The sequence below is a fragment of the Jeotgalibacillus campisalis genome, assembly GCF_000829515.1.
GTDB classification, from domain to species: domain Bacteria; phylum Bacillota; class Bacilli; order Bacillales; family Jeotgalibacillaceae; genus Jeotgalibacillus; species Jeotgalibacillus campisalis.
This window is the reverse complement of the sequence record NZ_JXRR01000015.1, coordinates 57,672-115,342: the sequence shown is the minus strand read 5'-3', so window position 1 is coordinate 115,342 and position 57,671 is coordinate 57,672. Positions and strand designations below refer to the sequence as shown.

Annotated in this window: 46 protein-coding genes; 16 read left to right on the top strand and 30 right to left on the bottom strand. The window is 43.7% G+C overall.

From position 1 onward, the window contains the following. The first annotated feature begins 258 nt into the window (after positions 1-258). Positions 259-585, top strand: a complete 327-nt coding sequence (locus KR50_RS11470; protein WP_041058543.1) for a hypothetical protein — start codon at positions 259-261, stop codon at positions 583-585. 364 nt (positions 586-949) lie between these two features. On the opposite strand, the gene KR50_RS11465 is transcribed toward KR50_RS11470, so the two are convergent. The 3 genes from KR50_RS11465 to KR50_RS11455 form a co-directional block, all read right to left on the bottom strand. Continuing rightward, positions 950-1,693 (bottom strand): STAS domain-containing protein, encoded by a 744-nt coding sequence (locus KR50_RS11465; protein ID WP_041058540.1) that lies wholly within the window; start codon positions 1,691-1,693, stop codon positions 950-952. Then, positions 1,686-2,360 (bottom strand): cobalamin B12-binding domain-containing protein, encoded by a 675-nt coding sequence (locus KR50_RS11460; RefSeq protein WP_052477029.1) that lies wholly within the window; start codon positions 2,358-2,360, stop codon positions 1,686-1,688. Before KR50_RS11460 ends, KR50_RS11465 begins: the two co-directional genes overlap by 8 nt. A 379-nt stretch (positions 2,361-2,739) precedes the next feature. Beyond that, positions 2,740-3,858, bottom strand: coding sequence for a DEAD/DEAH box helicase (locus tag KR50_RS11455; RefSeq protein WP_041058538.1), 1,119 nt, complete (start codon positions 3,856-3,858; stop codon positions 2,740-2,742). 213 nt (positions 3,859-4,071) lie between these two features. On the opposite strand from KR50_RS11455, the gene KR50_RS11450 reads away from it, so the two are divergent. Beyond that, complete coding sequence (locus KR50_RS11450; protein WP_041058536.1) at positions 4,072-5,022, top strand: cation diffusion facilitator family transporter; 951 nt, start codon at positions 4,072-4,074, stop codon at positions 5,020-5,022. A 150-nt stretch (positions 5,023-5,172) separates the two neighbouring features. Here KR50_RS11450 and KR50_RS11445 read toward each other — a convergent pair whose 3' ends face one another. The 3 genes from KR50_RS11445 to KR50_RS11435 all read right to left on the bottom strand — a co-directional run bounded on the left by KR50_RS11445 (position 5,173) and on the right by KR50_RS11435 (position 9,696). Then, positions 5,173-7,017: an ABC transporter ATP-binding protein gene (locus KR50_RS11445; protein ID WP_041058533.1), complete on the bottom strand. Its 1,845-nt coding sequence runs from the start codon at positions 7,015-7,017 to the stop codon at positions 5,173-5,175. Continuing rightward, a complete protein-coding gene (locus tag KR50_RS11440) occupies positions 6,998-8,737 on the bottom strand; it encodes an ABC transporter ATP-binding protein (RefSeq protein WP_041058530.1) in 1,740 nt (579 codons plus the stop codon). The genes KR50_RS11445 and KR50_RS11440 overlap by 20 nt, the downstream gene beginning before the upstream one ends. 434 nt (positions 8,738-9,171) lie before the next feature. Continuing rightward, positions 9,172-9,696, bottom strand: a complete 525-nt coding sequence (locus KR50_RS11435; protein WP_041058527.1) for a type 1 glutamine amidotransferase domain-containing protein — start codon at positions 9,694-9,696, stop codon at positions 9,172-9,174. A gap of 154 nt (positions 9,697-9,850) precedes the next feature. Between KR50_RS11435 and KR50_RS11430 the strand changes: the two genes are divergently transcribed. Then, positions 9,851-10,144: a DUF6509 family protein gene (locus KR50_RS11430; RefSeq protein WP_041058524.1), complete on the top strand. Its 294-nt coding sequence runs from the start codon at positions 9,851-9,853 to the stop codon at positions 10,142-10,144. A 26-nt stretch (positions 10,145-10,170) separates the two neighbouring features. Here the strand turns inward: KR50_RS11430 and KR50_RS11425 are convergent, their stop codons facing one another. From KR50_RS11425 to KR50_RS11415, 3 genes are all read right to left on the bottom strand, one after another. Continuing rightward, positions 10,171-10,905, bottom strand: coding sequence for a YqcI/YcgG family protein (locus KR50_RS11425; RefSeq protein ID WP_041058522.1), 735 nt, complete (start codon positions 10,903-10,905; stop codon positions 10,171-10,173). A 284-nt stretch (positions 10,906-11,189) separates the two neighbouring features. Continuing rightward, the gene (locus KR50_RS11420) at positions 11,190-12,458 is read right to left on the bottom strand and encodes a YjzC family protein (RefSeq protein WP_052477027.1); all 1,269 of its coding nucleotides are present in this window, start codon (positions 12,456-12,458) and stop codon (positions 11,190-11,192) included. Between the two features lie 73 nt (positions 12,459-12,531). Further along, the gene (locus KR50_RS11415) at positions 12,532-12,792 is read right to left on the bottom strand and encodes a hypothetical protein (protein ID WP_041058519.1); all 261 of its coding nucleotides are present in this window, start codon (positions 12,790-12,792) and stop codon (positions 12,532-12,534) included. Positions 12,793-12,941: 149 nt separating this feature from the next. Here KR50_RS11415 and KR50_RS11410 point away from each other — a divergent pair, with 149 nt between their 5' ends. From KR50_RS11410 to KR50_RS11385, 6 genes are all read left to right on the top strand, one after another. Then, on the top strand, positions 12,942-13,121 hold the full coding sequence (locus tag KR50_RS11410; protein WP_041058517.1) for a YfhD family protein: 180 nt from the start codon (positions 12,942-12,944) through the stop codon (positions 13,119-13,121). Positions 13,122-13,309: 188 nt separating this feature from the next. Beyond that, positions 13,310-14,317, top strand: coding sequence for an NADP-dependent oxidoreductase (locus KR50_RS11405; RefSeq protein ID WP_041058514.1), 1,008 nt, complete (start codon positions 13,310-13,312; stop codon positions 14,315-14,317). A gap of 186 nt (positions 14,318-14,503) precedes the next feature. Beyond that, positions 14,504-14,989: a hypothetical protein gene (locus KR50_RS11400; protein WP_041058510.1), complete on the top strand. Its 486-nt coding sequence runs from the start codon at positions 14,504-14,506 to the stop codon at positions 14,987-14,989. Between the two features lie 45 nt (positions 14,990-15,034). Further along, positions 15,035-15,478, top strand: coding sequence for a hypothetical protein (locus KR50_RS11395; RefSeq protein WP_041058507.1), 444 nt, complete (start codon positions 15,035-15,037; stop codon positions 15,476-15,478). Positions 15,479-15,513: 35 nt separating this feature from the next. Then, on the top strand, positions 15,514-16,548 hold the full coding sequence (locus KR50_RS11390; RefSeq protein WP_041058499.1) for a glycosyltransferase: 1,035 nt from the start codon (positions 15,514-15,516) through the stop codon (positions 16,546-16,548). A gap of 41 nt (positions 16,549-16,589) precedes the next feature. Continuing rightward, a complete protein-coding gene (locus KR50_RS11385) occupies positions 16,590-16,922 on the top strand; it encodes a hypothetical protein (protein WP_041058496.1) in 333 nt (110 codons plus the stop codon). 428 nt (positions 16,923-17,350) lie between these two features. Here KR50_RS11385 and KR50_RS11380 read toward each other — a convergent pair whose 3' ends face one another. Then, complete coding sequence (locus KR50_RS11380; protein ID WP_052477066.1) at positions 17,351-18,934, bottom strand: catalase; 1,584 nt, start codon at positions 18,932-18,934, stop codon at positions 17,351-17,353. Between the two features lie 198 nt (positions 18,935-19,132). Continuing rightward, positions 19,133-19,645 (bottom strand): YhcN/YlaJ family sporulation lipoprotein, encoded by a 513-nt coding sequence (locus KR50_RS11375; protein ID WP_041058492.1) that lies wholly within the window; start codon positions 19,643-19,645, stop codon positions 19,133-19,135. Positions 19,646-19,852: 207 nt separating this feature from the next. Here KR50_RS11375 and KR50_RS11370 point away from each other — a divergent pair, with 207 nt between their 5' ends. From KR50_RS11370 to KR50_RS11360, 3 genes are read left to right on the top strand one after another with little or no spacing between them, the layout of a single operon-like run. Continuing rightward, positions 19,853-21,187 (top strand): sigma 54-interacting transcriptional regulator, encoded by a 1,335-nt coding sequence (locus tag KR50_RS11370; RefSeq protein WP_041058491.1) that lies wholly within the window; start codon positions 19,853-19,855, stop codon positions 21,185-21,187. Continuing rightward, on the top strand, positions 21,184-22,500 hold the full coding sequence (locus KR50_RS11365; RefSeq protein ID WP_041058489.1) for an aspartate aminotransferase family protein: 1,317 nt from the start codon (positions 21,184-21,186) through the stop codon (positions 22,498-22,500). The genes KR50_RS11370 and KR50_RS11365 overlap by 4 nt, the downstream gene beginning before the upstream one ends. 11 nt (positions 22,501-22,511) lie before the next feature. Further along, positions 22,512-23,876: a YjiH family protein gene (locus KR50_RS11360; protein ID WP_041058487.1), complete on the top strand. Its 1,365-nt coding sequence runs from the start codon at positions 22,512-22,514 to the stop codon at positions 23,874-23,876. A gap of 76 nt (positions 23,877-23,952) precedes the next feature. On the opposite strand, the gene KR50_RS11355 is transcribed toward KR50_RS11360, so the two are convergent. The 3 genes from KR50_RS11355 to xth form a co-directional block, all read right to left on the bottom strand. Beyond that, entirely contained in the window at positions 23,953-24,450 is a 498-nt protein-coding gene (locus KR50_RS11355) for a DoxX family protein (protein ID WP_041058485.1), read from the bottom strand. A 211-nt stretch (positions 24,451-24,661) separates the two neighbouring features. Next, positions 24,662-25,507, bottom strand: a complete 846-nt coding sequence (locus tag KR50_RS11350) for an NAD(P)H-hydrate dehydratase (protein WP_041058483.1) — start codon at positions 25,505-25,507, stop codon at positions 24,662-24,664. 79 nt (positions 25,508-25,586) lie between these two features. After that, positions 25,587-26,342, bottom strand: coding sequence for an exodeoxyribonuclease III (gene xth / locus KR50_RS11345; protein WP_041058482.1), 756 nt, complete (start codon positions 26,340-26,342; stop codon positions 25,587-25,589). Between the two features lie 220 nt (positions 26,343-26,562). Here xth and mgrA point away from each other — a divergent pair, with 220 nt between their 5' ends. Beyond that, the gene (gene mgrA, locus KR50_RS11340; protein WP_041058480.1) at positions 26,563-27,555 is read left to right on the top strand and encodes an L-glyceraldehyde 3-phosphate reductase; all 993 of its coding nucleotides are present in this window, start codon (positions 26,563-26,565) and stop codon (positions 27,553-27,555) included. Between the two features lie 53 nt (positions 27,556-27,608). Here the strand turns inward: mgrA and KR50_RS11335 are convergent, their stop codons facing one another. The 9 genes from KR50_RS11335 to KR50_RS11295 form a co-directional block, all read right to left on the bottom strand. Beyond that, entirely contained in the window at positions 27,609-28,715 is a 1,107-nt protein-coding gene (locus KR50_RS11335) for a glycosyltransferase (protein ID WP_041058478.1), read from the bottom strand. A 219-nt stretch (positions 28,716-28,934) separates the two neighbouring features. Further along, entirely contained in the window at positions 28,935-30,131 is a 1,197-nt protein-coding gene (locus tag KR50_RS11330) for a hypothetical protein (RefSeq protein WP_041058477.1), read from the bottom strand. Positions 30,132-30,194: 63 nt separating this feature from the next. Beyond that, positions 30,195-36,830: an NTTRR-F1 domain gene (locus KR50_RS11325; protein WP_232304276.1), complete on the bottom strand. Its 6,636-nt coding sequence runs from the start codon at positions 36,828-36,830 to the stop codon at positions 30,195-30,197. Between the two features lie 169 nt (positions 36,831-36,999). Continuing rightward, on the bottom strand, positions 37,000-39,729 hold the full coding sequence (locus KR50_RS11320; protein ID WP_052477025.1) for an NTTRR-F1 domain: 2,730 nt from the start codon (positions 39,727-39,729) through the stop codon (positions 37,000-37,002). A 202-nt stretch (positions 39,730-39,931) separates the two neighbouring features. After that, on the bottom strand, positions 39,932-41,284 hold the full coding sequence (locus tag KR50_RS17980) for a collagen-like protein (RefSeq protein WP_198134247.1): 1,353 nt from the start codon (positions 41,282-41,284) through the stop codon (positions 39,932-39,934). 289 nt (positions 41,285-41,573) lie between these two features. Beyond that, positions 41,574-43,892 carry a collagen-like domain-containing protein gene (locus KR50_RS11310; protein ID WP_198134246.1) on the bottom strand — a complete coding sequence of 773 codons (2,319 nt, stop codon included), beginning with the start codon at positions 43,890-43,892 and terminating at the stop codon, positions 41,574-41,576. A gap of 307 nt (positions 43,893-44,199) precedes the next feature. Continuing rightward, on the bottom strand, positions 44,200-44,898 hold the full coding sequence (locus KR50_RS11305; protein ID WP_041058475.1) for an N-acetyltransferase: 699 nt from the start codon (positions 44,896-44,898) through the stop codon (positions 44,200-44,202). Further along, positions 44,891-45,979 carry a Gfo/Idh/MocA family protein gene (locus KR50_RS11300; protein ID WP_041058473.1) on the bottom strand — a complete coding sequence of 363 codons (1,089 nt, stop codon included), beginning with the start codon at positions 45,977-45,979 and terminating at the stop codon, positions 44,891-44,893. The genes KR50_RS11305 and KR50_RS11300 overlap by 8 nt, the downstream gene beginning before the upstream one ends. After that, a complete protein-coding gene (locus KR50_RS11295; RefSeq protein WP_041058471.1) occupies positions 45,973-47,085 on the bottom strand; it encodes a DegT/DnrJ/EryC1/StrS family aminotransferase in 1,113 nt (370 codons plus the stop codon). Before KR50_RS11295 ends, KR50_RS11300 begins: the two co-directional genes overlap by 7 nt. Before the next feature lie 181 nt (positions 47,086-47,266). Between KR50_RS11295 and KR50_RS11290 the strand changes: the two genes are divergently transcribed. After that, positions 47,267-48,598 carry a nucleotide sugar dehydrogenase gene (locus KR50_RS11290; protein ID WP_052477022.1) on the top strand — a complete coding sequence of 444 codons (1,332 nt, stop codon included), beginning with the start codon at positions 47,267-47,269 and terminating at the stop codon, positions 48,596-48,598. 126 nt (positions 48,599-48,724) lie between these two features. Here the strand turns inward: KR50_RS11290 and KR50_RS18295 are convergent, their stop codons facing one another. The 4 genes from KR50_RS18295 to KR50_RS11275 all read right to left on the bottom strand — a co-directional run bounded on the left by KR50_RS18295 (position 48,725) and on the right by KR50_RS11275 (position 52,599). After that, positions 48,725-48,874: a DUF3934 family protein gene (locus KR50_RS18295; RefSeq protein ID WP_084215573.1), complete on the bottom strand. Its 150-nt coding sequence runs from the start codon at positions 48,872-48,874 to the stop codon at positions 48,725-48,727. A gap of 163 nt (positions 48,875-49,037) precedes the next feature. Continuing rightward, complete coding sequence (locus KR50_RS11285) at positions 49,038-50,057, bottom strand: serine hydrolase domain-containing protein (protein WP_408606154.1); 1,020 nt, start codon at positions 50,055-50,057, stop codon at positions 49,038-49,040. 61 nt (positions 50,058-50,118) lie between these two features. Continuing rightward, the gene (locus KR50_RS11280; RefSeq protein ID WP_052477017.1) at positions 50,119-51,582 is read right to left on the bottom strand and encodes a PAS domain-containing sensor histidine kinase; all 1,464 of its coding nucleotides are present in this window, start codon (positions 51,580-51,582) and stop codon (positions 50,119-50,121) included. Positions 51,583-51,813: 231 nt separating this feature from the next. Next, positions 51,814-52,599 (bottom strand): SDR family oxidoreductase, encoded by a 786-nt coding sequence (locus KR50_RS11275; RefSeq protein WP_041058470.1) that lies wholly within the window; start codon positions 52,597-52,599, stop codon positions 51,814-51,816. A 185-nt stretch (positions 52,600-52,784) separates the two neighbouring features. Here KR50_RS11275 and KR50_RS11270 point away from each other — a divergent pair, with 185 nt between their 5' ends. Together KR50_RS11270 and KR50_RS11265 are read left to right on the top strand one after the other, a co-directional pair. Then, a complete protein-coding gene (locus KR50_RS11270) occupies positions 52,785-53,207 on the top strand; it encodes a hypothetical protein (RefSeq protein WP_041058468.1) in 423 nt (140 codons plus the stop codon). Positions 53,208-53,367: 160 nt separating this feature from the next. Beyond that, complete coding sequence (locus KR50_RS11265) at positions 53,368-54,678, top strand: cytochrome P450 (RefSeq protein WP_041058466.1); 1,311 nt, start codon at positions 53,368-53,370, stop codon at positions 54,676-54,678. Positions 54,679-55,086: 408 nt separating this feature from the next. Here KR50_RS11265 and KR50_RS11260 read toward each other — a convergent pair whose 3' ends face one another. The 3 genes from KR50_RS11260 to KR50_RS11250 form a co-directional block, all read right to left on the bottom strand. Then, complete coding sequence (locus KR50_RS11260) at positions 55,087-55,593, bottom strand: YehS family protein (RefSeq protein WP_041058464.1); 507 nt, start codon at positions 55,591-55,593, stop codon at positions 55,087-55,089. 119 nt (positions 55,594-55,712) lie between these two features. Further along, on the bottom strand, positions 55,713-56,123 hold the full coding sequence (locus KR50_RS11255) for an NUDIX hydrolase (RefSeq protein WP_041058462.1): 411 nt from the start codon (positions 56,121-56,123) through the stop codon (positions 55,713-55,715). A gap of 446 nt (positions 56,124-56,569) precedes the next feature. Then, positions 56,570-57,349 (bottom strand): TMEM164 family acyltransferase, encoded by a 780-nt coding sequence (locus KR50_RS11250; protein WP_041058460.1) that lies wholly within the window; start codon positions 57,347-57,349, stop codon positions 56,570-56,572. Positions 57,350-57,671 lie beyond the last annotated feature (322 nt).

Here is a 57,671-nt window from a genome sequence, read left to right as displayed (position 1 = left end):
GAAATGAAAAAAATCCGAACTAATTATCGATATTCTCTATACAGAATTCGAGTTGGTTCGGATTTTTTATTTAATTCACCAATTAAAAAACACATGGATTTAAGTGGGTAACCTTTTTGGTGTAAAATGAGTTTTTTTAAGCATAGTTTTTTTTGTAAGAGTTGTTACTCCTGTATTTAGATCCATATGTATACCCACATTATTCCGAAACCGGTGCTCGCATAAATGGAATTAGACAAAATGGAGAGAAGGTTAAAAATGAATAAACAGGAGCTATTAGTCACATTAATTCTTGCCAGTAGAGTTGGTTTACTTGGAAATGTCCCTAAGAACTTAAGAGCTATAAGAGCTGATATTGATCTTGAAAAAATGAATGTTGATTGGATCAATTACTACGAAGACCAACCCACTGATGAAGAAATAGAAGCTCTAGATAGTGCAACTGGTCAAGTCATAGCTCATTTTCCAGCGTTCTTTTTAAATCAATCTCATGTTCATTATCCATATCCAAAGGAATTTGATAATAAAATGGACACATGGATTTTTATGAGATGGGAAGATGATTTAAATGATCAGAGAAAATAATTTTGTAATCATTTTATGAAAGCTACCCTCTACTTTAGATTAAGAGGCCCAGCTAAATAAAATGATACAAGGACACCGGAAATCATCTTTGATGAACGGTGCCCTTTTTTCACTTGTGTTTTGGATTAGATAGCGGGTTGTTTTGCGATTATGGCGGCGAACGATTTCATTATCAAAAGTATGAGGTGAGCGGAGCGGAAGGTGGCGACTCCCGCAGGATATGGCAGCTGTTTGAGACACATTTGTCCCAAGCTCAGTTTATTTACTTTAGGATGCTAAAGGGTAAGTGAACTGGTCGCCCTATCAATAAATTTTTCATGACATAACAGCTCTTTACTTAAAAGGTGGGTTTCATCAGGACTTTTTACACCAAGCGTGCGACTGTATGCTTTAATGTGTTAATAAATGTAGCATGATCAAGCATATTTGAGCGATTCAATGCATCCGCATGCTCAGGCTTTACTCCGGTAACATAGGTTTTCACACCCATCAGGGAACAATTGTCTATCAATTGAATGAGCTGCCTGATCCCCTCTTCTTCTACTTTTCCTACTGACTGCAGATCCACGATCAATTCATTTACATAAGATTGAGATAGGTGGGAAAGAATCCGCGTTTTGCTTTGTTCCAGCAAAGTCCCATCCAGGTCGCCAAATACCGGAATCAAAATGATGGAAGGAGAAAGGTGGATGATAGCAGTGGATAACTCCTGAATTCTTTTAAACGAGGTGTTAAGCTCATTATTTTTTAAAAGCAGCTCCATATCGGTATCCAGAAGCCGTCTCTTATGATCATTTATTTTTGTCATCAGGTCGAGCAGTAAAGCATCCTGCTCTATGAAAACAATGGAACAGGTTTCTTCCGTCCATTTAAGGTGAAGCGTAATAAGAGCGGCACGATTGTTTTTTGTAATCATGTTTAATTCAACTTTTTTCTGTGATGAATCAAGCAGGAATTTCTGCGCCTTTTTTTGACTTTCCCCATCAATCCAGTCAAGAACATTTTCTCCTGCTCCAAAAAGAGCGGAAGCTTCCTCAGAAGATTGAAGAATCTTCATCTCCTTATTCATTATGATAGCGGGCAGAGCGAGCGCTTCAATATTACTCACGTTTTTTCTCCGCCTTTCCGTCGTTCATCATCCATTCAGACAAACTTTCAGGGGAGCGGACCATCGTAACCCGGTCATGAATCGAATGTAAAGCCTCCTCAGCCTGAAGAGATAAATACCGCCCGCCAACCAGCAGCTCTGCTTCCTCAAGCGTTTCCATCAAGCTTTGAATATAGTCAGGAACTTTTTCTCCCTGCTCAAGCATGCTGGCTGATACCCCCACGACGTCAGGCAGCCATACACTTGCCATATCCTTTACATATTCTAAAGGCAGATTTGACCCTATCATTCTAACGTCATACCCTTCTTCTTCAAACAGTTGGGCAGTCATTCGAATACCAAGGTCATGCTGCTCATTCTCGACACAGAAAAATAGAGCCTTCCCTTTAACCGGGTCCGCTTTCCTTATTCTTGCGTGGAGTATTTCAAATTTATATCTAGCCAGAATAAAGTCGCAGGTAGTTGTAGCCAGATGCTCATCTGCAACAGATATCTCATTCTCCTGCCACAGTACACCAACCTCCACCATTGAAGGTGTAATAATATAGTTAAAAATAAAATCCGTTGTTTTTCCTTCATCCACGGCCTGCCGAATAATGGACCAGCTTGCCTCCTGATCCCCAGCTAAAAATGTTCTAGTAAGTGATTCAGTATACGTTACAGTCATGCTTTTAACACCCCTTTGGCCGATGTCCCCATGAAATATAATTTGGTACGAGATCCCTGCTGTTCAGCAGTTATTACATTGAAGTCTTTGAAGATTTCCGCTCTTGATCGCCGAAGAGAATGGACCTTAACAATAAAGCTCTCAGAACTTCACTAGCCATGAACTCACTTCAACATTCTGCATCCTTTTTTATGATAAAGAGTATCTCATAAAGGGCGGTTATTTACAGTTACAGTCTTTCCGATAGTATAAATTGTCATCTTTCCTTAAGAAAAAGTCAACTATTCTATATCCAAGGCTGTATAATATAGGCAACAAAAAAGCATGGTGCCAGGCTGGAAACGTAATCCTCACCTGAAGCACCATGCTCGAACGATCTTTAATCTACAAACTGCCAATCTCCACGCTGAATAGATACTTCTTTAAGCTCTACATTCAATTCACGGGCATAGCGTTTCATTTGTTTAACCTCCATTGGTGATACAAATGAAAGAACTGTTCCGCTTGCCCCTGCTCTACCCGTCCTGCCTGAGCGGTGAATATACTGATCAAGATCTTCAGCGGCATCCATGTGAATGACATAGGTTACATCCTGAATATCCAGTCCTCGTGTAGCCACATCGGTTGCAAGCATAAGAGGCAGATCTCCACTCCTAAACTTTCGCATCGAAGCTGCACGCTCTTCCTTCGATAAATCGCTGTGTAAAGGTGCAATTTCCAGGTTTTTATAATTCAGCTTTTCAGTTGCGGTAAGAACATCGCGGACTTCCCGCATAAATGCCAGTGACTTTTCCTTTTTCATCGAATCCATTCTCACAATTCGGCGGATTAAATCGATCTTTTCACGTGATTCACATACCATATACTGATGTGCCACATTCGCTGCTTCTGAAGCATCTCGTTCCACTCGGATAACTTCTGCATTTTTCGTAATCGATTTTCCATGGTCCTCAATTTCTTTTGGAAGTGTAGCAGAAAACATCGCAAGCTGGCGCTGGTCTGCCAGAGTACTTTTGATAATGTCTGAGATCGCCTGGGTATGCTCTGGAAGGAAAAGCTGATCCACTTCATCCAGCACAAGGGTTTTCACTTCATGTGTTTTTATTTTTTTCTGTTTAATAAGTTCCAAAATGCGTCCAGGAGTGCCAATTAAAATATGCGGCTGCTTCTTTAATTTCTCAAGTTGTCTTTTCGGATTGGCTCCTCCAATAATAGAAGCAGCTCTTATACCACTTGGCTTTCCCCAGACCTGCGCTACGTCAAGTATTTGCATGGCCAGTTCTTTTGAAGGCGCCAGGATAATAGTTTGAGGCAGTTTTTTTTCAATGTCCATCTTCTCAATGACAGGAATCAAATAAGCCAACGTCTTTCCAGTTCCAGTCGGTGACTCTACCAATACATCGCTTCCATTCATCATAAGCGGAATAACGCGCTTTTGCACCGGTTTAAAGTCCCCAAATCCAGCTTCCTTCCATCTATCTGTTGTTCTATCTAACATCAAAATCCACTCTCCGATCTATCCTATTCATTTTATTATTATACCACCGTTTAGAGAAATTGGGTAACGACTATAGTACGGTAAAGGATAAAAGGGTCTGACCCTTTTATCCTTTACTGCGTAAGACCAGCTAAATAAATTATTTAAATAGGTAGACTCCTTTCCGCTATTATGGGTATATATATTGAGAAAGATGAAGAAGGAGGACAAAGTATGACAGAGTTTTTTCGATTACTAAAGGGCGGGAATAAGCCATCATTTATGGCTGCTATTGTGAATACGTTTATTGGCTTTTTGAAATTAGGTGCATTTATTTTGACCGGAAATGTGGCCATGTTTGCAGAAATGATGCATTCTTTCGGAGATGCAGCCAATCAGTTTTTTGTTTTTATAGGATCCGCTCTTTCCAAAAAAGCACCGACAGATCGTTTTCCCAGCGGTTTTGGCCGGCTTGTAAATTTAGTTTGTCTCGGTGCGGTTATTATTGTTGGAATTTTATCTTATGAAACGGTGAAGGAAGGAATTCACCATCTTATGCACCCCGGAGAAAGTACAGGAATCTGGATTACCTTGACCGTTCTGGGAATTGCCGTTTTACTAGAAATGTTCGTTCTCTATAAAGCAGCAAAAGAAGTGTTGCATGAGACCGGAAAAGAAGGCAGTGGTTTAGCTGTTATGACACTTGGCTTTGCGAATTTAAAACGGGCAAAACCAGCAACAAAACTTGTCTTCATGGAGGATCTTGTCGCAACAAGCGGAGGTATTATCGCCATTATTGCCGTTCTTATTACGTACTTTACCGGGCTTGCGCAAGCAGAAGGAATAGCCTCCATTGTCATTGGCTTGATGATGTTTTACGTGGTTGGCCGTGTATTTCTTGAGAATGCACGCGGAGCCATTGGAGAAACCGACGAAGAAATGCGTCAGCATATTGCAGCCATTATCCTGTCAGACTCTCACGTAAAAGATATCCAGCGGATTGAGGTAGTAAAAGAGGGAGAGCATCTGCATGTAGAAGCAGAAGTTGAGGTCGATTCTACCCTCACGATCGCCGAAGCAGATGATATTAAAGACCGGCTGGAGCTTTTAATCTATGCTCAAAAAGGAGTCACTGAAGTTACGATTGAATTTGACGAGGACAATTTGAAAGTGGATTGGACTTAAAAAAACAGTAAATCGTTACTCGAAGCATTTTCGTTTGATTTATATCTAAAAAGATCCCGCTTATCAAAATAGGCGGGATCTTTTTCAGATTCAATTTCATAAGAAAACCATCCACTCGCTTGAAAGATTTAATGGATTTCGGTTCTGAATTTACAGGATCATTTTTTCTCTCAGCTGACTGTTGTGCAGATCGGCATAAAAACCTTTTTGACTGATCAGGCTTTCGTGGTCACCTTGTTCAATCAGCTTGCCATTTTGCAGCACCAGTATTTGATCTGCATTTTGGATTGTGTTAAGCCTGTGGGCAATAACAAAGCTGGTTCGTCCTTTCATCAGCCGTTGAAGAGCTTCTTGAATTTTAATTTCTGTAATGGTATCGATGCTGCTTGTTGCTTCATCCAGGACAAGAATTTTCGGATCAGCCAATATAGCTCTTGCAATAGAAAGCAGCTGTTTTTGCCCCTGACTGATCCCCTGCCCGTCAACCTGTATCAATGTATCAAATTTCTTCGGCATTTTACGAATAAATGAAGCCGCATTCGCAAGCTCAGCTGCTTTTTCAACTTCCTGATCTGTAGCGGTTAAGCGGCCGTAACGAATGTTTTCTCTTATGGTCCCTTCGAATAGAAATGAATCCTGGAGAACAAATGCCATGTGACTTCTAAGCGAAGAACGCTGAATCGTCGTAATATCTTTTCCATCCATTGAAATGACACCTTCGTTCACGTCGTAAAAACGGGAAAGTAAATTAATCATCGTGGTCTTGCCCGCTCCTGTTGGTCCTACAAATGCGATCGTTTGACCAGGGGATACGTGAAAAGATATATCCGTAAGTGTATCTTCGTCTTTTTCATAAGCAAAGGAAACATGAGAAAACACGACCTCACCTTTAAGATCATCCAGTTGAATGGCTTCCGTTTCATCTTTGCGTTCTTCCTCTTCAGTCATTATATCAAACACCCGCTCAGCTCCTGCAATAGCGGATAACAGCGTGTTAAATTGGTTCGCAAGATCATTTAACGGACGGGTAAATTGGCGGGAGTACTCAACAAAAATAACGATTACACCAATGGTCACAACCTCGTCCCCATTTAGGACTAAAAGTCCCCCTATCAATGCGATAATGGCAAAGCTTAAATTGTTTAAGAAGTTCATAAGCTTAGGAATAAAGCCTGAAAATGTCTGTGCCCAGAATCCAGCCAGAAGAAGTCCTTCATTTTTTTCTTTAAATTGATGAATGACCTTTTTTTCCTGGGAAAACGTTTTGATAATTCGCTGTCCGGACAACGTCTCTTGAATATATCCATTTAAATCACCTAAGTTTCGCTGCTGCTCCTTAAACAATCTCCCGGTTCTTTTTGTGATCCATTTTAACCCGAAGTACATGGCTGGAATGACCAGCAGGGTTATTAACGTAAGGAGAGGACTTAAATAGAGCATGACCGAGGCCGTCCCAATCAGCGTTAACAAACTTGATACAATTTGAATGACCGAGCTGTTTAATGTAGAACTGACATTCTCCATATCGTTTGTTACCCGGCTCATTAATTCCCCGTGCTGACGCTTATCAAAAAAGGGAATCGGGAGCTTATGCAAATGATTAAACAATCTGGTTCGCATGGTGAATACGGTATTTTGAGCGATCCTGACCATCCACATCGCCTGAAACCAGGAGGATAAAGAGTGCACAATATAAATAATACCCAACACCCATAACAGCTGAACGAGACCGTCCGCATCCTGATTAACGATATAGTCATCTATTCCCATACCGACTAAGAAAGGGCCAAGAAGCGCCATCGCAGAGCTGATTACGACCATTAAAATGACAAGAAAGAGCTTCCCCTTATTCATCGCGAGATAATACCAAATTTTCTTTAAGGTACCCGCCGGATCCTGAGCCTTTTTCTTATCATGTTCACTCCGATTGGATTGATCGATTTCAGCGAATGATCTTTTTTTATATTGAAAAGGCCTAATGACTTCTTTGAGCAAGGGTAAGCGCCTCCTTTCCGATCTGTGATTCTACAATTTTCATATACAGCGGAGATCGTTTGAGAAGCTCTTTATGCGTACCCATAGCCAAAAGTTCTCCTTCATCAAGGAGGAGAATAAGATCTGAGGCCATTGTGGTACTGATTTTTTGCGTAATCATAATCGTGGTGCAGGAGAGGTCATTTAGTGATTCAAGCAGATCTGATTCCGTCTTCATATCGAGTGCGCTTGTGCTGTCGTCCATTAATAAGATTGCTGGTTTTCGCACTAAGGCTCTTGCAATGGACAATCGCTGCTTTTGACCACCTGACAGATTGACCCCTTTTTGGCCGAGCTGTGTATCATACTGCTTAGGCAAGTTTATAATTGTGTCGTGTATTTGAGCTCGTTTGCATGCCTCCTGAATCTCCTCAAAGCTTGCGTCCTGATCTCCCCATGCAATGTTGTCCCTTACTGTGCCGGTGAACAGCATGGCCTCTTGAGGAACGAAACCGATTTGCTGCCGCAGGTTTTCCAGTTTAAAGGAGGTAATGTCTTTCTTGTCGATACGGATTTCTCCACCTGTTAGATCATACAGTCTTGGAATCAGTTGAAAAAGCGTTGATTTTCCTGAGCCTGTAGCCCCTACAATGGAAACCCGTTTTCCTCCTTCTATTGAAAAGGAGAGGCTGCGCAAAACTTCTACAGTTGTTTCAGGATAAACAAACGTAACGTTATCAAATTCAATGCTTCCATTTTGAATGACATGCGTTTCACTTGCTTCTTTATCCATTAAGTCCACTTCCGTTTCAAGTACTTCCCCTATTCGGTTGCTGGAAGCTTTTGCACGTGAAAACACCATAATGATCATCGTTACGATGGATAAAGCGCCTGTCATCCGCGTTGCATAATTGACGACGGCTACCACATCCCCTACACTCGCCCGATTCGTAGTCACTTCAACACTGCCGTACCACAAAATCACTAGAATCCCTGCATTCATGACAAGGAGAATGATGGGCATGGTCACTTCCACCAGCCGGAGTGCCTTGACTGTATTTTCCATCAATACTTCACTTGATTGTTTAAACCGCTTGATTTCATGCTGCGCTCTTAAGAACGCTTTAATCAGACGAATGCCTGCAAGATTCTCCTGCATGACATTATTTACATGATCCACCCGTTCCTGAACAAGTTTAAAAAGTCCGCCCGCTCTACGCATGATAAATAATAAAAACGCGACAAGAACCGGAACAGCTACAACTAAAATCAGCGCGAGCCGCCAATTGACAAAAAGAGCCATAATGACGCTTCCGATTACTAAGAGCGGTGCACGCATCATAATCCGCAGACTCATAAAAACCGTATTTTGCAGCATAGTCACATCATTTGTGAGTCTAGTGATCAGAGATGAAGTAGGGGTTTTGCTAAAGTTGGTAAATGAAAATGACTGAACCTTGTCATATAGCGCTTCCCTTACGTCAAATCCAAAACTTTGGCTAACGTGAGACGAATAAAAGGAATTCGTTACACCTGCTGCAAAGGCTAAAAGTGAACAGCCAATCAGCACGCTTCCCCAAAGAATTACAACCGAAACATCCTGCTCGAGGATTCCGTCATCAATAATCCTGGCAATCAGCAAAGGCTGAATCAGCTCTACTACAAGCTCCATCAGCATAAGGGAGAGCGCAATGATGATCGCGATTCGGTAGGGTGTTAAAAAAGGAAAAATCCGTTTCATTCTGTGTTCCTCCAGTCAAACAATCGCGCCTCATTTAAAAGCAGCCTGTTTTTCTTTGATACTCGAAATAGTCTTTTAAAAACTTTATCACAATTTTCTCAAATTGAGTAGGACAGAGCCGCTGCATATGTCATTCATTTTTCATTCTTATCATTAAAAAAGAGGCTGGGACAAAATATGTCTCAACCTCTTCAAACCGGTTCACTGCGCTTCAGGCGGCCGCTTTCCGCAGGGACGGCGCTTGAGCCTCCTCCAGGCTTTGCCTTGCGGGGTCTCAGCTTGCCGTCACATCCTGCAGGAGTCGCCACCTTCCGCTCCGTTCACCTCATACTTACTATATATAAGACCTCAATTTAAACATCTTTCACAGTTCTGCCCTAGCCTCTTCACAGTGTATATGATTTAAATCCGGCAGATGTGATATGCCGTCATTCTTACTTTTCAGCCAGAACGTCCGCGAAAGCCTTGCCGTATTCCGGCAGATCCGGCGGGCGTCTGCTTGAGATAATATGACCGTCCCGAACAACTGCTTCATCGTGCCAGACTGCTCCTGCATTTACCATGTCATCTTTAATACCTGGTGTACTGGTTACTTGCTTTCCTTGTAAAATTCCAGCAGAAATCAGGACCCAGCCAGCATGGCAAATTTGCCCGATTGGTTTTTGGTGCTTGTCCATATGCCGGACCATTTCCAGCACTTCAGGATATCTTCTCAGTTTATCCGGAGCCCATCCCCCGGGAACTAAAATGGCGTCATAATCGGACGGATCAATTTCCTTAAAGGAATACTCAGATTGAGCCGGTACGCCGTACTTGCCTATATAGTTTTCTTCCTTGTTTTCTCCAACTAAATGTACCGCGGCCCCTTCTTCCCGAAGACGCATAACCGGATACCATAGCTCCAGATCTTCAAAATCCGGGCTGACTAAAGCAATCACTTTTTTTCCTTGCAGTCTCATTTAAAGCACCTCCATATGGTATGTGTATCTTTCCCTTATGCACCATCCATGAAACACAATTGTCCCAAGTCTCCTCCATACTTAACCAAAAGGAATACAATCTCCCTTTTTTTCTGTATAATAAGAAGAGCAGATAAAGAGAAAGGATGATAATATGATTAAAATCACAGAATTTACAGTAGAAAAAATTAATGATCCTTTTGGTATCTTAACAGGAGACCGTTATGAATACATGCTGGAACTGGATGTTCCGGAAGACGATGAATTATACACAGAAACAGGTGTCTCCGTTAAAGTCATTTTCCGTGTAGAAGATGGCAATAGAGGAATTGTAAAATATGATTTAATGGATAAAGCCACCTCTCAGCCGATGGACTTTGAGCTTGAGGACGATGAGTACGCAGCCATTGAATCGTTCTGTTTATCCAATCTGCCTGAAGAAGCATAAGAAAAAACCGCCTAACTGGCGGTTTTTTATTTTAAGTCTTTATGCATAAAGGGGCACTTGCCTTTAATCGGTTCGATGTCGTCACCGATAAAAAACTGCTTCCACTCATTATGTTCCGGATCGCCGTAATGGCTGATGTCCGGATGTTTTGGAAGCTGATCCCACTCTTCCACCCGTTCACGCACTTTTTCACGGGACATAATTCCGCCTTTTTCTGTTCCTTCAAGTCCCTGGAAAATAGCACGGGGCTGGAAACCGAGTACAAGACCGTTTCCAAGGTTCCGGGTTTTGCGCTGCTTATATGCCGGAGCATTTCCAAAGACAAAAATCGGTTCCCCTTTAAAATGAAAATCCCACAAAAAATGGTCGGGATCCTTTGGATGGTCCTCAGGCCATTCAACTTCATCCTGCTCATGAAGATACTGAAGAATATCCCAGAACTGCTGTTTATATTTATCTAGTTCGCCTTCTTCTTCGAAAGGTTCAACAAAAACGAAAAATCCGTGCTTAATTTTCGTCGCTTCATTAAATAATGCCAAAAATTCATCCAGCGCGACCGGCAGATTAGACCAGTCTTCTCTAGATACGTAAGCATAGCGAAGCTCGCCTTTTTTCTGGCCCTTCATGCCAAAGTAGCAAGGAAACGTAGCATCCGTTACGGTATCCTCAAATGTTTTATATTCTTTCACCAGCCATTCAGGCAGATTTTCATGCTGTTCCATTTGTTCTTTTGTCAACAGTTTTGAACTTGTTGCGATCATTGACTCAGCCCCCATTTTTGATAAATACTGTATTACCTCTACCCGCTTCCTTGCGAAGCAAAACAAAAGCAAACAGACATTTACAAGTTTACGGGAGGGAGGAGAAATTATGCCTGCATTTCTTACCTCTTATAACTACTTCTTTTTCCATCCACGCAGGATAAAACATGCATTAATCTCGTTTTCAACTATAGCAAGTTTTAAGAAACCTTTGTGTGGTTAACAAATGTAAAGTTTTGATGACAAAAAACCAGGTCAAGAGAATCTCTTGACCTGGTACTTGTTTACGGCTTGCGTTTTGGCATCCAAACACGATTTTGATTTTTTGTATCTGGAAATTCATCTCCTGCTTTAAGCTTAATTTGGTTCGGATCATTGACAGTACTGCCTGTTTCGCCAATCTCAACATAGTATCCATTGTTTGGCGCTTTTTGGCCTGGCTTAAATTGATGATTTTGCCCCATATTTTTCACTCCTTTGCTTTCTTTAGTATGACCGCCGCGCTTAAATTTATTTAGCAGAAATGCCCCCGTTCGAACAACTGCAAGTGTATTGGCATATTGCCTTGTAATATCATCCTTTTTAGGCAGTGCTGCTTCATTAAAATAGGGTAATGTCTCACTTGAATGGTACCAATCTTCATTCGTATACGCATGTTCACAATTTTCCCAAACCGCTTGAAGCTGCGGACTCCATACACCTCGATTACGCTCTATAGAAAATAGTTCCGGCCAATAGTCTGCTCTGGATCCTGTGTGGGGATGATTTGCGGCAAATAGAAAAATGGTTTTCAATCGATATGGAGAATTATACAGCATGCCATACAATTTTTTTCCTAGTTCAATTCTTTGTTCTAATGGAGCAAAATGACTGACATTCAAACCGATTACTTTCATGCGATTCTCTTCCTGATAAGGAAATATTACATGATTTAAATGAAAAAACTCCTGAAGTTTAAAAATTGAAGAAGCGTACACATGTGTACGGTAGTAAGGGTTGGATATCAGGCGCGATTCAATGTAATGTTGTTCATTTATTATTAAAGCAATCGTCAGAAGCTTTGAATTAGCACTTTGCAAAAATGATTGCCAAACAGGCTCCATAAACGCGGATACACCAAATTGAGGAAGCAGATGCATATAATTTATTTTTGCTTCCATGCTTTTCTCATATAACAGTAGCTGTGGAAAGGCATCGTGAAAAATGAATGCATTGGCTTTTTCAAGAAACATAAAAAAATCTTTCCGCGGATGAGTTGTGAAAATATTCTCAAGGAGGCTTCCCTTCAAGTCCGTCATATTCCAACCGCCGTTTCTTGAGACTAAATGCGCAAGCAATGCCCAATGAACTTCTGGATGATTAGAATAAAATTCAAAATACGCTTTCGTTCTGGTGAGATTATTAAGATTCAGCAGATCGACTTTGTGATTTATTTCTTCAACGATGCCCTTCTCTTTTAATGAAAGAGGCTTTATTCCTGCTTTGATCTGAAATGACCATTGTTTAATTAATTCCTTTTCTTTCTTTGTGATCAATAATTTAGCTAGAGACATACGTGCATATCCTCCGCTCCATTTAAAAACAGCCCATTGCCAACGCATGAGCTGAATTACTTTATTGCCATAATTAATGCAACTGGTTTAGCTCATCTTTGCTTTTTGCAAGCTTTGTTTGCAGTTCAAGTACCGGCTCACTGCTTCCTCTTGATTCAATCGCGTTTTTGCAGCTGCGTTCTGCTTTTTCAATTTTTTCGAAGGCATCATTAATCCGTTCTTTTGTAGGGTTTGTATAAGCCTGCCCCACAGCTTCTGCAGCATGGTCCACTGAATGATGAAGCTGAACCATTACCTGATCTTCTTTCCAGCTTACGTCTGAATGCTTTTCCATAAGTAATCCCTCCACTTAATGTTCCTATTGCAGTACTATGGCTTTTCCAGCACATTTTTATGCACAAACAAAGAACAAAAACCGCAAATAAAATAGCGGATTTTACTCATACTAGTGATGTACCTTAATGATCTGAAGGAGGTTTTTTTATGAGCCGTTCTAATCATCAAACACCGTCAAAAAATAAAAAATCTCTTCCTCAAACGCCAAAAGGAATGAAAATTGATCCGAAAAATGTAAGCGAAGAATTTGCGCGTGAACTTGCTGCACATGGTGACATCATTTCAAAGCGTGAGATCAATAAGGTCAAAATGAAAAAGAATAAGTAAGATAAAAAAGTCAGCCTCAACTAAAAATGGGGCTGGCTTTTTTATGCATGTGTCCGTTGCCTTCAACTGAACAAGCGTTTACTAACGAATTACAAATTCATTTTTATCAGGCAAATTATTTTAATAAACTGTTCAATTGGGGTAAAGTGTGGGTTGAAAACATAAATCAATCCTGGAGGGATAAGACAATGCAAAAGAAAATTCATTTAATTAACCGTCCAAAAGGAACACCTACACACGATGATTTTAAAGTAGTTGAAGCACCAATTGATTCTCCTGAACAAGGAGAAGTTCTGATCCGCACAAAATATATTTCAGTAGATCCTTATCTGCGCGGCAGAATGAATGAAGGAAAATCATATGTTGAACCATTTAAACTGGATGAAGTAATCTCAAGTGCAGTCATTGGACAAGTTGAAGAATCCAAATCAGACCGTTTTTCAAAAGGCGATGTTGTATTGGGAGCTCTTGGCTGGCAGGAATACTCTGTTGTAAAAGAAGATGCCATCCGTAAAGTAGATCACCATCAGGCGCCTGCATCAGCTTATTTAAGCGTTCTCGGCATGACGGGTTTGACGGCTTATTTTGGGCTTCTTGAGATTGGTAAACCTCAAGAAGGTGAAACAGTTGTTGTATCCGGGGCTGCCGGGGCTGTTGGATCGGTTGTCGGACAAATCGCAAAAATTAAAGGCGCACGAGTTGTAGGGATCGCTGGTTCTGATGAAAAAATCAGCTATCTGAAAGACGAACTTGGCTTTGATGCTGCCATTAACTACAAAACACAAGATGTCCCAAAAGCGCTTGAAGAGGCTTGTCCAAATGGCATTGATGTTTACTTTGAAAACGTAGGCGGAGAAATTGGAGATGCGGTTTTCCCGCTTTTAAATAATTTCGCACGTATTCCTGTTTGCGGAGCCATTTCTTCTTACAATAATGTTGACCAGGACCTGGGACCCCGTGTTCAGGGTCATTTAATTAAAACAAGCTCACTTATGCAGGGCTTTACAGTTGGCAACTATTCTTCCCGATTTGGAGAAGGTGCAAAAGAACTTGCAGGCTGGCTGAGCGAAGGCAAGCTAAAATACGAAGAAACGGTAACAGAAGGCTTTGACCATACGATTGATGCCTTCCTTGACTTATTTAAAGGTGCAAATCTCGGAAAAGCAATTGTTAAGGTTGACGAGATCCAAGAATAAGAAAAAACACTTCCCCCTCCCCCGCTGCTGAATGTGCGGCAGGGGGATTTTTTTGTGCTCGAATCAACCCTGAATTGTACAGGCACATCTACTTGCCTTTTGAATAAAATGTGAAAAGAGATAGGTGTTTATCCTCCTTACTTACACCTGTTCAAACGTCAAACAAGATAGAAAGTGGTGAAGTAGATGTCGATGCCAAATATACCGAATATCACCCCTCAAATTTCCCTGAATCGCTGCGATACGATTAATTTATTGTTGTCGTCCATTGCTCTTGAAGAAATTGGATTATCACATATTTTAAACGCAGAAGGCGAAAAACTGCAGCACTTTTTAAAATTGTGTCCAAAGCATCCTAATGACTATCTGGAAATGAATAAGAGTATCAACAAAATGCTTCGAACTGTAGTTAAATCTCAACTATTGCTTGAGTTGAAGCTTGAAGACGTCTTAGAACTTGACGATAAAGAGGATTGTTCCAAAAAGCACTGCAAAGATTGCGATAAGGAACGTAAACCTGGCTGCCGGGATGACTACAAGAAGCCCATGGCTTACACCAATTGCAAGTATTGCGGCAAAGAGCATTGTGAAGAAAAATGCAAAAAGGCGTGTCAGGACTGTGGGAAGAAAGATTGCAAGGGCTGTGTAAAAACACCGCGCTACCTGAATTAACCCCTTTTTACAAGGAGGCGTTTGCCAATCGGAGGTGGCTTTAACATGAGCCAGCACGCGTTAAAACAAATGAAAAGGACAGAATATGATCTTTTTATAAAAGCGTTTGTTTCATTTTTGATTGAAGCAGCTGAATTACTGTTATCTGAACATGATTGTACACCAAAGAAAAAATGTGCTGAACAAAACCTGATGATCTCACTCACCCTTTTATCAAATTTGCATGAAACGATTGTATCAAAAGAGATACGGGAAAAAACAGATGGTCCTTTTACACTGCCATTTGATGAAAAGCAGCAGTTGCAAATCCGGGAGCTGCTTTACGAATTAAAGAGCCGCCTTCGTCATCTGGGAACCTTATCAAAAACCACTCAATCGCAATGTGACCGTTTAATCCTTCTGTTAATGGCTTATTATCCGCGGCGTGATAATGTTCGCATCATAATTGAATCCCCTGCAACAGCTCCTCCTTGGCTCGCCTGCCCTTGAACGGATGGAACGACTGATTCAAAAGGAGTGAATAGATGAAAAATCGTGACCTTCCTTCTGTCACTTTGTGTATGATCGTTAAAAATGAAGCAAGCCGTATTAAAAAATGTTTAAAGAGCGCTTCCTTGCTGGCAGACGAAATAATCATTGTCGATACCGGCTCGACGGATGAAACGATAGCGATTTGCAAATCGTTCAATGCACAAATTCATTCTTTTGAATGGACACAGGATTTTGCAGCAGCACGTAATTATGCACTGTCATTTTGTACCAGGGACTGGATCCTTTGGCTCGACGGTGACGAAGAATTAGGGTCATGTGATAAAGAAAATTTCCTACAGCACTTAGGTACGACACAAGCCTCAATGCTATCTTTACCTGTCTACAATTACGCTGGCCAGTCCCATTCCATTGATTCCGACAACGTGCACATTTACTATCAGCCTCGCCTATTTAAAAACAATGCCGGCATTACGTTTAAAAATCGCATTCATGAAACGCTTCAACTCCCACCCCTTCTCGCCGATTCAGAGCCGGAGCCCTACTCATTGCCAATTCACCATTATGGCTATTTGGATGATGTTGTTCATCAAAAAAATAAAGGAGCCAGGAACCTGTTGCATCTGCAGCTAGAGATCGCAGAGCCTGACCACAGTCCCTGGATGGAATATCATCTGGCGAGTGAATATTACAGGCAGGAAAATTACCCTGAAGCCTTTCAATGTGTTAATTTATCGATCATTCTTTTCCTGAAGCAAATGCGAAAACCTCCCTCTTTACTTTATAAATTAAAGTACGCCATCTTAATCGAAACAGGAAGTTATGAAGGAGCGGTAAAGGGAATTGAAAAAGCGATAGACCTTTACCCGGATTATGTGGATCTGCACTTTTATAAAGGAATTGCTTTGTTTCATCTGCAGCAGTTCAAAGAAGCTCTATCCTCTTTTGAGACCTGTCTGAAATTGGGCGATCATCATACTTATCATTTACTATCTAAAGGAGCCGGCAGTAAAAAAGCTGCCAGCTGGAAAGGTAAATGCTTAGAAAAATGCCGGGACCTCAAAGATTAATGGTTTGAGGTGCTATTTATGATCTGAAGGGGAGTTTTGCTGTGTCTCAATCAACTATTCCAAATATAACACCTTCCATAACGATTGATCGGGATGACGTAATCAATCTGCTTTTAGCCTCAATTGGAATGGAAGAATTAAGTCTCGCCCACATCGTCAATGCCGAAGCAGAAAAAATTCAGTACGTACTTGGGACTCTGACTAAACGGTCACATGAGCCTACATTAAGGGAGTTGCTCAAGGTGAACGATAGTGTTCAGGAGATGCTTGAAGTTGTTATAAAGAAAGAATTGCTTCTCGATACGAAATTAAGTCATGTATTGAAAGTGATCGATGCCCAGGATGATAAGAGGTATCATGATGGATTAAAATAAACCGGTTCATTTCCGTTTGCGTGGCGGGAGGTGAGCCCCGTTGATGCTGCCGCATCTTTTGGGTCTCACCCCTCCCGGCTTCTTCACGCTGGAGTCCCCGCCTTACACTACAATGAACCTATTCTTTAAATCATCCATGACGGTATGAGTAATTTCGTATAATTTAATTTCTTCAGATAATCTAAAAATTGTAAGGTGAATTCTTTTTTTATCACCTTTTATATGGGTTTTATTATTGAATCATGATAACTCGAGCGTATTATTTTTTTCGATACTCTGAATTAAAATTCATTCAACACACAATAAGCCGCTGTTCACTCCAGATTAATGGAATGAACAGCGGCTTTGGGTGTAAATGATACGAGTAACCAGATTTTCAAAGTCCCCATTCGCAGACTTGGATAAATTTTTTTCCGTCTAATAGCGGCTCAATAAGGATCGGCTTTGTGGCTTTTGCGCTGTGCGCTGTACATCGCTTTTTCACTATCAGCTGTTCCAATTTGATCATTGTTCTGCATATCCTTCATTTGAGCAAGCACTTCTTCAAGCTTTTGAGCCACGCGTCTGCCATACTCTTCATCTGCCTGTGTAAAATGGTCAATCATGGTTTCCTGTATCGTTTTATGACTCACTGCCAGGGCATCAGCCAAATTGCTCACGAGCTCTTCCTTCTCCCACTCTTCGAAATTACGGTAGGTTTCACCCGCCTGGCCGAAATTGTTCGGACGGTCAATGCCTTCTCTGACAAGACGGTCATTGTATGCCGGGTGATGTTCTTTTCCTTCCTGCTTCGATTCTTTTAAGCCATCAAGCACAGAAGGTTCATAATTTACATGAGGGTTTTTCCCTGGAGCCGCATCCACATAGTAGGTGCTTTGACCATCACGCTGGTTGGTTGCCACTCGTTTTTTCGGGGCATTGATCGGCAGCTGTAAATAGTTTGCTCCTACCCGGTAGCGCTGGGTGTCTGAGTATGAAAATGTCCGGCCCTGCAGCATTTTATCGTCAGAAAAATCAAGTCCGTCTACTAGCACACCTGTTCCAAACGATGCCTGTTCCACTTCGGCGAAGAAGTTCTCTGGATTTTTATTCAGTACCATTTTTCCAACTGGAAGGAACGGGAACTTGTCAGTCGGCCAAAGTTTCGTGTCATCAAGAGGATCAAAATCAAGCTCGGGATGCTCGTCGTCACTCATAATCTGTACACAAAGCTCCCATTCAGGATATTCTCCTCTGTCGATCGCTTCGTATAAATCCTGAGTAGCGTGACTCGTATTTTTTCCTTGGATTTCGTCCGCTTCTTTTTGGGTCAGGTTTCGGATTCCCTGGCTCAGCGGCTCCCAATGATATTTTACAAGAACTGCTTTTCCTTCTGCATTAACCCATTTATACGTATTCACTCCTGATCCCTGCATCTGACGATAATTAGCTGGAATGCCCCATGGTGAAAAAAGGAATGTAATCATATGAGTAGCTTCTGGTGACTGTGAAACAAAATCAAACATTCTTTCTGGATTTTGAATGTTTGTGACAGGATCGGGCTTGAATGCGTGGATCATATCAGGGAATTTAATGGGGTCGCGTACAAAAAAGATTTTTAAATTATTCCCTACTAAATCCCAGTTTCCATCCTCAGTATAAAATTTAACGGCGAAGCCTCTTGGATCACGTGCTGTTTCAGGAGATTCCTTTGCTCCTGCAACTGTAGAGAAACGAACGAAGACAGGCGTCTGTTTGCCGGCGCCTTGAAAAACCTTTGCTCTCGTGTATGTAGATACATCTTCTGCTCCGGCCTTGCCATACGTTTCAAAATAGCCGTGTGCACCTGCGCCCCGGGCATGAACGACCCGCTCAGGAATTCTTTCACGGTCAAAATGAGAAATTTTCTCGAGAAAATCATAGTTCTCCAGAGTAGTCGGCCCTCTGTTTCCAACCGTTCTGACATTTTGATTATCTGTAACTGGGTGGCCTTGACGATTGGTTAGAGACTCTTCATTTTCCCCTGTTCCCATTCGTTTATCATGTGAATTGCCTGCACCTTCAACAGAAGTACCTGTGAGTTCATCCTTTTCTTTATCCAAGAATTCTCCTCCTATTACCTAATTTTTGCATACATTTTACATATACCCCCAACAAGTCTTAATAAACTGAAAATTAAAATAGTTTAAAAATCAATTATTTTAAGAGATGATCGTCCCTCTCCTGCCGGGTTATTCCTCATAGGAGATGACATCCGGAATCATCCGTTCTACGTCTCCCCTAAACTCGTCTGCAAGTTTTTCTACAGAGTCACCGTCCTTGATTCGTTTTACATACGCTGCAAATGTATCTCTCATTTCCGGGCTCGAAGAAATGTAGATATTTTCAATATCCTTCAAATCAGATGCTTCAATTTCACTTATTACTTCATTCTTAATCTCTTGAGGCACTTCTTCTCCTTCTGAATTCAGTAATTCAATCGCAACAAAAGCATCTTGATTTGTAACGAATACCCAGGCATCCTCCACACCCTCCACAGTAGAAATTTTAGCGGCCGCATCTTCTGATACTTCCAATCTTCCGTCAGATGCATCTGCATTTTTTTGATCATCATTATTCACTAAATCAGCTACTTCGGGATTATCGTTTTGTTCCACTGCTTCATCTATTTGACTCGTATTGCATCCAAGAAGCATTAAAACGGCGAAGCAAATTTGCGCACAAAAAATGAAACGATTGCTCATTGGTTTTACCTCCAGGCATCTTTTTTTTAATGTAACCAGGTGCGCAATTAGTATGTACCATAAAAAAAATTTCAATAAACTTTTAAAAGAAGAGCCCTCCGTTCTTTAATAACAAACTATTCACTAAATAATATTTATACTTTATATTGAATTTTTATTATTCAATAGTGTATAGTCTTATACAGAAATGAATAAAGGGGCTGGAAGATGAATCCGTTATTACTGCTCTCAAATCAAAGTGAAGAAATTATGGAGATGCATGATGAAGACATCATCATTACAACCGCGGAAGGAAGAATCATTAAAGTAACACCTAAAAGCGGTGAACATTATGGACTGTCCCCTAGTGAACTGCTTGGCAGATCCGTAGTAGAGCTTGAACGGCAGGGAATCTTTTCACCAGCGATTACACCACAGGTTGTGGAAAATAAAAAGAAAGTGGTCATGGTTCAGAAAACGCCGTCAGGACAAAAAGTATTAATTACCGGCATCCCTCTTTTAAACGATCAGTCTGAAGTAGAGCATGTTATCAGTTATTCCTATGAGCTTTCAGAACTCATGATCATGAAAGAGTACCTGAATGACCTCGAATCCCAAATTGTGCTTGCAAAAGAGGAACTTGCTTACTTCAGGGACCGCCAAATGGAGATTAAAGATTTTATAGCAGAAAGTCCATCTACTAAACAGGCTCTAAAAACCGTTTATAAAATGAAGCAGTTCAACACACCTGTTGTTATTTACGGTGAACATGGAACGGGCAAAAGTGTTCTCGCGAAAACCCTGCACACTGAAAGTCTAAAAAACGATCGTCCTTTCATTGAAGTGGATTGCCGCTCGATACCTGATGCAGTATTTGAAGAGGTTTTAACAAGTACTGAACAATCACGGGGGTATTTAACACTATCAAGTGGAGGAACGCTTTATTTGAAAGAAATCGATCAATTATCCAGCTCATCTCAATCCGTTTTGTCCAAACTGCTGCAAGACCATGACGCTTCACGGGTGATTGCGACGAGTGTGGACTCCCTGCAAGAATTGACGCAGAATGGAATGTTTAGAGAAGACCTCTTTTATCGTCTCCACCTTGTTTCCATCTGTTTAAAGCCTTTACGAGAACGCCCGGAAGATCTGTCAAAAGCCATTACAGTTTATCTAAACGAGTTAAACCAGAAATACAGCCGCCAAAAAAACATTGACGACACGCTCTACCTTCATCTTTTACAACTGTCCTGGAATGGTAATTTCAGAGAGTTAAAAAATGTATTAGAAAGAAGTTTTATAGAGTCTGAGGAGGATACCATCCGAATTAACGATCTGCCTCCTGACTATCAGCCTGCTAAAGATGAACAGATGGAGATTGATCTGGAAGGAAAAACACTGCCGCATATTTTAGCGTTTGTTGAACGTAAAGTGATAACAAATGCAAAAAACAGGTACAGAACCACAACCGAAATGGCTTCAGCACTTGGAATCAGCCAGCCCTCTGTTGTGCGCAAATTAAAAAAATATTCTACTACACCTTTAGGAGATGACATCTTATGACTCAAAAACAAACACCCGATTGGCAAGAGCTTGCAGGCTCGATTGGAAATCTATTGGCACCGAGTATGGCAAAGGATCACCCAAACCTGCCAGTAGTGAAAGCGGAAGGCTGCTATTACTACGGAGCTGACGGGAAAAAATACCTTGATTTCACTTCCGGTATTGCAGTAGAAAACGTCGGACACCGTCATCCAAAAGTGGTGCAGGCAATTAAAGACAGTGCAGATCATTTACTTCATGGACCATCAGGCGTCATTATCTATGAATCTATTTTAAAGCTGGCATACGAATTGCAGCAGATCCTCCCGCCAAAACTCGATAACTTCTTTTTTGCCAACAGCGGCACTGAAGCCATTGAAGGGGGCATCAAGCTTGCCAAATATGCGACCAAACGTCCTTACGTGGTTTCTTTTACCGGCTGTTTTCACGGCAGATCCATTGGCGCGTTAAGTGTTTCAACTTCTAAAAGTAAATACAGAAAATATATGCAGCCTTCCTGGCTTACGTATCAGCTTCCTTATGCTCATCCTGAAGATTTACCGGAAGGAGAGGATCCTGCTGTCTATTTCCCTGAAAAACTCGAGCGTGACGTGGAAAAGTTGTTTAATCATCAGGTAACACCAGAAGAAGTTGCCTGCATCATTTTAGAACCTGTTCTTGGTGAAGGCGGATATATTATCCCGCCAAAAGAATGGCTCGCCAAAGTTCGTGAAATTTGTGACCGTCACGGCATCCTCCTTATATTTGACGAAGTACAAACAGGATTTGGACGAACAGGCGAGTGGTTTGCTGCTCAAACTTTTGGCGTGACACCGGACATTATGGCGATCGCAAAAGGCATTGCAGCAGGTTTACCGCTCAGTGCCACTGTTGCCTCAAAAGAACTGATGGAAAAATGGCCGCTTGGCACACATGGAACGACCTTTGGAGGAAATCCCATGGCCTGCTCTGCTGCTCTTGCTTCCCTTGAAGTTATGAAGGAAGAACAGCTGCTGAAAAGAGCCCGTGACATGGGGGCGTACGCGAAGGAACAGCTTGAAGGGCTGAAAGAAAAACACAGCACAATAAAAACGATTCGCGGAGTCGGTCTAATGATTGGCATTGAATTACAGGACATCAGCACCGGTAAGCCTGATGGAGATGCGGTCATGAATGTACTGGATGAATGCCTGAAGCGCGGCGTATTGTTTTATCTTTGCGGCAATGCAGGCGAAGTGATCCGTATGATCCCGCCTCTCACCGTTACAAAAGAACAAATCGATACAGGCATTCAAGTGCTGGATCAGGCACTTGGTACACTTAAAAACGAATAGGAGGAATAGTGATGTCCACTTTACAAAAGGAAGAAAATCCAGTTTCACCTTCAGCTACGTGGAAATTTCTTATTCCTTCTTTACTTGGTGCTTTATTGTTTTTAGTGCCCGTACGATTTAATGGAGAAATAACGATAGGTGTCGGAATACTTGCTTCGTCTATTCAATCCTCTTTTGGTGACTGGATTCCTGCATTTATTTTAGTATTGCTTGGTTTATCTGCAGTCTTTAGCTTGATTGCAACTGCAGTCAAACCGGCATTTGTTCAAAAGTCTCTTTTTTTAAACAGTTTATTTATTACCAATCTCTTTGGACTTATCGTTCGGGTGATTGGATTTGTGATTGGCTTGATGGCTTATTTTGAAATGGGTCCTATGACGATTTCTTCGAGGGATACGGGAGGAGTGGTTCTCTATGATTTAGCTCCTGTATTATTAACCTGGTTTTTATTTGCCGGCATTTTACTTCCTCTTTTAGTGGAATTCGGATTAATGGAGTTCATAGGGAGCATTTTAAACAAAGTGATGCGTCCTCTTTTCACTCTTCCCGGACGGTCATCCATCGATTGCATGGCTTCATGGATGGGGGCAGCGCCTGTTGGCGTATTAGTCACCATGAAACAGTATGATGAAGGGTATTATACAAAAAGAGAAGCTGCTGTTATTGCAACCACCTTCTCTGTTGCATCTGTCGCATTCAGCTTAGTTGTTGCGAATGTCATTGGCATCGGGCATTTATTCTTTCCTTTCTATGTGGCCGTATCCGCTGCTTCAATCGCAGCTGCCGTCATTATGCCAAGGATTCCTCCTCTCTCGCGCAAGCCGGATACGTATTATGAACCGGTGGGAAAGAGAATTGATGACACAGTCCCTGAAGGAGTTTCTCTTTTTTCGTGGGGATTTCAAGAAGCACGAAAAAAAGCAAGCCGTGTAGAGGGTCCTAAACAGCTTGCGGCTAAAGGTATTCATACCGTTCTTGATATTTGGCTTGGATTAATTCCGCTCGTTATGACGTTAGGTACACTGGCATTAGTGATCGCCACGTATACGCCCTTATTTGACATCATTTCGTACCCGCTTATTCCCGTGTTAACACTTTTCGGATTGCCTGAGGCCCCAGCTGCTGCACCGACGATCCTGGTTGGTTTTGCTGATATGTTCCTGCCGGCCGTTCTTGGCAGCGGCATCGAAAGCGAGCTTACACGATTTGTTATTGCAGGAATTTCTTTAACTCAGCTAATCTACATGTCTGAAATAGGTATTTTAATCTTACGTTCCAATATTCCTGTGAAATTTTATGAGCTAGTTTTAATTTTTATCCTGCGTACGATTATTACTTTACCGATCATTGTACTATTTGCCCATTTATTTGCCTAAAATACCGGTATTCATTAAACAGCCTCCCCCTTTTATATGAAAGGAGGAGGCTTTTCCTATCTACGCCTGCTGTCCATTAAGTATGCGCCTCTTTCATTCGACCATTATTCACCTTTTTCTTTGCTGCCGGAATGGCCCAGTGGTCAAGACCAAACCGCTGTGCACCATAGCCTGCAAGGAGCAACAGCACGGCTGCTGTTAGTAAAACAGGATTTGTGCTGATCGTTCCTGCAAGAAGAAAGTTCACGTTCATGAAAGCACCTGCCGCAAGAGCCGGAACGGTCAGTAAACCAACGATTAAGCCCAGCCCAACAAATAATTCTCCCCATGGAATTAAGATATTAAAGATCGCTACATTTGGAAGAGCTACCTGTTCAAGAAATGCAGCATACCAGTCAGCTACAATTGGTGCTTCTCCTCCAGCTTTCGCGATTGCTCCCTGTAAATAACCGTTGGCATCAAATCCTCCTGTTATTTTTCCCCATCCTGCTTCAAGCCATTGAATTCCCAGCCATACCCGAAGAATCGTCCATAAAAAGGCTGCCACTTTTCCATTCCACCATTTTTCTCTCATCGTACTCTCTCCTTCATTTGTGAAACTTTTCACATTTAAGGATATGTTTTATGTATGTGAAATATTTCACATCTATTTGATACCTTTATCTTAATCTAATAAAACAGAAAACACAATGACTTTGTGCATTATTTCACAAAGTTGATACAATTACGTTTTCTCAACAAATAAAAACGCTGAGAATGTGCTCCTCAGCGTTTATCTCTTGTTGCTATTCGTAGCTTTTCCACACTTCCGGAAGCAGATCGCAAATTTCATGGGCCAGCAGTGTATGAGCAGAACGTGTAAGCGTCCATTTTTTCGCGCACGCTCCATGAAGATGAACCGCATTTAACACTGCATGCCGCCAATCTTCATGACAGCACATCATCCCCAGCATAATGCCGGTCAATGTATCACCGGTCCCCCCTTTTGCAAGAGCACCGTCTCCTGTAGCGTTTATCCAAGTTTCGCCATCCGGGAAAGCAATAACGGTTTCATTGCCTTTTAGGACAATCGTGACCTCCCACTTCATCGCCCATTCAGACGCAGCCAGAGCCCGGTTTTCCTGAATCTCCTTCACCTCTAATCCCGTTATCCTTGAAAATTCGCCGGGATGAGGTGTTAAAATAGTAGGCGCATCCCGCATTTCATAGGATCGCTCCGATAAAGCGCCAGCATCGAGAATCACCGGACATGTTGTCTTCAAAATCATTTGTATGGCCTTTTCTGTCCGGTCATTGGGTTCAATCCCCGGACCGGCAGCAATGGCTTTATAGTCATGAAGTTCTACTGAACCATCTCCCGCTTTTTGCAATCCATCTGATAGATAGGTTGCTTCAGGAATTGCTGATACTGCATGAGCAATGACTTCCTTATCCGTTCCGATGACGAGCTTTCCTATTCCGCTTCGTAATGCCCCGACCCCGGAAAGCAAAGCAGCGCCAGGCATGTCTGCGCTCCCTGCAAGCAGCAGACCCGTTCCATAAGTCCCTTTATGTCCGGAATTTTTTCTGACAGGCAGTGTGATTCTTGCTTTTTCCTTCGTCCATACTCTCGGTTCACTTCGTTCGTTCATTTCTTCCACCTCCATTATTATCCTTTCTTTTCCTGCTTTCAATAGTGGATAAACAAGATGATCTCAATCCAAATGCAGTTTATGGAGTCTGCATTTCCAATTGAACAGGACAATGATCACTTCCTAAAACGTAAGGGTGAATAGCTGCGTCTTTCAGTTTATGTTCAAGCTTTTCGGAAACGATGAAATAGTCAATTCTCCAGCCAATATTGCGCTCTCTCACCTTACTCATATATGACCACCAGCTGTATGCACCTTCAAGATCAGGATAAAAATAGCGGAAAGAATCGACAAACCCTGCACCTAACAGATCTGTCATTTTCCCTCTTTCTTCTATAGTAAAGCCTGAGTTCCCGCGATTGGGTTTCGCATTCTTTAAGTCAATCTCTTGATGGGCTACATTAAGATCTCCGCATAAAATAACAGGCTTCTTCTTATCCAATTCTTTGATGTAGTCAAGCATCCGCTCCTCCCACTCTAAACGATAAGGAAGCCTTGATAAATCTCTTTTGGAATTAGGCGTGTACACATTTATTAAATGGAATTCCTCAAATTCCAGTGTAAGGATCCGTCCTTCCGCTTCATTTTCTTCTCCAAGTCCGTAACAAACGGATAACGGTTTTTCTTTCGTGAACACCGCTGTTCCCGAATATCCTTTTTTCTCTGCATAATTCCAGTATTGGTAATAGCCTTCAAGCGGCAGATCAATCTGTTCCTTCTGAACCTTTGTTTCCTGCAGACAAAATATATCTGCATTCACCTGGTGAAAATAATCTAAAAACCCTTTTTTCACACAGGCTCTAATGCCGTTTACATTCCACGAAATAAGTTTCATTCCTATTGCTCCTGTTCTATGAATCTAATTGATTTAAACTACGTAACCAACGTTTAGTTAAATACATAACGTCATTTTACCCTTATTAACCCGAGTAAAAAAGTCAAAATGCTTTCCATCTCCTCCTGGATTCATTAAACTAGTAAATTAAGGAATGAATGCGGTTTCAAATAATACGTTCAATCTTCGTTTCTTACTACCTAGTAAAGGAGAGTTATCTATGGCTTACACAGCCTCAAAAGACCGATACAGTGAAATGAAATACAATCGATGCGGACAATCCGGCTTGCTTCTTCCAGCTATTTCTTTAGGATTATGGCACAATTTCGGAGGAGTTGACTCCTTTGAAAATGGACGGGCGATGCTGCGGAGAGCATTTGATTTGGGCATCACGCACTTTGATCTGGCTAACAACTATGGTCCGCCTCCCGGATCGGCTGAGGAAATGTTCGGCTCCTTATTAAAAACAGATTTCTCAACGTATCGCGACGAACTGATTATTTCATCTAAAGCAGGCTATCACATGTGGGACGGACCTTACGGGGAATGGGGCTCGAAAAAATATTTAATTTCAAGTCTTGACCAAAGCTTAAAAAGAATGGGCCTTGAGTATGTTGATATTTTCTATTCCCACCGTCCGGATCCAGATACACCGATGGAAGAAACGATGGGTGCGCTTGATCAGATTGTCAGGCAGGGTAAAGCCTTATATGTAGGAATTTCAAGCTATGACGAGGATCAGACAAAACAGGCCATTTCCATTTTAAAGGATCTTGGAACACCTCTTCTCATCCATCAGCCAAAGTATTCTATGCTGAATCGCTCGATTGAAAACGGCGTTCAGGACGTGCTTCAGGAAAATGGGGTCGGGTCAATTGCTTTCTGCCCTCTTCAGCAGGGACTTTTGACCAACAAATATTTGAATGGCGTTCCACAAGAGTCACGTGCTGCCAAGTCAACAGGTGCCCTTGGTGAAAATGAAGTGACAGAAGAGGTGATCAGTAAGGTACAGGAACTCAATTCACTGGCTGAAAACCGCGGACAAAGTCTGGCTCAAATGTCGCTTGCGTGGGTGCTTAGAGAAGGAAGGGTCACCTCTGCCTTAATTGGAGCAAGCAAGGTCAGTCAAATAGAAGAAAACGTTAAAACACTTGAAAACCTTGAATTTTCATCAGAGGAATTATCTGCTATTGAACGCATTTTGACTGATTAAACATTAAAAGTCCGACTCTTTAAAAGAGGCGGACTTTTCTTATGATGTTACATTTACGAAGGAGTATCTGCATTCGTTTCTTTTTTTAATCCTAATTTTTTTTCGAGCAGTTCTTTATTAAGGAGAACGCGCTCATCGTCCGGACGGTATTTTCTTGCCAGTTCATTATGTTTATAGGATTTTTCAAAATCAGGCAGATTATAATAACATACACATAACTGCAGATGCGGATACCAGGTTGAATAAGCAGGATAACTGAAGCTCCACCTGTTCGGGTCATTTTCAATTGTAGTCGCTAATTCATACCAATAAATAGCTGCCTTGTACTCCTTTTTTCGTTGAAAATTATACCCCACCCTGCTGCACATCTCAGGTCTCGGTGTTTTTGAAAACCTTAGGGATTCAAATAAAGAGGCCAGCTCTTTATCCGTATCTCCTTCAAACCGGTAGCAGTCCGCACGGTTAATACAAGCGTATACTTTATCTTCAATCCAGCCCTCTTTTAATTCTATATTCTTCGAATAACTTTCAATCGCCTTTTGGTGATGGCCATTCTCTCTTAATTCATTTCCATAATAAAAATAATCTCGCGGACTGAACACATCCCCATTTTCAATTTTTGTATCGTAAATAGATAAGTTTCTGCCTACCGAATGACGGATTTTCTTATGCGTGACAGCGATATCAGAATTTATAATATGGCCAAATACATTTAGATAGTTATGACAATCGCCTTCCCACTTATAGTTCCTGCTCGTTTTCACGAGACGGTTGCGGCGATATTGAAGCGTAACATTTCCAAATTCATCTGTGCCAGCATTATAAAACATGGACACAGAATCAACCGCCGGATCCAGTGTTTCCTTCAATTTTTTAAACTTTTCCCGGTCTTCCTCCAATAACACATCATCAGCATCCAGGTAAAAAGTATATTCTTTGGTCGCGTACTTAAATGATTCATTCCTGGCATCTGTAAATCTACCGGTCCACTCAAAGAAAAACACACGGTCCGTGAACTCTTTTGCAATCTCAACGGTCCGATCGGTAGAGCCAGTATCCACAATATTAATCTCATCTACAAGGTCCTTAACAGACTCCAAACAGCGGCCCAAAACCTCTTCCTCGTTCTTGACCATCATACACAGACTTATCGTAGGCATCCAATCTCTCCCTTCAAAAAAGTGGTTAATCTTTATCACTCCACACGCTATATCATGTCTATGACCAGCAAATACTCGATAGACCGTAATCGATTAATTGGATAAAAATCAGTTTGAAGATAGTAATGGAGCTCAATAACACAGGAATTTTAAAGGATATACGGAATATAAAAAAAGCTTCCATAGTGGAAGCTTAAATTTTGTTACTCCTTTTACTTTTTACCAATCTTCCGTGACTCTAAATGCTGCCGCAATAAGAGGTGTTCCAGTAATAGAGCCAATAACTAACGATACAATATCGTCATCAGGTAGCTCAAAATCTAAAAGATTAGCTGTAGCCAGCGCTCTGCTGAAGAACAAAGTACCTGCTCCAACCCCCTGAAACACAACCTCTCCCCCCGTTATGGTGGTAGCAGTATTGTTAACCCTTAAGGATGTTTCATCACTTGGAATTTCAGTTGTACCTGTAGGAAAATCTGTAAATGCTGTATTTAAAGAACCACCCACAATTATTTGAAAATATATATCCTGACTCGAAAGAATATCAACTCCTTCAAGAGTGACCCTGACTGAATTTGATCTGCCTGAACCTGCAGGAAATATTGCTTTTCTCTGAAAAGAAATGACCGGTACACCGGTTGTGTTTACAGTAACCTGCCTTCTTTCAGATGTAATCCTAAATGAAGGATTAAATTCCCCAAGTATACTGTACTGCCTTCCACCTACGAAAATACTTCTTGCTGCCGCTGCACCACCATTCTCAATTTGACCACGCAGAGGCAGGTTTGGATCAGTAAAACTTGTTTGATTTGCTGGTCTATAGCGATTAACCGTTACAACTTGCTGAGCAAGGGTTACAGGATTTTGCACCGCCACATTAAATTCCACAACGCCATAACCATACCAGGTAAAGTTAATCTGAAAAATATTCCCTATTGCTAAATCTAAGGTTATTCCACTTGGCCCCGTACCATCTAATGGATCAACATTCCAGGATGTTTGGGGGATAATGGTATCTACTCCGGCTCTTCTGATTGCCACAAAAATTCCATCTGCTACACTCTGGCCGAAATAAGCACCGTTCTCTTCATCAAATAAGCCCCAACGGAATACCTGAGTTGCTGCAGGTGGTGCAGGAATTCGAACTCCTATCCCTGCCTGACCAGCATAACCAGGCATATACCGGCCTCTTTCTGCACTGTCCAACGTTGCAGAGTCTGTCGCTCCACCTGTTACACTTATTTGATACTCAACGGCTGTATTGGTTACAGTTCCGCTTCCAGTGGTTGCTACAATATCTCTTAAATCAGACAATCCATATACTGACTTTAATTCTATAATCGGAGTTCTTCTTGAAACGTTTAGCTCATCAAATTGAGAACTGACACTTGGTCCTATATTTCCAATTATCGTCATATTTTCTTCACTCCCTCCTTATAAACAGGTATGGCCCTGATAGTCAGGGTCACACCTGCTCTTTTACCACTCTTCTGTTACTCTGAACACAGCTGTTATGGATGTTGTACCAGCAAAAGTTCCTATGACTAACGTAACTGGCTGCTCATCGGGAAGTTCAAAGGTTAACAATGAGGCTGTAGCTAATTCTCTTATAAAACCACCTGCAGCAACTCCCTGATACACAACCTGACCTCCCGTAATTGTCGTAGCAGTGTTATTAACCAGAAGGGCCGTTTCATCGTTTGGTATTTCAGTATTGGTAGTAGGGAAGTTATCAAATGTGCCATCCAATGTCCCGTTTACAATGACCTGATAATAAATATCAGCTGAAGTGATAATATCCACTCCCTCTAAAGTGACACTGACAGAATTAGATCTTCCGGAACCAGCAGGGAATTCTGGTTTTCTTTGGAATGAAAGCACTGGTTCTCCTGCTGTTCCAACTGTGACAGTCCGTCGATCAGAAGTAATTCTAAATTCTGGGTCGAATTTGCCAAGTATGCTGTACTGTCTTCCTCCAACAAAGATACTGCTATTGGCAGCGGTACCGTCATTGACGATTTGAGCGCGCAGCGGAAGATTGGGATCTTCAAAACTGGTTTCGTTAGAAGGTCTGAATCGATTAACCGTTATGACTTGCTGGGCTAATGTTACTGGATTTTGCACTACTACATTGAACTCCACAACTCCATAACCATACCAGGTAAATTTATTTTGGAAAATGTTTCCTAAAGAGAGATCAAGGGTTAACCCGCTCGGTCCGGTTCCATCTAGCGGATCAATATTCCACGAAGCTTGAGGAATAATTGTATCTACCCCACCCCTTCTGATTGCTACAAATATGCCATCTGCAACACTTTGGCCAAAATATGCTCCATTTTCATCATCGAACATACCCCATCTAAAAATTTGATTTGCACCTGGCGGGGCTGGAATTCTCACTCCGATTCCCGATTGTCCAGCATATCCAGGCATATATCGTCCTCTTTCAACACTATCCAATGTTGCTGAATCAGTAGCACCATTCGTTACACTGACTTCATATTCGATCGATGTGTTTGTGACCGTTCCTGAACCTGTAGTAGTTATAAGGTCTCGCAAATCTGAAATTCCATATACAGATTGCAATTCAAGTACTGGGGTTCTTTCTGAAGTATTGAGTTCATCAAACTGTGAACTTACACTTGGTCCTACATTTTCAATGGTGACTAATTCAGCAACTGGTCCTGTTACTCCGGTTGCTCCTGTTGCGCCTGTAGCTCCGGTGGCTCCGGTTGGTCCTGTTACACCAGTTACACCTGTGGCTCCGGTTACTCCAGTCACTCCTGTAGCTCCTGTGGCTCCAGTTGGTCCTGTTGCTCCGGTTGCTCCGGTGACTCCTGTGACTCCAGTTACTCCAGTTGCTCCTGTTGCTCCAGTTGGTCCTGTTACTCCAGTTGCACCGGTGACTCCTGTTACTCCGGTTGCTCCAGTTACTCCAGTTACTCCTGTTGCTCCTGTCGCTCCAGTTACTCCAGTTACTCCTGTTGCTCCAGTTACTCCTGTTGCTCCAGTTGCGCCTGTGGCTCCTGTTACTCCTGTGGCTCCAGTTGGTCCGGTTGCTCCGGTGACTCCAGTCGCTCCAGTTGCGCCTGTGGCTCCTGTTACTCCGGTTGCTCCGGTGACTCCAGTCGCTCCAGTTGCGCCTGTGGCTCCTGTTACTCCGGTTGCGCCTGTGACTCCAGTTACTCCAGTTGCTCCTGTTGCTCCAGTTGGTCCTGTTACTCCAGTTGCACCGGTGACTCCTGTTACTCCGGTTGCTCCAGTTACTCCAGTTACTCCTGTTGCTCCTGTCGCTCCAGTTACTCCAGTTACTCCTGTTGCTCCAGTTACTCCTGTTGCTCCAGTTGCGCCTGTGGCTCCTGTTACTCCTGTGGCTCCAGTTGGTCCGGTTGCTCCGGTGACTCCAGTCGCTCCAGTTGCGCCTGTGGCTCCTGTTACTCCGGTTGCTCCGGTGACTCCAGTCGCTCCAGTTGCGCCTGTGGCTCCTGTTACTCCGGTTGCGCCTGTGACTCCAGTTACTCCAGTTGCTCCGGTGACTCCAGTTACTCCAGTTTCTCCTGTGGCTCCAGTCGCTCCTGTTACTCCTGTGGCTCCAGTGACTCCAGTCGCTCCAGTTGCGCCTGTGGCTCCTGTTACTCCTGTGGCTCCGGTTGCTCCGGTTACACCTGTGGCTCCAGTTGCTCCGGTTACTCCCGTTGCTCCTGTCGCTCCAGTTGCGCCTGTTACTCCTGTGGCTCCAGTGACTCCAGTCGCTCCTGTTGCGCCTGTTGCTCCTGTTGGTCCAGTTGGTCCAGTTGGTCCAGTTACTCCGGTTGCTCCGGTGACTCCTGTTGCTCCAGTTGGTCCTGTTGCGCCAGTGACACCAGTCGGTCCAGTTACTCCAGTTGCTCCAGTTGCGCCTGTGGCTCCAGTTGCTCCAGTTGGTCCGGTTGGTCCGGTTGGTCCGGTTGCTCCTGTTACACCAGTAACTCCAGTTACTCCAGTGACTCCTGTGGCTCCAGTTGCTCCGGTTACTCCCGTTGCTCCAGTTACTCCAGTTGCTCCAGTTGCTCCAGTTGCTCCAGTTGCTCCAGTTGCTCCGGTTGCACCGGTTGCTCCTGTTACTCCTGTTGCACCAGTGACACCAGTTGCTCCTGTTGCACCAGTGACACCAGTTGCTCCTGTTACTCCAGTCACTCCTGTAGCTCCTGTGGCTCCTGTGGCTCCTGTGACTCCGGTTGCTCCTGTGACTCCGGTTGCTCCTGTGACTCCAGTTGCGCCGGTTACTCCGGTTGCTCCAGTTGCTCCAGTTGCGCCTGTGGCTCCAGTGACTCCTGTTGGTCCTGTTACTCCAGTTGCTCCGGTTACTCCAGTTGCACCAGTGACTCCTGTTGCTCCGGTTGCGCCTGTAGCTCCAGTGGCTCCTGTGGCTCCGGTTGCTCCAGTTGCGCCTGTGGCTCCAGTTGCACCAGTGACTCCTGTTGCTCCAGTGATACCAGTCGGTCCTGTTACTCCGGTTGCTCCAGTTACTCCCGTGGCTCCAGTAGCTCCTGTGGCTCCAGTTGGTCCTGTTGCTCCGGTTGCGCCTGTAGTCCCAGTTGGTCCTGTTGGTCCTGTTGGTCCTGTTGGTCCTGTTGCTCCTGTTGGTCCTGTTGCTCCTGTTGGTCCTGTTACACCAGTAACTCCAGTTACTCCCGTGGCTCCTGTTACGCCGGTTACTCCTGTTACTCCAGTTGGTCCGGTTGCACCTGTGGTACCAGTCGGTCCAGTTGCTCCTGCTACTCCGGTTGCTCCGGTGATTCCTGTTACTCCAGTTGCGCCTGTTGCTCCTGTTACTCCAGTTGCTCCGGTTACTCCAGTTGCACCAGTGACTCCTGTAGCTCCCGTTGCGCCTGTTGCTCCTGTGGCTCCGGTTGCTCCAGTCGCTCCAGTCGCTCCAGTTACTCCGATTGCTCCTGTTGGTCCTGTTGCACCAGTTACTCCTGTTGCTCCTGTCACACCAGTAGCTCCCGTTACTCCAGTTACACCGGTTGCTCCCGTGACACCTGTGACTCCTGTTGCTCCTGTTGCGCCAGTGGCTCCTGTGGTTCCGGTTGGTCCTGTTACACCAGTCGGTCCAGTTACTCCGGTTGCTCCAGTTGCTCCGGTTGCTCCTGTTACTCCTGTTGCACCAGTTGCTCCTGTTGCACCAGTGACACCAGTTGTTCCTGTTACTCCAGTCACTCCTGTAGCTCCTGTGGCTCCTGTGGCTCCTGTGGCTCCTGTGACTCCAGTTGCTCCAGTTGGTCCAGTTACTCCGGTTGCTCCGGTTACTCCTGTGGCTCCAGTTGCGCCTGTGGCTCCAGTTGGTCCTGTTGGTCCTGTTGCGCCTGTTACTCCTGTGGCTCCAGTTGGTCCGGTTGCTCCTGTCGCTCCAGTTGCTCCGGATACTCCTGTTACTCCAGTTGCACCAGTGACTCCTGTTGCTCCGGTTGCACCAGTTGCTCCTGTGGCTCCAGTTGCTCCAGTTGGTCCGGTTGGTCCGGTTGGTCCTGTTGGTCCTGTTGGTCCTGTTGGTCCTGTTGGTCCGGTTGCTCCAGTCGCTCCAGTTACTCCGGTTGCGCCTGTGACTCCAGTTGCTCCAGTTACTCCGGTTGCTCCTGTTGCTCCTGTTCCGCCAGTTGGTCCTGTTACACCAGTTACACCAATCGATCCAGTTACACCTGTGGCTCCAGTTGCTCCGGTGGCTCCTGTTGCGCCTGTTACTCCAGTTGCTCCGGTTACTCCAGTTGCCCCTGTTACTCCAGTTGCACCAGTGACTCCCGTAGCTCCGGTTGCACCGGTTACACCGGTTGCTCCTGTGGCTCCTGTTACTCCAGTTGGTCCTGTTGCTCCGATTGCGCCTGTTACTCCAGTTGCTCCAGTGACACCTGTGGCTCCAGTTGCTCCTGTCACTCCTGTTGCTCCGGTGACTCCTGTTACTCCAGTTGGTCCTGTTGCTCCTGTTGCGCCAGTGACTCCTGTTGCTCCGGTTGCGCCAGTGACACCAGTTGCTCCAGTTGCGCCTGTAGTCCCAGTTGCTCCAGTGACACCTGTGGCTCCGGTTGCTCCAGTAGCTCCGGTTACTCCAGTCACTCCGGTTGCTCCTGTTGCGCCAGTTGGTCCTGTTGCACCAGTTACACCAGTCGATCCAGTTGCACCTGTGGCTCCTGTTGCTCCGGTTACTCCCGTTGCTCCTGTCGCTCCAGTTGCTCCTGTTACTCCTGTGGCTCCAGTTGGTCCGGTTGGTCCGGTTGGTCCGGTTGGTCCGGTTGGTCCGGTTGCCCCTGTTACTCCTGTAGCTCCAGTTGGTCCGGTTGCGCCTGTTACACCAGTAACTCCAGTTACTCCTGTGGCTCCTGTTGCGCCAGTGACACCAGTTGCTCCAGTTGCTCCGGTTACTCCAGTTGCACCATTGACTCCAGTTGCACCAGTGACTCCTGTTGCTCCGGTTGCACCAGTTGCTCCTGTGGCTCCAGTTGCTCCAGTTGCTCCAGTTGCTCCTGTGGCTCCAGTTGCTCCAGTTGCTCCAGTTGGTCCGGTTGGTCCGGTTGGTCCTGTTACTCCTGTAGCTCCAGTTGGTCCGGTTGCGCCGGTTGCGCCTGTTACACCAGTAACTCCAGTTACTCCTGTGGCTCCTGTTGCGCCAGTGACACCAGTCGGGCCAGTTGCTCCTGTTACTCCGGTTGCTCCGGTTGCACCAGTGACTCCTGTTGCTCCGGTTGCGCCAGTGACACCAGTTGCTCCAGTTGCTCCGGTTACTCCAGTTGCCCCTGTTACTCCAGTTGCACCAGTGACTCCTGTAGCTCCGGTTGCACCAGTGACTCCTGTTGCTCCGGTTGCACCAGTTGCTCCTGTGGCTCCAGTTGCTCCAGTTGCTCCAGTTGGTCCGGTTGGTCCAGTTGGTCCTGTTGGTCCTGTTGGTCCTGTTGGTCCTGTTGCGCCTGTTACTCCAGTCACTCCGGTTACTCCTGTTACTCCGGTTACTCCAGTCGCTCCAGTTACTCCGGTTGCGCCTGTGACTCCAGTCGCTCCAGTGGCACCGGTTACGCCTGTTGCACCTGTAACTCCAGTTGCGCCTGTTACGCCTGTTGCACCTGTAACTCCAGTTGCTCCTGTAACTCCAGTTGCGCCGGTTACTCCGGTTGCTCCAGTTACGCCTGTAGCACCCGTTACGCCAGTCTCACCTGTGGCTCCTGTGGCTCCTGTGGCTCCAGTTGCTCCGGTTACTCCCGTTGCTCCGGTTGCTCCGGTTACTCCTGTTACTCCAGTTGGTCCTGTTGCTCCGGTTGCGCCTGTAGTCCCAGTTGGTCCTGTTGGTCCTGTTGGTCCTGTTACACCAGTAACTCCAGTTACTCCGGTTGCTCCGGTTACTCCAGTCGCTCCAGTTGCTCCAGTTACTCCGGTTGCTCCGGTTGCACCAGTTGCTCCTGTGGCTCCAGTCACTCCAGTCACTCCGGTGACTCCTGTTACTCCAGTTACTCCTGTGGCTCCGGTTGCTCCTGTTGCACCAGTTACTCCGGTTGCACCTGTTACTCCTGCTGCTCCGGTTACTCCAGTCGCACCAGTGGCTCCAGTTACTCCAGTTGCGCCAGTTACTCCGGTTGGACCTGTTGGTCCAGTTGATCCGGTAGGTCCAGTTGGTCCTCCCACATCAGTTACTGTTATTAATGCAACATCATCTACTAGTATTGGACTACTATTTGCTAAACCGAGTTTTTGAATGAGGATTACTGCAAAGACTGCTCCTGGAGGAGCTAAGGTTGTAGTTGCATATACCTCTAACCAGTCTCCTGCAGGTGGCAGCCTGTTGGCTAATACATTGAGGACTAATCCTTTTCCTAAAAAATTAAATGAAGAATCGTAGTAATCTAATACGATGGTAATAGGAGGATTAGGGTTATTATTTAGTCTGGCTAATGAAGCGATAATCTCAAATCTATCGCCTGGATTGATCGTTACAGTTTGTGCGATAAAAGCTACTGATGTTGTTGATAATAAGGCACTAAATGTGCCAGAATGACTTGCCTGAGAAGTGACAGAAGCATTTAATCCTGTCCATGGCGGCAATGATCCCGTTTCAAATCCACCATTAATTACTTTATTTACAATGGTCACTTTTTCACATCCTTTCATATTAAAAGCTTCATATTATCTTATGAAAATTTCATTTTGTTTGTTTAAACATTTGCCCTGTCGTAATTTGATTATTTAAACTGTAGAGAAAATCTCTATATACTAAAAAAGTGCAGAACATACTCTGCACTCTTAAATATTGATCCCATTTTTACGCTAAGCTAAATAGTATGGTTTTAGGCCCTGTCATCAATGTTGATCCTGAATTTACGAAATAATAATTTGAGGAAGTGTCTAAAACAAGCGGTCCATCCCAGGTTATCGTTCCGAACTGGGTATTAAAAACCCCTACTGGCGGTACATCCGATATCGCTGATGTGACTGTTACACCGCTTCTGATCCAAGAATCAACGATATTGGAATACCCTGTGAAAACCATTGTCCCGTCTACTCTTGTGTCGACCATACGGTTAATTCTCATTCCAGGTTTATTAATAATATTGATTCTACTATGGTAAATATAGGTGTTAATTTGACCCTGTGTTGGATTAACTGCGTCCCCTAAAATACTGCCTTGAACTCTAGCGTTTAATAGTTGGAATTCGATTGTACTGAACGGATCTGGGAGATAAACGTTCTCGAATACTATATTGCCGCTAATAATTGCGCCATCTGTATAGTTTGTGTGAGTACTAACTGAAGTACCATTATCAAATGTTCCGATAACTGTTACAGGACGAGCTTGGAAGGCCGGACCTTGAAGGTTGTAGAAACTTTCTAGGTTACTATCTGTTTGAATTGTTATATTTCTAGTAACAGAAGAATCAAAAAATGCTAAATCTCCACTTCCAAGCACCCAAGGGCCAAGACCAAGCAATTGAACATGTCTGGCAGGTGGTATTACGATATTTTCGTTGAATACTGAATTTGCTGCAATTAATATTACAAGACGTGCTCTCATGCCGAAAGTTGTTGCAAATGGACTGGTTGTAGCAGCAGTTATAGCAGCCTGTAAAGAACTAAACGGATTTTCAGGTGTACCATCCCCTGGACCTACAGCACTTGAGTCAGCCCAAAAAACAGTTTCCTCTCCCCATTCGAAAATCCCCGGTCCGGTCGCTCCGGTTACTCCTGTGACGCCAGTTACACCAGTTATTCCTGTGGCTCCAGTGATTCCTGTTGCTCCTGTGGCTCCAGTTGCCCCTGTTGGTCCAGTTGGTCCAGTTACACCAGTAGCTCCTGTGGCTCCAGTGGCTCCTGTGACTCCGGTTGCCCCGGTTGCTCCAGTTGGTCCGGTTGCTCCAGTTGGTCCGGTTGCTCCAGTCACTCCGGTGACTCCTGTTGCGCCTGTTGCGCCTGTTGATCCTGTGACCCCAGTCACACCTGTTGCCCCGGTTGCTCCAGTTGGTCCGGTTGGTCCGGTTGCTCCAGTCACTCCGGTTACACCAGTTACTCCGGTGACTCCGGTTGCCCCTGTTGCACCAGTTACTCCAGTTGCCCCTGTTGGTCCAGTTGGTCCAGTTACCCCTGTGACTCCAGTTACACCAGTGGCTCCTGTGACCCCGGTTGCTCCAGTTGATCCTGTGACCCCAGTCACACCTGTTGCCCCAGTTGCCCCGCTTGCCCCTGTTGCACCAGTTACTCCAGTTGCTCCCGTTACTCCGGTGACTCCGGTTACGCCTGTTGCTCCAGTTGGTCCTGTGACCCCAGTCACACCTGTTGCCCCGGTTGCTCCAGTCACTCCGGTTACACCAGTTACTCCGGTTACACCAGTTACTCCGGTCGGTCCAGTTGCCCCGGTTGCTCCTGTAGCTCCCGTGGCTCCTCCGCCTGGACCAATTGGACCGGTTGCACCTGTTACACCTGTTGCTCCGGTTGCCCCAGTGACTCCCGTTGCTCCAATAGCTCCTGTTACTCCGGTTGCGCCTTTGGCTCCAGTTGGTCCAGTTACCCCTGTGACTCCTGTGACTCCAGTCACACCTGTTACTCCGGCCGGTCCAGTTACTCCGGTCGGTCCAGTTGCGCCGGTTGCTCCTGTAGCTCCCGTGGCTCCCGTGGCTCCTCCTCCCGGACCAGTTGGACCGGTTACACCTGTTACACCCGATGCTCCGGTTGCCCCAGTAGCTCCTGTTACTCCGGTTACTCCTGTTGGTCCAGGCAGTCCGGTTACACCAGTGACCCCTGGTTCTCCTGTTGCTCCTGTTGCTCCTGTTGCCCCAGTGACTCCAGTTGCTCCAATAGCTCCTGTTACTCCGGTTGCGCCTTTGGCTCCAGTTGGTCCAGTTACCCCTGTGACTCCTGTGACTCCAGTCACACCTGTTACTCCGGCCGGTCCAGTTGCTCCAGTTGCTCCTGTTACACCCGTTGCTCCGGTTGCTCCTGTGATTCCTGTTACACCAGTTGAACCAGTTACTCCTGTCACACCTGTTACTCCCGTTGGACCTGTGGCTCCAGTAGCTCCGGTTGGCCCCGTTGTCCCTTCAACAGTTAAAAGGGCTACATCATCGACTAAAATTGAGGAACTGTTTGAAAGTGTAAGTTTTTGTATGAGGAGAACGCCAAATGCAGCACCTGCGGGAGCCAGACTTGTTGTTCCATATGCTTCTAACCATATTCCTGAAGGAGGAAGTCTGTTTGTTTGTAAATTTATAGACGCACCTCGTCCCAAGTAGTTAAAAGCTGCATCATAGTAATCTAGCAGAATAACGATAGAGGGACTTGCATTATTAGTAGTTTTTGAAAAAGAAGCGATCACTTCAAACCTTTCTCCAGGATTAATGTTCACTGTTTGTGAAATTAATGCCACTGAAGGCGATGATAAAAGTGCGCTATATATACCTGTATGACTTCCCTGCGAAGTAATAAAAGCGTTTAATCCTGTCCATGGCGCAAGAAATCCCGTTTCAAAGCCTCCATTAATTACTCTATTTTCAATGGTCACTTATTCACATCCTTTCATCCAAATTTCGAGCATTGATAAAGATTCGGAGCTCCCTAATAGTATATGAACTATAATAATTTCTGCATAAGTAGATAGCCTTTACTTTAGATTTCTTTTATTTTTTAAGTTTATATGGGAGATTTATAGAAAAAGAAGTAAAAAGGCAATTCAGCGTATGCTGAACTGCCTTTGGGATCGTTCTTTAACTTAATGCAATTACGTTGAGTGCTCTCGTGCTGGCAGTAACCGTGAGAATATTCGTACCAGTTACAGTTAATCTGATTTCATAAGTGTGGGCACCTGCATCTGGTGTATCAAACCATGTTAAATTTGGTATATCACTAAATAATCGGACAACCGCAGCTGGTTTCTCTCCTTCATTTGACTCAGAAATAGTTGCAATAACCGCACCGTCTCTAAAAAGTGAGTAATCAATAGTGTATTGGAAAGTAGTACTTAAACCTGCTACTATATCAACCTCTACCATTGAATCAATTTTTAACGTTTGAGTGCCATCAGTATTTACGTTTACTTCAAGTACTGAGGTTTCTGTATCTAAATCAACCAGCACGCCATCTTGAGTTTGATCGAATGCAGATAAACCGATACCTCCAGCTGGGCCTGTCGCGCCTGTTGCTCCGGCTGGACCAGTTGCTCCTGTTACTCCGGCTGGACCAGTTGCTCCTGTTGCTCCGGCTGGACCAGTTGCTCCTGTTGCTCCCGCTGGACCAGTTGCTCCCGTTGCTCCGGCTGCGCCTGTTGCTCCTGTTGCTCCGGCTGGACCGGTTGCTCCCGTTGCTCCGGCTGGACCGGTTGCTCCTGTTGCTCCTCCTGCTGGACCGGTTGCTCCTGTTGCTCCGGTTGGACCGGCTGCTCCCGTTGCTCCTGTGGCTCCAGCTGCGCCTGTTGCGCCTGTTGGACCGGCTGCTCCTGTTGCTCCGTCAGCGCCTGTTGCTCCGGTTGGACCGGCTGCTCCCGTTGCTCCTGTGGCTCCAGCTGCGCCTGTTGCGCCTGTTGCGCCTGTTGGACCGGCTGCTCCTGTTGCACCAGCTGCTCCCGTTGGACCGGCTGCGCCTGTTGCTCCTGTTGCTCCAGCTGCTCCTGTTGCTCCAGTTGCACCTGTCGCTCCCGTTGCTCCGGTTGGACCGGCTGCTCCTGTTGCGCCTGTTGCTCCAGCTGCTCCTGTTGCTCCAGTTGCACCTGTCGCTCCCGTTGCACCCGTTGCTCCTGTTGGACCTGTTGGACCTGTTGGACCCGCATTCCCACTGATGTCAGTAACTTTCTTTAGCTTATTGTCTAGCAATAGCTCCTTTTTCATTGCAAGCTCAAGCATCTCTTGAACGCTTTCATTTACCTGCAATATTTCCGGAAGTGTTGCGGCAGACGTAAGACCAGGTAAAGTTCCAAGTGCGTACTGAAGTTTTTCTCCTTCCGCATTAAGGATATGCGCCAGACTTATTTCTTCCATAGCAATTGAAGCCAAAAGTAAATTAATTACTTCTTCTCTAGTGAGGCTGATGTTCGGGGAAATATTGGGGATGTTTGGTTGTGACATTGGATTTCTCCTTTCTTTTTTCTATTAGAGTCATTTAATTCTTATTTAAAAAAGCTAAATCACTCTCCCCTAGTCTATTCATAAATGCAGAATATGGTATAAGCTAATCACCTTAATATACAGAATTAACATCTTTTCATATACATCTCTTTACATCTATGATTTTGGAAAAAGAAAAGAAAACAGCCACTCGTTTGCGTGGCTGCCCAGGTGGTTCAAAGATTAATTTAGTTTTTTAAAAATCATATTCAGGTTGTTAAAATATCTTGCTTCGCTCATAATTTACAACTTATATACCCGCAATCCATGGTGAAAGTTGAATAATATCTGAGGTGTTAATCACTTGCCCTACGAATAATACAGGTAAATTCTGCGCTCTGAAATTTATAGGTGAAGCTGGTGCGATCCCAGTTAAACCAGTACTTCTTCCACCTAAAAATGCACCATTTACTTGGTTGTAAACGACAAGATAATAAACGCTATTTTCAGAGAGAGTTATTGGAGTTGTTAAAGGCAGTATAAACAATCCTGCGGTTAATGAAGTGGCCACTCTTGTTACAGCAATTACATTTGATGTAGTAGCATTCACAGGTTGAAGTACCGCCATTTGGAAATTTCCTGTTGTGCCTACTTGAGTTACATAAGCAGATAACCTCGTTATGGTTATCTGGTCGCCGCTATAAGCAAGTGCACCAAGTGCCTGTGTGTTGCCCCCGCTTACATTAAACGGAATTGCAGAATTGATATCCCCAAGTTTTACTGTTTCTATAAAAGAGTTTGTACCAGCTGCTCCGGTTGCGCCTGTGGCTCCCGCTGCTCCAGTGGCTCCGGTTGCGCCCGTTGCTCCGGTTGGACCGGTTGGACCGGTTACTCCAGTAGGACCAGTGGCTCCAGTTACTCCGGTTACTCCAATTGCCCCTGTTGGTCCAGTTGCTCCTGTTGCTCCTGTTGGACCGGCTGCGCCTGTTGCTCCAGCAGCGCCAGTGACTCCGGCTGCTCCGGTTGCTCCTGTTTCACCTGTTGCTCCAGCTGCTCCCGTGACTCCGGCTGCTCCTGTTGCTCCTGTTGCTCCTGTTGCTCCCGTGGCTCCTGTTGCTCCAGCTGCTCCCGTGGCTCCTGTTGCTCCAGCTGCTCCCGTGGCTCCTGTTGCTCCCGTGGCTCCGGCTGGACCAGTTGCTCCGGTTGCTCCTCCTGCTGGACCGGTTGCTCCTGTTGCTCCAGCTGCTCCTGTCGGACCGGCTGCGCCTGTTGCTCCGGCTGCTCCCGTTGGTCCAGCTGCTCCTGTTGCTCCTGTTGCTCCTGTTGCTCCAGTTGCGCCTGTGGCTCCTGTGGCTCCTGTTGCTCCAGTTGCTCCGGCTGCGCCTGTTGCTCCGGTTGGACCGGTTGCTCCTGTAGCACCTGTCGCTCCAGATGCTCCGGTTGCTCCTGTTGCTCCAGCTGCTCCCGTTGGTCCAGCTGCTCCTGTTGCTCCAGATGCTCCGGTTGCTCCTGTTGCTCCTGTCGGACCGGCTGCGCCTGTTGCTCCGGCTGCTCCCGTTGGTCCAGCTGCTCCTGTTGCGCCTGTGGCTCCTGTTGCTCCAGTTGCTCCGGCTGCGCCTGTTGCTCCGGTTGGACCGGTTGCTCCTGTAGCACCTGTCGCTCCAGATGCTCCGGTTGCTCCTGTTGCTCCAGCTGCTCCCGTTGGTCCAGCTGCTCCTGTTGCTCCAGATGCTCCGGTTGCTCCTGTTGCTCCTGTCGGACCGGCTGCGCCTGTTGCTCCGGCTGCTCCCGTTGGTCCAGCTGCTCCTGTTGCGCCTGTGGCTCCTGTTGCTCCAGTTGCTCCGGCTGCGCCTGTTGCTCCGGTTGGACCGGTTGCTCCTGTAGCACCTGTCGCTCCAGATGCTCCGGTTGGACCTGTGGCTCCGGATGCTCCGGTTGGACCCGTTGCACCTGTTGCTCCTGCTGATCCGGTTGCGCCTGTGGCTCCTGTTGCTCCAGTTGGACCCGTTGCTCCCGTGGCGCCAGCTGCTCCGGTTGCTCCGGTTGCACCTGTGGCTCCAGTTGGACCCATTGCGCCTGTTGCTCCTGTTGGACCTGTTGCGCCTGTTGGACCCGTTGCGCCTGTTGGACCCGTTGCGCCTGTGGCTCCTGTTGGACCTGTTGCGCCTGTTTGACCTGTTGTGCCGGTTGCACCTGTCGCTCCAGTTGGACCTGTTACACCTGTTGGACCCGTTGCGCCTGTGGCTCCTGTTGGACCTGTTGCGCCTGTTGCTCCTGTTACTCCAGCTGCGCCGGTTGGACCTGTTGCGCCTGTTGGACCAGTTGGACCTGCATTTCCACTAATGTCAGTAACTTTCTTTAGCTTATTGTCTAGCAATAGCTCCTTTTTCATTGCAAGCTCAAGCATTTCTTGAACACTATCATTTACTTGCAATATTTCTGATAATGTTGCCCCAGTTGTAAGCCCAGGTATCGTTCCAAGTGCATATTGAAGTTTCTCTCCTTCAGCATTGAGAATATGCGCCAGGCTTAACTCTTCCATGGCAATTGAAGCTAAAAGTAAGTTGATTACTTCTTCACGAGTAAGCGTAATGTTGGGGGAAATGTTTGGGATGTTTGGTTGTGACATTGGATTTCTCCTTTCATAATTTAATTGAATAAAAAGCCGAATTAGCCATATTTATTCCTCCTTATTCTATTCAGCATTACTAGATTTGATATAGTCTTTTAACTTGATAATAATAGAACAAAGATATTTATTTTTACTTATTACTTACAATCCATCTTAAAATTGATAGAATATAACATTTAATTCATCCTGAGTCACATCTTAACCTTCCTTCTACTCATCCATCCTAAATCGCTTTTCTTAATAAGCCCTTAATCTGCCCTACGCATAAAAAAACAATGCCAGAAATCAGCATTGTTTAATTTTTTTAAGTCCTCTTCAATGGTTTTGCGGGATTTCCTGCAACCGTTTCTTTCTCTGCTACGTCTTTTGTAACAACTGCACCGGCTCCAACGATGGATTCTGCCCCAATTGTGATAGCAGGAAGCAATGTTGCGTTATTCCCGATTTTTGCGCCTCTTTTGATAATAGGCCCCTGATGAGGATAGTTTCCTTTCCCCATATACTTGTCATTAGAGGAAGAAAAACAGGGTCCGATAAAGACATCGTCTTCTATGATCATATCCGCTGTAATATAAGAGCCCGTTTGAATCGTTACTCTTTCTCCAATTTGGGTTTTGTTTTCAACGACGGCGTTTCTGCCGATGATCGTATCATTGCCAACACGGACATTTTCTCTGATGCTGGCAAGGTCGCCGACGAGAACTCCTTCATATAAGATGGTGCCGCGGTATATCACGCAATTACTTCCAATGATTGAGTGAGGGTGGATGATTAGCGGAGAAAGATCAACAGGTGGTTTTCTTGCCATTTTCTTGTTTCCAGCTGGAGACCTTCCCAATGAGGTCAAGTCGTGAATGTGGACATGGTCTCCGATAACAGTATCCTTTTTTATGACAACATGATGACCTATGACGACATCACTGCCTATTTTCACGTTTTCTTCGATTACTACGTTTTCACCAATCACAACTCTGTCCCCAATTTGTGCAGTTTGATCAATCATTTGAATCCTCCTTCCTTTTTGGGGCTGCCATTGAAGCGGTGGAAAAAAGAACTAATGGAAGCTGAACTGGCAATCCGGTTTTGCTGGATTGATAGAGAGCAAAGATGGCTTCTAAGGCTTTTTTCCCTTCTGCCGCATCCATTCTGAGAATGTCCACACGGTCTTCAACGGCATTTATAAAATGCTGATACATAATGAAATGTTCATCTTTTTTGGCACATAGCAGCTCAAGCTCTTTCACTAAAGATTCCTGGTTTTCAATAAAGCAGTGTTCCAGTTGATCAAAGCCTTTCCCGCCGAGCGTAATGGATCCTTTTTCAAAAAAAAGTGAAAGGGAGTACCCTTGATTTGAAGGCTTTGTAATGGAATTCACTTCGATCACGCCTTTCGCCTGGTTTGTGAAGTGTAGAATCCCAGCTGCAACATCTTCTGTTTCTTTGTGGGAGTGGACTGAAGCGATATCTCCATAAACGCTTTGCACGTCCCCAAGAAGCCAGATTAAAAGGTCTACCATATGAATTCCCTGATTGATCAGCATCCCGCCGTCCTGATCCCAGCTCCCTCTCCAGGCTGCTGCCTGATAATAGTCCTCTGAACGATTAATTCTGACATTGACGCTTCCCATACATGGCTTTCCAAGAAACCCAAAATCGATGATCTCTTTGATTCTCGATAATAGAGGTCGAAAGCGCAGTTGATGACAAACTAGCACACGCTTATTTTTCGAAGCGGATAAAGAAATAATTTCGTCTGATTCTTGAATAGAAAGAGCCAGGGGTTTTTCAATAATGACATGCTTCCCTGCCTTTAACGCTTCCTTGGCAATTTGTGCATGGAGACCGGAAATTACTGCAATTAGGACGATATCGATCTCTTTATTTTGAATAAGCTCCGAATAGTTGCTGTGCTGCTGTATAGGACTAGACGGTGTTTTATATTTTCTATAATAATCACAGGCTGCCTGCATTCGGCTTTGCTGAACGTCACTGACTGCACCCAATTCCACTCTGTCCATTCGAAGCAAAGTATCTAAATGCTTCTTTGAAATATAACCGCAGCCGATTACACCAATTCTCAACATGAGAAAACCTCTTTATTATTTAGGAAAACGTTCACTATTTTAAGGTGATCTTCTTTGAGCATAAACGGATGAAGCGGAATAGCCAGCAGCGTTTCGCTCAATCGCTCAGCAACAGGGAAATCTCCTTTTTGATGCCCTAAATGAGTATATGCCTGCTGCAAATGAAGACAGCAAGGATAGTAGATGCCGCTTTGAATAGCATTTTGTTGCAGGAGTTTCGCGATGAGATCACGCTTATTGGATTGGATGCAGTATAGATGATAGACATGATGATTATTTTGAGCTGCGTGAGGTGCTTTTATAGAGGGGATTGTTTTTAGCATGAGATCGTAAATTTCAGCTATTTTTGTTCTCTTGAGATTCCAATTGTCTATATTTTTTAGACAAATAAGTAAAACGGCAGCGTGCAGCTCATCTAACCGGCTATTGTAACCGATTTCCTGATGAAAATATTTCTTATTGCTTCCATGAACACGTAATGAGCGCAGTTTTTCTGCGAGTAATGGATCAGAGGTTGTAATGATTCCTCCATCCCCTAAAGTTCCAAGATTTTTTGTTGGAAAGAAAGAAAAGCAGCCTGCATCACCCAAGCTTCCCGCCGGTTTTCCACCCTGCTTCGCTCCGAATGCCTGACATGCATCTTCGATTACAAGTAAGTTGTGCTTGTTTGCAAGTTCGTTGATGGCTAACATATCTGCACATTGGCCAAATAAGTGTACGGGGATGATTGCTTTTGTTCGCTTAGTCAATTTTGCTTTTATTTTATCTGGACATAAAGTATACGTATCTGGATTTACATCAGCGAAGACAGGAATGGCTCCGACTCTCGAGATCGCTTCTCCTGAGGCAAAAAAAGTAAACGGAGAAGTAATCACCTCGTCTCCTTTTCCAATACCATAAGCCTCTAGGGTTAAAATTAACGCATCGGTTCCATTCCCCACAGCGACTGCAGAGGAGACACCCAGTTTTTGCGCTATATTCTTTTCCAACTCATCCACTTTCGGTCCTAATATATAACTGCCGCTTTCTGTGACTTCTTTCATCGCTTTCAGGATCTCACTTTGTATAGAAGCAAATTGCTCTTTCACATTCATTAAGGGAATCATCCGCCTGCTCCTTTAAATATGAATTTGTATCTATTTATTCTATTGCCTTACTGAATATCGGTGACGATTTCATTAAAACGAAGCTTATTTGATCTGCCCCTTTTCAGCCGATCTTGTAACTCCCTTTATAAAAATGCATATAAAAAGTAGTATCATTGTTTTTTATGAAAGGAATTACATTATGCCTCATTCAACTAATAGGAAGAATCAAGAAAGTAAGAAAGCATCTCATGAAAAAAGACGTGTTGCTGTTGTTGGTTTAGGTTATGTGGGGCTGCCGGTAGCAGTTGGTTTTTCGAGGAAATACGAAGTCATTGGGTATGATGTGAACGTCTCAAGAATTAACGCACTGAAGCAAGGTCATGATGCAACTGGCGAACTGTCCTCTGCAGAATTAAAAAGCGCAGCCATTCACTTTACAGCTGACGCAGAAAAATTAGGCACATGTCATCTCATTATTGTTGCTGTCCCTACCCCCATTACATCTACTAATGAACCCGATTTGACTCATTTAAAAGAAGTCTCCCGTACACTTGGAAAAATTATGGCTGATGGTGTGATTATTGTTTATGAATCGACGGTTTATCCTGGAGCAACTGAAGAAGTATGTATTCCCCTTTTAGAAGAAGTCTCCGGACGGACTGCTGGAAAAGATTTTTTTGTAGGCTATTCGCCGGAACGAATAAATCCAGGTGATCAGGAGCATACCTTTACTTCTATTAATAAGGTAGTCGCCGCACAGGATGAAAAGACGCTTGAAACCATTCATGCGTATTACCAAAGCGTCATCGATGCAGATGTTTATAAGGCGTCTTCCTTAAAAGTGGCTGAAGCAGCAAAAATCATTGAAAATACGCAGCGTGACATAAATATTGCGTTAATGAATGAAATTGCGATGATCTTTAGAGAATTAGAGATTGATACTTTCGAAGCCCTTGAAGCAGCCAGTACAAAGTGGAACTTCCTGCCCTTTTATCCCGGCCTTGTGGGTGGTCACTGCATCGGCGTTGATCCATATTATTTGATATACAAAGCAAAAGCTGCTGGATATCAACCCCATTTTTTATGTGCTGCAAGAGAAGTAAATGATTATATGCCCGAATACATTGTTAAGTCTCTTTTAGAACAGGTCGTAATGCAAAAAATGAATACCAAGGATCTCACCGTCACCCTGTTGGGCATCACATTTAAGCAGAATATACCGGACATCCGTAATTCGAAAGCGCTAGAAATTGCAGAATTGCTGCAGAATTTGGGCATCCGGGTTCAGGTTTGCGATCCTCATGTGAGCGTGGGACAATTTAAAGATGGTTTCGAGATCGACTTGCGCAAACTGGAAGAATTGGATAAAGCAAATGCCGTTATTTTAGCTGTGCCTCATGAACTTTTCACCGAGCTTCCTGAAACGTACTTTACAGATTTGCTGAAGGACCAAAAAGGAATCATCATGGATATTAAAGGAGCATTGACTCAACCGAAAGTCGGGAAAGACGTGAAGTTATGGAAGTTATAGTTTTTAAACGCAGAAGGGCCTTTGAAAGATGAAAAAGCATAGCCGCAAAAATGGGCTATGCTTTTTACCTATGCTATAAAATTATTGTCACGACCTATTTTAAGATGACTGCTACCATTCAACTGGCTATTCTTCAGACGGATTTGGCTGATTTTTTGTTCCTTTACTCTTATAAGGCTTAAAGCTTTTCGCTTTTTTTGCCCCGGCCTGCCAGCGATTCCATCCTTTTTTTCCGGTTCCGCTGCCAGTTCCGCTTTTTTTCTTTGGTTTACTCATCTTCTCACCCTATTTAAATTGGTATGCTTTATGATTACATTGTGTCATTACGCGAATATAATCCTTTTCGAAATCAAGTGCGACATCGAAGTCCTCTCAATAGAATACCACAGAAACGGCATCGTTTGGAAGAGGCGGGGTCACACTATGGGGAGAGAGTGCATCAGAAACGTTTGCCAGTGCTTTTCATACATTCATTTTCAATCGCAAGTGTAACATTCCTCGGACCATCTTCTTTATTCGACAGGATGACCAGCTTACTATTAGATTGTGGGTATACAGATGAACAAAAACTAATACCAGGGTCATAGCCCATCACATGAAGTTTGAAAATGGAGCCGTTCTTTTCATTCATCCATATCCCGTACCCGTATTTCACTTCCGCCTTTACATCTACGTGCGGATGCAGAAGTGTTTTAGTCATCTCTTCACTCAGCAACTCGTTTTGTAATAAGGCTTCCCAAAACTTCATCATGTCAGGTGCAGTTGTATAAGCTCCCCCATCTGCCCCGCCTTTTATAGGAACGGAGTAATGATTTGTTCTCCATGTTCCGTTTTCATGATCATCAATATAGCCCAATGCTGTATTGGCGGGCAGCTGATCCATTGAAAAATAGCCTGAATCGTACATGCCACATTTCTTAAATATCTTCGATTCTATGTATTCAGTGAAACGCAGCCCTGTTTGCTGTTCGATGATTAACCCTAATATAATATAACCGGCATTATTATAATGAAATCTCTCACCTGCCGGAAACATCATGTGTTTGTCTTGAAAAAGGGGTAAGAAGTCTTTTAATCCTTTCATCTTGTAGACAGGGAGATTTTCCCACAGTTCCTCATAATCGTCCATCTCTTCTTCATCAAAGTAATCGGGTATTCCGGATGTATGGGTCAATAAATGATGAATCGTTATATCCTCATCAAAGTTTGGAAAACTCCTATCTAAGCATTGACTTATAGGCGTTTTAAAAGAGATAATTTCTTCTTCAACAAGCTGGCAAATACCTATAGATGTAAACAGCTTACAACCTGATGCGATTCCAAATCGTGTGTAAACGGTATTTAGCCGTTGCTCTGCCCGATTTGCATACCCCCTAACTGTTTCAGAAAGGATCTCTTTCCCCTGCTTCAGATAAACGACACCCGAAAAATCTGCCTGGCTGCTGCTCTCTGAGATCATTCTATTTAACTCAGCCTTGTTTTCTGGCACAACATTCTCCCCTTTTTAAACCTAACCGTATTCAGGAAGTATACGGCAGTGTTATACGTATCATCGTTCCCTCATTCACCTTACTGTCAATCACCATGGAGCCATGATGATTTTTTATAATCGTAAAACATACCATCATGCCAAGTCCATTGCCGGTTTCCTTTGTTGAAAAGAAAGGATCGCCAATTTTTTTTATAATTTCATTTGGAATTCCCGTTCCTTCATCGCGCACGATGATTTCAACACTATCGCCTTTTACTTCAACTTCGATGTGAATATTACCGCCATCTGGCATCGCTTCGATCGCATTTTTTAATATGTTAAGAAATACTTGCTTCATTTGATTTTCTTCACACTCTACTTCAATGGTTTCATCATGTACATCGAGCAGGATAGAAACATTATGTAAATTCATTTCTGACTTTAAAAAGGTTCGAACTCTTTCAATAATCGGGATGAGCGGCTTCATTTTAAGTTCGATTGCCTGAGGCTTCGCAAGCACCATAAATTCGCCAACTATAAAATTGATTCTTTCTATTTCTTCAAGTAATAACTTTAAGTATAATTGCTTTTTGTAATCAGTTTCTGCTTCCATTAAAAATGCAGTAAATCCTTTTAAGGTCGTAAGCGGATTGCGAATCTCATGTGCAACACCTGCAGCAAGCTCACCGATCGCTGACAGCTTTTCGCTTCTCAGCAATAATTCCTCCGCTTTTTTCTGCTCCGTGATATCATTTCGAATCGCAACATACTTATACGGTTTTTCATTTTCATTCAAGAAAGGCACGATGGTCGTGTACACCCAATAATAGCTGCCGTCCTTTGCTTTGTTCTTGATCTCACCTCTCCAGATTTCCCCCTGACCAATCGTTTTCCAAAGATTCCTAAAGAACCCTTGAGTGTGATAAGAGGAATTTAAGATGCGGTGGTCCTGTCCAATTAATTCTTCGCGCTCGTACTTCGAAATGGCACAAAACGTATCGTTTACATAGGTAATGGTTCCTTTTTTGTCAGTCATCGCAATAATCGAAGACTCATCTAGCGCGAACTTGATGTCCGATAGTTCTTTATTAGAGGTATCGAGTTTCATTAAGGTTTTTTTGAGCGTATCTTCAGTTTGTTTACGTTTTGTTATGTCCTTCCGGATCGTAACGTATTGGTACGACTTCCCTTCTTCATTTAAAAATGGGACGATTGTATTGTCCGTCCAGTAATAGGAGCCATCTTTGCATTTATTTTTTATCTCACCCTTCCATATCTTCCCGCATTGAACCGTTTTCCAGAGTTCTGAAAAAAATTCTTTTGGATGGTAGTCAGCATTAAAAATTCGATGGTTTTTTGACAGTATTTCATTTCTATTATATTTTGAAATTTCGCAAAATTTATCATTTGCGTAAATAATGGACCCATTAATATCCGATATATCAATAATAGTGGTCGTATCAAGCGCAATAATAATATCAGCCAAACTCCTCAAAGAATTTAATGGTTCCAACAGATTTCCTCCTCCCTGTTTATATACTATCATTTTTTGTATATTTGAAAAAATTAAACTATTTTGTCTATACTCGATTTTTTATCTACAATAAACGATAAATTCTGCTAGTTAGCTCTTCTTTACAGTATCATTTATCCCGGGAAACGTAATGGGTCATATTGATCATTCAACTAAAAAATGCCTGTATGATCAGAGAAAGTTATGATCATACAGGCATAGCAGGCTTTATTAAATTTTCATTTCCCACCGCTCTTTTTCTGTTTCTTTCATTTGCTTCTCGGTTTGTTCAGGATAAGCTGTACGGAAATTGTGATGATCTGCAGGAATAATCTCGATCATTTTTTGAATCATATCCTCAGGATCAAATTGGTCTTTTAATCCTTCTTCCTGCTTCTCCATGTCTTCTACACTCGTATAGTTTAATTCTCTATTAAACCACTTCCACTTTTCCTCTGCGCTGCGGTCGTTAAAACCTGTTGCATATGGACCTGGATTAATGGTCGCTACCTGAACGCCAAATTCTTCAAGTTCTGCTTTCATTGTCTGCGCAATTCCCTCAAGAGCATGTTTAGTCGCTGTGTACGGTCCGACATAAGGCGTTGCCATAATGCCCGCCATTGAACTAATAAAGATGATCTTTCCTTTTCCCTTTTTCACGAACTTGCGGGCTGCTAGCTGAGCGGTTTCAAGAGTGGCAAAAACATTCACTTCAAATAGAGCACGAAAACGATCCATCGGCACTTCGCCCAATGGTCCTCCTTCATTAATCGCAGCATTTGCAACGAAAACATCAAAATCATAGTTTTCTATTTGTGCAAGATCCCGCTGATTCGTTATATCAAGCTTGAAAACTTCTATATCTAATCCCTGCTTTTCTGCTTCAAGCATAAGATCCGTTTTTTGAGCGGTCAGTTCTGTCGTCGCGATGACACGGTGTCCATTTTTCGCTAGTCCAAGTGCTGCACCTCTTGCCAGTCCAGTACCTGCACCGGTGATGAAAATTGTTTTACTCATTTCAAAATTCCTCCTAAATACTTAGTACCCTTTTACTTCCCGCGCAGGCATCAACTAAACATAAGTCAGCACTCTGGCATCCCATTAGTGTTTATTCCTTTTCACAAACCTGCCTTCGATGCTATTCTTGTAGCATAAACGTAGACATTAAATAGAAGATTCTTTTTAAAGGATGTGAATAAAACATGCTCTATATATGGAATATACAAGAAATCATTACTACTACGCTGCAAAAGCATAACCTGGATATCAGTTGTGATTTTGATAACAAGCTTTCTGTTCCTATGAGCTATAACGTTTCAACCCAGACTATTAAATTTAATTATTTAAAAGTGAACGGTTATAAAGCAAAAGTAGATTACAAGCTGAGAGAATCAGATGAAAATCTTATAAAACTTCTTTTATATCATGAAATTGGTTATTATTTGGATTTCAAAAAGAATAAGCATGATGTACGGACGCTTCTTTACGGTGAAGACGATGAAAAAGAGCAGCTTATGAGTGTAATTGAACAAAACGCCTGGCAATACGGGAGAACCCTGGTGCCCGATCAACTGCTCGAATCCTACGACAGACTGCACGAACTGGAGCAGCCAACCGAAAGATAAGGCAGTGATGCGGCAGATTTCCTTTGAAATCTGCCGCATTTGTCATTTTATCCTAATTCGTGAACGTTTTAATGAAACATGGCAGGGTAAAAGATGAAAACAGAGCATTATTAGCCATACAGAATGAAACTGGAGAAAACAAATAAAAGGAGCTGAAGCAATGAAGGTCAAGACACCCATTCCCCGTGCAAAAGGCATAGACAATTCTTTATCGCTAATCAAAGAAGGGTTTCATTTTTTGCCCAATCAGCGCAAGGAAATGCAATCCGATATCTTTAAAACCCGTATACTGGGCCAAAAAGCCATTTGCATTGCTGGAGAAGAAGCTGCTGAGGTTTTTTATAATAACGATTTATTTAAACGCAAGGGTGCCATGCCAAAGCCGTTGAAGCTTTCTTTATTCGGTGAAGGAAGCCTGCATGGACTTGACGGGGAACCTCATAAAAACAGAAAACGGATGTTCCTTTCAATGTTTACACCAGAACGTGTGGAAGATTTGGTGGACCTCGCACTAAAGCATTTGGATGCAAAAGCCGGCGAGTGGCAGTCACAAGATGGTGTTGCAGTATTGGATCAGATGCAGGAAATTCTGACTAGAGCTGGCTGCGAATGGGCTGGAGTGCCGCTTGCAGAGGGAGAAGTACAGCAGCGTACAGATGAAGTTGTTGCGATGGTCGATTCATTCGGCGGCTCTCTGTCCCGTTTCCGTGATGGTAAAAAAGCAAGAGACAGTCATGAAGAATGGCTGCAAAAAATCATCAAATCTGTACGGAAGGGCAAGTATAACCCACCGGAAAATACAGCAGTCTACACGATCGCTCACCACCGCGATGAGAAAGGCAAACCGTTCGACTTGCATACTGCAGCTGTGGAACTGAGCAACGCCTTCCGACCGTTAATCGCGACGGCTAATTTTCTTGTGTTTGGAGCACTGGCTATGCACGAACATCCTGAAACAAGACAAAAAATCGCTGCCGACGAGGATCGATACAGTCATATGTTTTCACAAGAAGTTCGACGCTATTACCCATTTGTTCCCGCAATGGCAGCTAAGGTAAAGAAAGATTTCACTTGGCACGATTATACATTTAAAAAAGACACGCTTGTGATTCTGGACATATTCGGGACAAACCGCCATCCTGACAGCTGGGAACAGGCAGAGACATTTCTTCCCGAGCGCTTTAAAGACTGGCAGGGAAGTCCCTTTGCCTTTATTCCTCAAGGAGGCGGAGACCATCATATCGGTCACCGCTGTGCCGGCGAATGGCTGACTGTCTATGTCATGCGTGCCTTTTTCAAATACTTTGCTCAAAACATTTCCTATGACGTACCTGAACAGGATTTGTCTTACAGCCTCGAGCGGATGCCGACCTTCCCAAAAAGCGGCTTCGTCATTACCAATGTCAAAAAGGCAGCGGATTCAGATGAGCTGCTTCATTCGATGCAAAAAAGACACACTGCTATTCAATAAAGAGACATTAAAAAAACACAATATATAAAAAAGATGAGATTGGGACAAATGTCTCAACCTCATCAAACCGGTTCTCTGCGCTTTCGGCGGACGCTTTCCGCCGGGACGGGAGCTTGAGCCTCCTTAGGGCTTTGTCCTGCGGAGTCTCAGCTTGCCGTCATATCCTGCAGGAGTCGCCACCTTCCGCTCCGTTCACCTCAAATTTACTATTTAAAAAAACACAATCAATACAACTTTCACAGTTCTGCCCCAGCCTCATCATCTATACTGTGGAGATTTTTTGCCTATTTTCTTAAAAGTCGGCTCACATCCAGCCAATCGAAAAGCAATTACCTGCAAATGAAAGTAACAGGTTCTCTTTTTTCTAGATCCAGTCGTTAGTCTAGTCAGCGTGAAGCCCTTCTTTAATTACTGATCCCTATAACGAAGCGACAGCCCTTTTAAGAAATTCCGCGCGTAGCGGTCACCACATTCCTTGTAGTTTCGCTGTCCTTCTTTTCGTAAAATGGCACTCAGCTCACCTTTTGTAATCCGAACACCCGCTTCATCCAACACATCAATCATCTCTTCACTTGTGAGAGATAATGCGATTTTTAGTTTTTTCAGCAGCACATTGTTAACACTTGCATGATTTTTGATCGATCGGTCCGGTTTAACAGGCTGCCCGGACTGATCTTTTTGCGGGCCTCTTTTAAATGTAATGAAGCCATTTAAAAACGACTCCAGCATGTCATTTGAACAAGGGATCCTGTTGTCGTCTTCTGCCGGTTCATCCTCATCAGGCGCTTTCGTTAAAACTTTCCCCACTTCTTCTTTCGTGAGAGTCACGCCCCCTAGTTCAAAAATTTTCACCATATCGGTATTTTTTATATCGAGCGCATATCGCAGACGAATTAGTATATCATTGTTATCCAAAATTAAAACCTTCTTTTCTCTAGTGTTTATTTGTGAAGCAAGCCATTTTTCTCTTTATATTCTTTCACAACCCGATGATTTTTTAAACTGTTTTTTCAAACCGTTACGTGTGTCGCCCTCTACTCCCCTGCTTTTGACGAATAATGAGACACGATTTTCATTACAGCTTCTTTTGGACGTACATCCAAGGCTAAAAGTTCCTTTATTGGAATCCATACCGGCAAATAGGTCCCCCGATCACGTTTTGTGTCGGTGTATTCCTTGCCTTCTCCTGTTCCAAATGTCCCTCCTATACTCTCTGCTGCATAATAGCTTTGGGTGCCGTTCCATTCGATTTCAGCTAAACATTGTTTAATGTGAACCGTCACACCTAATTCTTCGAGCGCTTCCCTTTTGGCAGCCATCCGTGATGTTTCCCCCTCTTTGATTCCACCTCCAGGAAAAACGTAATACACCTCTCCATCCCGCACTCGTTTAATAAGCGCAATTTTTGATTTTTGAACCAATATTACCGCTGCCCGATTTCTCATTGACGTAAGCCGCCGCCTTTATCTTTAAATTTTCTTAATGTTCTGAAGTGGATTGTGATTTCAATCTCAACTAGTATATAATAAACATAAATTTACAAATAGGAGTGAGCTGCCTCATGAAAGACCTCGAGAAAGAATACCCCATATTAAAAAAGGATCGCCATTACAGACGGACGAAACGAAAAAATTTGTCCAACTTACTTGATTTTATGAATGCTATTTTTTCGATTCTATTAAAGATCCTTATAAGGTGAAGAATAGAACGTTATCAAACAATTGATAGGAATGGTGTGTGAGGATTAATAAGGGTTCTGGAAAATTATACTTCTTTTAGTATATAAGGGGAAGAAGAAGGACAAACGGTGAATCGTATTTCGAGGCTCAGCAGATCATGGAGATCTTTTTCATTCGTTCACTTCGCTTTATGTCAAGCTTGACTTATGCGTTTATGAAGCTTTCAGACGGTAAACACTGCTTTTTACTTTCCTTACTTTATTCAGAAATAAATAAAGCCCATAAAACAGAAAAACGACTGAAAGTCCGACACAGAGAAGAAGCAAGATGTAAATGGGGTTGAATTGCAAACCGAGTATCGTTGTTTTTTCACCCATATTGTAAAGAAGCTCCAAGGGCGTTCCACTCTGGGGGATGGTTGTGTAAAAGTAATTTGATGTAAAACCAGGCATCCATTTCATAAACAAGTTGTTAACGACAATCGAAATGAAAAACATGCCAGTTACCACCCACACAGTTCTCCGCAATATTTTAAAATCCAAGTGGATCATACCATTAAAATAAGCCCATAAAACAACGCCTACAATGAGTGCGTGACCCCAAATATAGGCCATTCCCTGCCAATTAAGAATGGTCGAATAGTTTGTCAGACTGTCAGCAAACACGATGCTTAAAAAAGCAGCTGGCAGATTAAAACAAAAAGCAGTCGAAAATAAAACGTTGTTTTTAAGCAAAAATGCAAAAAACAAAAAGAAATTAGCTAAGTGACAAATCTGCAGAGGAATCATTTCAGGATTGAGTTGTTCTGTCTTAAAGTAAATTTCTATGTTACGTCCGATTAAAAGGGCAATGCCAATCAAAGACAAATATATACCAGTCATCCGCAGCGTTTTCTCATCACACCTTTTAAAAAGGAAGGCAAATCCTATAACAAGTAAAAATGGACTGATGATAAATAAGTAGTGAAATGGACTCCACATCTCAAATGTCACAAACGCACACCTGCCTTTAGTAAAGTGAGTAATACGCCTCCTAGTTTCTTCATGCATTACCCCTGTGGGATTTATTCCTCTCTATAAAAAAATAGAAGAAGATACTGGATCAGTAAGGCTGCACTTTTCATGTCTTTATTATAGCAACGCTAAAAATACAAATTCTACATTATTCTTGTAAATTTTTTCAGAAGCAGCTTAAAACTTCATCTTATCGTATGTTTTTTTCTAAACACTTATGTTTCTCGTTGAGATCTTTTTGACCAGCTTGTAAAGTGATAGTAAGTACTTATCTGGTGGCACACAAAAAGGAAGCGCCATT

Excerpts from the sequence above, each read along its gene's own strand:
- KR50_RS11415 (WP_041058519.1), bottom strand. The coding sequence starts at position 12,792 with ATGGAAAAGCATTCAGACGTAAGCTGGAAAGAAGATCAGGTAATGGTT.
- KR50_RS11300 (WP_041058473.1), bottom strand. The coding sequence starts at position 45,979 with ATGTTGAGAATTGGTGTAATCGGCTGCGGTTATATTTCAAAGAAGCAT.
- KR50_RS11400 (WP_041058510.1), top strand. The coding sequence starts at position 14,504 with ATGTCGATGCCAAATATACCGAATATCACCCCTCAAATTTCCCTGAAT.
- KR50_RS11390 (WP_041058499.1), top strand. The coding sequence starts at position 15,514 with ATGAAAAATCGTGACCTTCCTTCTGTCACTTTGTGTATGATCGTTAAA.
- KR50_RS11335 (WP_041058478.1), bottom strand. The coding sequence starts at position 28,715 with ATGCCTACGATAAGTCTGTGTATGATGGTCAAGAACGAGGAAGAGGTT.
- xth (WP_041058482.1), bottom strand. The coding sequence starts at position 26,342 with ATGAAACTTATTTCGTGGAATGTAAACGGCATTAGAGCCTGTGTGAAA.
- KR50_RS11405 (WP_041058514.1), top strand. The coding sequence starts at position 13,310 with ATGCAAAAGAAAATTCATTTAATTAACCGTCCAAAAGGAACACCTACA.
- KR50_RS11440 (WP_041058530.1), bottom strand. The coding sequence starts at position 8,737 with ATGAAACGGATTTTTCCTTTTTTAACACCCTACCGAATCGCGATCATC.
- KR50_RS11420 (WP_052477027.1), bottom strand. The coding sequence starts at position 12,458 with ATGTCTCTAGCTAAATTATTGATCACAAAGAAAGAAAAGGAATTAATT.
- mgrA (WP_041058480.1), top strand. The coding sequence starts at position 26,563 with ATGGCTTACACAGCCTCAAAAGACCGATACAGTGAAATGAAATACAAT.
- KR50_RS11295 (WP_041058471.1), bottom strand. The coding sequence starts at position 47,085 with ATGATTCCCTTAATGAATGTGAAAGAGCAATTTGCTTCTATACAAAGT.
- KR50_RS11355 (WP_041058485.1), bottom strand. The coding sequence starts at position 24,450 with ATGAGAGAAAAATGGTGGAATGGAAAAGTGGCAGCCTTTTTATGGACG.
- KR50_RS11450 (WP_041058536.1), top strand. The coding sequence starts at position 4,072 with ATGACAGAGTTTTTTCGATTACTAAAGGGCGGGAATAAGCCATCATTT.
- KR50_RS11310 (WP_198134246.1), bottom strand. The coding sequence starts at position 43,892 with ATGTCACAACCAAACATCCCAAACATTTCCCCCAACATTACGCTTACT.
- KR50_RS17980 (WP_198134247.1), bottom strand. The coding sequence starts at position 41,284 with ATGTCACAACCAAACATCCCCAATATTTCCCCGAACATCAGCCTCACT.
- KR50_RS11380 (WP_052477066.1), bottom strand. The coding sequence starts at position 18,934 with ATGGGAACAGGGGAAAATGAAGAGTCTCTAACCAATCGTCAAGGCCAC.
- KR50_RS11255 (WP_041058462.1), bottom strand. The coding sequence starts at position 56,123 with ATGAGAAATCGGGCAGCGGTAATATTGGTTCAAAAATCAAAAATTGCG.
- KR50_RS11410 (WP_041058517.1), top strand. The coding sequence starts at position 12,942 with ATGAGCCGTTCTAATCATCAAACACCGTCAAAAAATAAAAAATCTCTT.
- KR50_RS11455 (WP_041058538.1), bottom strand. The coding sequence starts at position 3,858 with ATGTTAGATAGAACAACAGATAGATGGAAGGAAGCTGGATTTGGGGAC.
- KR50_RS11270 (WP_041058468.1), top strand. The coding sequence starts at position 52,785 with ATGCTCTATATATGGAATATACAAGAAATCATTACTACTACGCTGCAA.
- KR50_RS11370 (WP_041058491.1), top strand. The coding sequence starts at position 19,853 with ATGAATCCGTTATTACTGCTCTCAAATCAAAGTGAAGAAATTATGGAG.
- KR50_RS11470 (WP_041058543.1), top strand. The coding sequence starts at position 259 with ATGAATAAACAGGAGCTATTAGTCACATTAATTCTTGCCAGTAGAGTT.
- KR50_RS11430 (WP_041058524.1), top strand. The coding sequence starts at position 9,851 with ATGATTAAAATCACAGAATTTACAGTAGAAAAAATTAATGATCCTTTT.
- KR50_RS11360 (WP_041058487.1), top strand. The coding sequence starts at position 22,512 with ATGTCCACTTTACAAAAGGAAGAAAATCCAGTTTCACCTTCAGCTACG.
- KR50_RS11290 (WP_052477022.1), top strand. The coding sequence starts at position 47,267 with ATGCCTCATTCAACTAATAGGAAGAATCAAGAAAGTAAGAAAGCATCT.
- KR50_RS11285 (WP_408606154.1), bottom strand. The coding sequence starts at position 50,057 with ATGATCTCAGAGAGCAGCAGCCAGGCAGATTTTTCGGGTGTCGTTTAT.
- KR50_RS11305 (WP_041058475.1), bottom strand. The coding sequence starts at position 44,898 with ATGATTGATCAAACTGCACAAATTGGGGACAGAGTTGTGATTGGTGAA.
- KR50_RS11275 (WP_041058470.1), bottom strand. The coding sequence starts at position 52,599 with ATGAGTAAAACAATTTTCATCACCGGTGCAGGTACTGGACTGGCAAGA.
- KR50_RS11265 (WP_041058466.1), top strand. The coding sequence starts at position 53,368 with ATGAAGGTCAAGACACCCATTCCCCGTGCAAAAGGCATAGACAATTCT.
- KR50_RS11435 (WP_041058527.1), bottom strand. The coding sequence starts at position 9,696 with ATGAGACTGCAAGGAAAAAAAGTGATTGCTTTAGTCAGCCCGGATTTT.
- KR50_RS11350 (WP_041058483.1), bottom strand. The coding sequence starts at position 25,507 with ATGAACGAACGAAGTGAACCGAGAGTATGGACGAAGGAAAAAGCAAGA.
- KR50_RS18295 (WP_084215573.1), bottom strand. The coding sequence starts at position 48,874 with ATGAGTAAACCAAAGAAAAAAAGCGGAACTGGCAGCGGAACCGGAAAA.
- KR50_RS11395 (WP_041058507.1), top strand. The coding sequence starts at position 15,035 with ATGAGCCAGCACGCGTTAAAACAAATGAAAAGGACAGAATATGATCTT.
- KR50_RS11330 (WP_041058477.1), bottom strand. The coding sequence starts at position 30,131 with ATGACGATAATTGGAAATATAGGACCAAGTGTCAGTTCTCAATTTGAT.
- KR50_RS11460 (WP_052477029.1), bottom strand. The coding sequence starts at position 2,360 with ATGACTGTAACGTATACTGAATCACTTACTAGAACATTTTTAGCTGGG.
- KR50_RS11365 (WP_041058489.1), top strand. The coding sequence starts at position 21,184 with ATGACTCAAAAACAAACACCCGATTGGCAAGAGCTTGCAGGCTCGATT.
- KR50_RS11425 (WP_041058522.1), bottom strand. The coding sequence starts at position 10,905 with ATGATCGCAACAAGTTCAAAACTGTTGACAAAAGAACAAATGGAACAG.
- KR50_RS11375 (WP_041058492.1), bottom strand. The coding sequence starts at position 19,645 with ATGAGCAATCGTTTCATTTTTTGTGCGCAAATTTGCTTCGCCGTTTTA.